Below are 56,906 nucleotides of genomic sequence, written 5' to 3' on the forward strand. Positions count from 1 at the left end.
TTCGTCCTAGTGCCGCTGACCCTCGCCGGCGAGGCGTGCGCGCCCCTGGCCGCACTGGCGGGTACGGACCCCGAGCACCCGACTCTCCTCACCGTCCGCCAGCCGCGCAACCGCGCCGAACGCTTCCGGTTCTCCGAGGGCCTCGCCGCACTCCTCCTCGCGTACATCGACGGGTGCCGAACGGAGACGGAGCCCTATACCGTAGGCCGCGGCAAGGAGAAGGAGGAACGCCTGCGCTTCCAGCGGGCCCCGCAGCTCCTCGTGCCGAACGGCCAGGGCATCGCGTACGTGCGCCTGCTCGGCCGACTGACCAGACTGCGCGCCACCGAGGGGCCGTACGCGGTCGACCCATCCGTGCCGGCCCTCGGCAAGTGGCTGACCTGGTGCGCGGATCTGGCCGAGTTCCCGGACTCCGGTGTGCTGCTCGCGATGACCCGACTGCTCGCCGCGCACTGGGCCACGGGCCAGAGCCCTTCCGAGGACTCCCACCTCGCGTCCTTGCTCGCCTGGATTGATCCGCCCGAGGGCAGCGACGGCGCGCGGGCGGCGCGGGAGGCGGAGGACCCCGCCGCGTGGCCGCCGGCCGGCCCATCCACGGATCCGGTCTTCGACCGGACTCTCCACGAACTGATGACGCGCTACGACGAGGCGTCCGACGACCGCGGACGCGAGGCGGTCGGCCGCCAGATCGACCGTGAGCTGCACGGCCAGATGCTGCCCACCTGGCGGCTGATGTGGCGCGGCGTGGAGCTGCTCCGCGATCTGCCGGAGGGCGCGCACGTCCCCGTCCGCTGGTCCCGGGACCGACGCTGGTTCTCCGAGTACGCCGCCTACCTGGACGCCGACGGCCGCCCGCAGGCCCGTCGCGACCAGGCCGTCAGAGCCGCCCGCCGCCTGGCCCGGCTGGAGGACGCAGTCGCCCGCTTCGAGGCGGAACGCGCGTACGACGACCCGCTGGTGATGGCGGAGTACGAGCTGACCGGCGAAGCGTTCACGGGCACGGTGACGGCCAGGGACGAGGACCGCTTCGTCCCCGGCGACCGTCCCGGCTCCCAGGTGTGGCGTCCGACGATCACCCTCCGCACCGACACCCGTGTCGGCCTCGCGGTCGGCACGAAGGTGAAGTCCCCCGCCCGGCCCGGCCAAGAAGCCCGGATCCTCTAAGTACGGCAGGAGGACGACGGCGGCCACACCGTGGTGCTCCAGCTCGAGGGCGGCTTCGAGAGGAAGCGCAAGCCTCCGGCACCGGTCGGCACGCTCGCGGAGACCGGCGAGGAGCTGACGTACACCACGCTCAACCCCACGGCCATGCCGTCCGCCCTGCCCGACGAGGAGAACACCCCCTGGACCCACGGCGGTCCGCCCCAGCCGTACGAACCCACCGACGAGGACGCAGAGGAGACCTGGGAGTGACCGCCCTCCTTCCCGACACCGGGGAACCCGAAGCCCTCACCCCCGGCGAACGCGCGGACCGGGCGGTCGCCGGGATCCTGACCAGCCTCGACACCGCGCCCGGCCGGGGCGTCGTGGTGGACTCGCCTCCCGGGGCCGGGAAGTCGACGCTTGTGGTGCGGGCCACCGGGCACCTGACGTCCGCGGGCCAGCAGCTCATGATCGTCGCGCAGACCAACGAGCAGGTCGACGACCTGGTGGACCGCATCGCGCAGAAGCATCCCGACCTGGCGCTCGGCCGCCTCCACGCCAAGGGCCACACCCTCCCGCCCCGCGTCACCCGGCACCCCAACGTCACCGGGAGCAGCCACGTGACGGACCTGCGCGACCTGCCCGTCGTGGTGTCCACCGCGAAGAAGTGGTCGTTCATCACCCCGGACAAGTGCGCGCCGTGGCGGTGGGCCATCGTCGACGAGGCCTACCAGATGCGCTCGGACGCGCTCCTGGCGACGGCCCCACTGTTCGCCCAGGACCACTCACAGGTCCTCTTCGTCGGCGACCCCGGCCAGCTCGACCCCTTCGCCACCGTGGAGACCGACCGCTGGCATGGCCTGACCTGGGACCCCCTGCGCAACGCGGTCGACGTCACCCTCGCCCACAACCCCGACCTCGTCCGCCACCAGCTCCCCGTCTCCTGGCGCCTCCCGGAGACGGCGGCACCCCTGGTCGAGCAGGCCTTCTACCCCTTCTACCGGTTCGACCCCGGCACGACGGCATCGGAGCGCGTCCTCTCGTACTCCATCCTGTCCCACGGCTCCACCCCACTGGACGACGTCCTCGCCCGGGCCGCCGACTCCGGCTGGGGCCACCTCGAACTCCCCGCCCGCCACACCCTGGACCAGGACCCGGAGGTGGCCGACGCCCTCGCGGCGACGGCGGCCCGGCTGCTGGAGCGCGGCGCACTGGTCAACGGCGAACCCCTGACCGCGGGCCGCATCGCGATCGGCACGGCCCGCACCGTGCAGGCCGACGCGGTCCGCTCCCGCCTCGCCGCCCGCGGCCTGGCCGGCATCACCGTGGACACCGCCAACCGCCTCCAGGGCCGCGAGTTCGACGTCACCCTCGTCTGGCACCCGCTGTCCGGCCGCCAGGACGCCTCCGCCTTCCACCTGGAGACGGGGCGCCTGTGCGTCCTGCTCTCCCGGCACCGCTTCGCCTGCATCGTGGTGGCCCGCGCCGGCATCCGCGACCTGCTGGACCGGCATCCGCGCAGCAGCCCCGTATACCTGGACGTACCGCCGAAGTTCCCGGACGGGTGGCGGGCGCATCAGGTGGTTATGGGACATCTGGAGCGGGGGGAGCACCGGGTGCGCGCTTGACCCTGGCTTAGCCTCGTGCTTTCACGTGGCAGGGTGTCCGGTGGGTGATCAGAAAAGCGAAGAGTGCTCCTGACCTACAACGATGGGACTTGTCTAGGGTCCAGGTCGTCGCATGAAAGAAGCACTCTCCAGATGAGGAAGCGTATCGGGTCCTACCCGCGTGTCCGTACTGAAGGCGGTGGTCGCGGGGTGGTCTCCCAGGCCGACGGAGTGCTGCTGGTGGAGACGATCCGCAAAACCGGTCTGGATCAGGCGATATCGGCGGCCTTGACACCGTGGCCCAAGCCGCGGACAGTGCATGATCCGGGCAAGGTCCTGCTGGACGTGGCGCTCGCGGTCGCACTGGGCGGAGACTGCCTGGCAGACGTGGGCACGCTGCGGGCCGAGCCCGCGGTGTTCGGGCCGGTGGCCTCCGATCCGACGGTGTCCCGGCTGATCGACACGCTGGCAACAGGAGGGAAGCGGGCACTGACCGCACTGCGGCAGGCCCACGCTGATGTCCGTTGCATATGTATGGAGGTGGGCCGGCCAGGCGGCGCCGGACACGGCCGGGCAGGTGGTGGTGGACCTGGACGGAGTGCTGGTGATCGCGCATTCCGAGAAGCAGGATGCGGCCGCGACCTGGAAGAAGACCTTCGGGCACCACCCGCTGATGGGGTTCGTCGACCACGGACGCGGCGGGTCCGGGGAGCCGGTGGCCGGGTACTGCGGCCCGGGAACGCGGGCAGCAACACCGCCGCAGACCACATCGAAGCCGCCCGACTCGCCCTGAAGCAGCTGCCGAAGAAGTACCGGCGGAGACGGCAGACCCTGATCCGCACCGACTCGGGCAGGGCACCCACGAGTTCGTCGACTGGCTTTCCGCCCGCGGCCGGTGGTTGTCCTACTCGGTCGGCATGACCATCACCGACGCTATGCACGCTGCTGTCCTGGAGGTTCCCGCATCGGCCTGGACGCCGGCCGTCGAGCCCGATAGCGAGATCCGCGACGGCGCTTGGGTGGCCGAACTCGACGGCGACTGCCTCAAGGGCTGGCCCGGGGGCATGCGGCTGATCGTACGGAAGGAACGGCCGCACCCCGGCGCCCAGTTGCGCTTCACCGACGCCGACGGCATGCGCTTGACCTGCTTCGCCACCAACACCAAAAACGCTCCGATCGCCGAGCTGGAGCTGCGGCACCGCCAGCGGGCCCGGGCCGAGGACCGCATCCGCGCTGCCCGCGCCACCGGCCTGCGCAACCTCCCGCTCCACGACACCGCACAGAACCAGATCTGGCTGGAGATCGTCCAGATCGCCCTCGACCTGCTCGCCTGGATGCCGATGCTCGCCCTGACCGGCAAAGCCCGGCTCTGGGAACCCCGCCCGCCTGCGGCTGCGGCTGTTCTCCGCAGCCGCTCAGCTCGTCAACACGGGACGACGCCGCATCCTCCGCTTCGCCAGGCACTGGCCCTGGACCAACGTGATCACCGACGCCCTGCAACGGCTCACGGCTCTACCGAACCCTGGCTGACCAACAACTTCCCGTCCCCACGAGCAGCACCACACCCGACCGGAGCAGTGGAACCCGGCGCCCACCCGACGCGACAGCCGGGCCGCCAGCCTGCACACCGGCAGGAGCCTCCGCCCCGAACAAGCCGAAAGGGTCCGTCAGCAAGCTGACGGACCCTCATGCAAGATCGAGGCCAGAAGTCACAAAACGGGCATAACTAACCTTATCGGTCACTTACGTTCATTGTCAGATGCAGCAGCTACAGTTACGCCGTGACTGACGAAGCTGCCCCCTCTCGTACCCTCAGCGGCCCCGAGCATCAGCAAGTACGCCTTCCGACGATCAAAGCACTCATTGAGTCGGGTTGGGACCAAGGACAGCTTCGCTGGAAGCCCGAGTGGCGAGTACCCCAGTCCCCTCACGATGCCGCAAAACGGGAAGGCGGCAAGTCCTTCGCCGGCTGGCCAGTCGACCTCGCCATCTTTGATGACTCGCAGCATGCGGATGACTGGGAGCACATCCTCGCAATCTGCGAGTTCAAACAACCAACCCTCGCTGAGGGCGTCAGCCAGCTGGAAATCTATCTAGCTCGTGAGCCCCGCGCCCGTATGGGCTACTGGTCCAATGGGACGGATGACGTCCGCGTATACAAGCTCGCTGACGGCACTTTCAAAAAAGTACTAAATAAGGGCATTCCGCACCCTGGGGAAAACTTCTCTCAGCCGTCCGAGAAACCGCTGATCTATAGCGACTTGGTGACTCCTAAGCCTGGCCAGCTGCGAGCATCTTTCAAGCGCCTACTTGATGCCATTGTCGCAGGTGACAGCAAGTCAACCAGGTCGGACTCTCAGCTTAATGAACTGTGCAACCTTCTATTGCTTAAGCTGGAATCTGACTCCATTGCCTCTTACGACGATTCCAAGCCGGTAGCTTTTCAGCTTTCTCCACTAGGGGAGACGGCCACTGCTCGATCCATGCAGGAGCAGTTCAACAAGCTAAAGAAACTACGGCCTGAGGTATTCGCCGAACATCGAGAGGGAAGCCTCGATCTAGACGACCACACTATTCAGGACGTGGTGTACGAGCTCTCCAACTTGAACCTTCTGGACGTTGGCCCAGAGGCAATTTCATCGGCATTCCAGGTTTTCCGCAGGGCTAACCTCAAGGCTGGTGAAGGTCAGTACTTCACTCCGCAGCGAGTTATCTCAGCAGCCATCAAAATGATGGACATCAGACTCGAAGACAAGATCATCGATCCCGCCTGTGGGACTGGCGGTTTCTTGACGGAAGCCTTCCTTTCTCTGGTAAGGGATATTCCTGAAGCCAAGGCAGCGCAGGCTCGAACGTGGGCTCATCGTCAGGTATATGGCGTCGACAAGGACTCCATCAACATCAAGCTGACCCGTGCGATTATGGTCGGCCTTGGCGATGGTTCCGTCAATGTTCACATTGGCGACTCTATAAGAGAAGATCGCTGGGCTAAAGACTATCAGCACCTACAGCAGCCTCTCAGCAACGAGTCCTTTACCGTAGTGATCACAAACCCTCCTTTCGGCAAGAACCTAAAGGTCAGTAAGACTGACTCGCGGCGCAATAATTACACCATCGCGGAAGCTGCTAGCCGAAAGCCGGGCGAGTACGTCGATCTGGAGATTGGTCTGATCTTCCTTGAGCGCGCCCACCGGCTCTTGATGAAAGGTGGCCGGCTAGGCATCGTGCTCCCGGAGACCTATTTCTTCTCCCCGACCTACAAGTGGCTGCCGAACTGGCTTGAGGACCGCTTCGCTCTACGGGGAGTCCTGAACATCCCAATGGAAGCCTTCCAGGGGTTCTGCCGCGCCAAAACTAATTTCTACGTCTTCGAGAAGAAGTGATCCACGATGCCGCACAAGCCAGCATGGTTCCGCGAAGATAAGGTGTTCGTTTCGTACGCGCCAACTGTGGGAATCAACAAGGACGGCGAGGAGCTGTTCGTTGTAGACCCTGAAACCGGCCTCCGGACATCTGAGATTGATGATCAGATCAAAGCTGATGTCATCGCTCTAGTTGATAACCTAGAAACCACCGACACCAGCCGGTGGATTGATGTAGGATCTCCAGAAAGCCAGCTCCTAGCCGTTCCTAACTATTTCGACGAACGATCAATCCGCGACTTCCAAGTTCTAATGGAGTCTCCAGAGTTCGAGGGCTACACAAGCAAGACGATCGGTGAGTTGATTCACTCCGGGACGCTGGAATCTTCGCATGGGCATGGAAGCCCTTCAGCGGACTTCCGTACAGGTCACGTGCCTTACATCAAAGTGTCGGACATTCGGGCTGGCCAGGTAAACATCAACCCAACCAATCGAGTTCCAGATGTAGTCGCTGAAAGATTCTGGAAAGGAAAGGAATCAGGCCTCAAGGCATTCGACCTCATCACCCCTATCAGGACCAGCAAAAATATTGGCGAGTTTGCTCTAATCATGCCGGGACAGGAGCGAGTTGTCCTGACCAAGGAAGTTCTCGTTCTTCGCGCATCCGGAAATGCGCCGTTCGACAACTTCTATCTCCTTTGGGCAATGACACTCAAAGCGGTTCGACGGCAGTGGGACCGCATCGTCTTCATGCAAACGAACCGTGAAGATGTAGGCAAGCGTTATGAGGAAATCCGCATCCCGGTTCCCCCTTCTCGCGAAGAAGCAGATAACTGTTCGAAAGCCTTCCGAAACTACTACCTCGGAACTCAGAAGCTGCGCGATGATTTTCTGAGCTACTTGGCCGGAGAAGACAAGCACTATATCTTCATGGCCTCTGCCGTAGCCTCGGTGGAGGAAATCGTGGATGACAGCGAGCCTGCCACTGACTGAAAGACCTTAGCGCCGCCCCCCGTCTGAAGCGGTGCTAGGTTGCGAAGTGGTCAGCTTGGCTCCTTGGGGTTGCGGACACATGGACCATTCGTGGACAGCTACTAGGGACCTGACCATCCGCAAAGGCTTGACCAGCAAATTCGTCGGGCCTTCACAGGCTCCGGAGCCGTGTGCGCAGGTTCGAATCCTGCCGGGGGCACTTCACCTGAAGTGTCAGCAGGTCCCGCCACCAGCCACGACGCTGACAGCGGGGTCTTCGCGTATGTGCGGCCGCTCATCCAGGAGCTGACGAACCAGCAGACCGCCCCGGCGCCGGTCATGAGCGTCGACACGGTCAATCCGAAGTTGTCCAGATGGAGAGCCGGCCTCTCCCCTGACATGGCCCGGGCCGAAGCATTCCGCGCGGCGCGCAGGACAGCACCTGGAGGTTCACAGGTAGGATAGGTAGCATGAGCGAGCCCACCGGCAAGTACTCGATCACCATGCCACGCGACATCGCCGAAGCCGCCAAGGCCCGCAGCGGCCACTCCGGGCTGTCCGCCTACGTCGCCGCCGCCGTCGCCCGCCAGATCGAACGCGACAACCTCAACGAACTCATCCAGGTCGCCGAGGCCGAGCACGGCCCCGTCACCGCCGAGGAGATCCAGGCGCTGCGCGAGCAGCTCCACCAGGCACGCCGGAGCCAGACGCGGGGCGGGGCGGACGCCGCGTGACCCGCTCCGCCGCCGTCCCCGGCGGCACCCTGGTCCTCGACAGCGAAGGACTGGCCAAAGCCGTGCTGCGCGACCGCACCGTCACCGGCTGGCTCGCCCTCGCCCGCGCCGACGACCTCCGGGTGATCACCTCCGCAGCCACCCTGGTCGAGGTGGTACACCCGCGGATCAACCGCCCCGCCCTGGAGTGGACCCTCTCACGCCTCATCGTCGAACCGATCAGCGAGCCGATCGCCCGGCACGCCGCCGCGCTCCTCGCCGAGGCCGGCCTGCACGGCCACAAGTACGCCATCGACGCCATGCTCAGCGCCACCGCCCTCGCCGCCCCCGGCCCCGTCACGATCCTCACCTCCGACCCCGAGGACCTGACCGCACTGTGCAGCGGCCAGGCCACCGTGATCAACATCTGACCCGGTTACCACGAAGGCCCGGTGCCGGAGCGCACGACGCGGCAACTGCCTGTTCGGTCGGCCGGGAGGGTCCCACAGCATCGCCACCATGAAGCGGTCAGCGCCTCACGCGGCCAGGTGGCGGATTCCCAACCGGCCCGGAGGCACCTCCGTGGCCTGGATCCCGATGGCCTCGACTTCGACGCCCTACGCCTCAAGGATCTTAGCCGTCTGCATGAGGGTGACCTGGGAGAACGGGAACAGCGTGTCGGCGGTGAGGTCGGTGCCGTCCTTCAGCAGGATCGCGAAGACGACTCTCGACGGCCGGAAACCCTCCGGCAGAGGCCGACCGGGCCGGGCCACGGCCACCTTCCGGGCGAACCCCTCCCCGGCCTCCGTCGAGTGCAGCAGGCTCTGAACGGAGGCCACGGCCTGACCGAACAGGTGGCTCAGCGCGTTCAAGCAGTCGCTCAACCAGAGTGCCCGCCGTGGCGGCCGGGTGGGCGATCCGCCGGGAGGACAACAACGACGACGCGGCGACCTGACACGTACGTCCGGTCTTCCGGCTCCTCCCGGCCGACCGCTCCGCCGGGTCAACCGCCCTGGCGGAGAGGGAGTCCCGCGATTACGGATGTTCCGCGCGTGGGGCGGGGTCGGACGGTCCAGGCGGTAGCGAGGCTGTCGACGAGAATTAGGCCCCGGCCGCTCTCGGAGCCCGTGTCCGGGTGGGCCAGTGCCGGCTTACCCATACCCGGGTCGGAGACGGCGAGCCAGTAGTGTCCGTCGGCGGGCCACAGGACGAGTTCGATGAAGTCGTCTTCCTGGCAGGCGCCGTGACGGATGGCATTGGTGACTAGCTCAGAGGTCAGCAGGCCGAAGTCGTCGCCGAGGCGGGGACGATGGGCGTCTGGCAACGATTCGGCGACGGCGCGGCGAGCCCGCCATACGGAGGTGGGGCGTGCGGGGAAGCACCAGTGGGCGGGTACGAGGGGGATCTCGGGCATGGCGAACTCCATTGCTGAGGTGAGGGATTCGCGGTCGCCGGTGGCCTGCCGCCCTGGTCGCGGGCACACCCGCCCCAGGGCGGACGGGCATGCTCGCGCGGTGCGCTTCCGGCATTGCGGTGTGTAGCGTGCGCGATACTGACAGTAGAGCACGCGGTGGTAAATTTTCCACAGCCTCGAGAGAAATTCACCACGGAGGGGTAAGTCGGCCTCCGTATGCGACCGAGCGGCCCCCGCCGAATGGAAGGAACCCCATGCCCCCGAGGACGACTCCCACGGAACGGCAGAAGCGACTGGGAAGTGAGCTGCGGCGTATCCGTACGGCGGCAGGCATGTCCGCAGAGTTCGCGGCAGGCCTACTGGGTGTGGACCGAGGCAAGATTTCCAACATCGAGTCAGGGGTCCGGGGTATCAACGCCGAGCGCCTGCGCACACTGGCTTGCAACTGCGATGTGACCGATGAGGCATACGTGGAGGCGCTCGTCGAGATGGCCCAGGTGAGTACAGGCTGGTGGGAGCGCTACCGAGGCATCCTGCCCCAAGGCTTGCTGGACATCGCAGAAACGGAAAGCAACGCTGTACGCATGCGCGGTGCCAACACCGTGCATGTGCCGGGCATGCTCCAGACATCGGAACAGGCGATGGCCATCTTCCGAGCCGCGGTCCCCGCTCTGCCCGAGCACGAGGTTGCCCTGCGACTCGCGCTGCGTTCGGAACGCCAGCAGGTGATCACCGGCGACGCGGCGATCCCGTACGTCGCTGTCATCCACGAGGCCGCTCTGCGGATGCAGTTTGGCGGACGGGACGTTGCCCAGGCACAGTTGGAGTACCTGCTGGAGGTCTCCGAGCGGGAAAACGTCACCGTGCTCGTCCTGCCCTTCGCTCACGGTGCCTTCCCCGGTGCCGGGCAAACGGTCGTCCACATCGAAGGCGCCGTGCCGCAGCTCGATACGGTGCAGGTGGACAGCTCCCACGGCCCCACCTTTCTCCACGCCGAGGGCCAGTTGGCGAAATACCGGGCGCAACTCGACCTGTTGGAAAGTCTGGCTCTGCCGCCAGAGCAGTCCCGTGACTTCATTCGCGACATCGCACGCCAACTGTGAGGAGCACCTATGTCCGACATCATCTGGGAGAGCCCGTTCTGTGCCGAAGGCAGCTCCTGCTTCCGCCTAGGCACCGACGCCGACGGCAACGGCTACATAGCCGTGGCCGGCCAGGAGGACCACTACCTCACCGACTCCCTCGAAGCCCTGCGCGCCCTCATCACCGACATCAAGGCCGGCAAGGCCGACCACCTGCTGTAGGACCCGCCGCGTCGCCGCCAGTCGGTACTGTGTGTACAGCGATCGACTGACGAAACAGTCGGTTACGCCTCACCATCGCCGCCGCGCAGCGACGACAGGACCAGGCGTCCGTACCGAGTCGTCAGGGCCGCGGCCGTGGCCGCGATCGACAGGCCGAGTGCGACCAGCAGATGGGCCACCGAGTCGTCACCCAGCACTTGCAGGATGCTGAGGGCGGTGCCGAGTGGCAGGCCGAGAATGGTGAGGACGCCCAGGGCCCCGCTGATCTGCTGGCTCTCCTGAGTCTGTACGAGTCTGCTGTAGTCAGCGGCTTCGGCGAGGATCTCGGTGAAGCGGGCGGGAAGTCGGTGCTGGTTCTGGAAGGCGAGCAGCAGGTCGTTCGCTGGACCGTGGGCGGTGAGGTGCTGTCGCCAGTAGGTGCTGCGGAAGACGGCGATGTTCCGCTCCAAGGCGGCGACGCGGCGTGCCAGCCGTGAGGAGTCGAAGACCGCGGAGAGTTCGTCCGTGAGCTCGTCGATGTGGTCGCGCTGGAGGGAGCCGAGGAGCAGGGCGTCGAGATAGACGGTGCGGGAGTGCAGGGCCCCGAACTCGAAGAAGTCACCAGCCCCTGTGTCGGGCCGGTGGCCCAGGAAGGCGGTCCCCTGCCGAAGCACCAGGGCGCTCCAGTCTGCCGAGATCCTTATGACGTCCTTGAGCTGTTCGTGTGCTGTCTCGGGCGGGAGGGGGAAGTCCTCCGGTGTGGAGCGTGATGCGAGCTGCCACAGCCAGCGGTCCGCGCTGCCGGGCAGGGTTCCTTGAGGGCCGTCGCGGAGCACGGGGGTGTGCTGTTCCGAGGGGGCCATGAAGGCGACGGTGTAGGGCCGGGCGATGGCGAACGGTGTGCCCGTGGCACGGACGTCGGCTACCCCGGCGAGGAGCGCGGCCGGATCGAAGGGGCCGGTGAGCGGTTCGTCGGCTGTGCTCGACCGTCGGCCGGCGAGAGCACGCAGTACTGGCAGGAGTGGTTTCTCCACGCTGAAGTGCAGTACCGCCAAGGCGTGCTCGGGATTGCGAACGGTGGCCGCGCGCAGCAGTTCCATACCGAGCAGGTGGAGCCCGTCTTGCTCGGCGTCCTGCGAAAGGTGCCAGCGGCAGGGCCGCCCGGGGGTCCCGTACAGGGCACGCGCGGAGGCAGGGGCGAAATACGTGGACCGGGTCGCGGCGTCGGTGCGGCGGCTGCCCAGCTCGAACGGGAAGGGGCCTTCGGGCCAGTCGGGGGTGCGCTGTAGCTGGGCGGGAAGGACGACGGTCAGCTCCTGGCGCGTCCCCGTGACCTCGTCGAGCCGTGGCACTTCGGCGGTCACCGGTAGTATTCGGCCGGGTCGGGCTGGTCGAGACGGATGACGAACTCGGCTTGGTCAGGGCTCTCGGAACTGATATGGAAGCGGACGCGTTCGCCGGGGCGGATGGTCCGGAATCCCTCGGTCACGATCTGCCGGTAGTCGAAGCCGTAGTACCGCTCATCCTCGTCGTCCCGGACGACGTAGGAGCTGAGCGCACCGCGTGGTCCGCCACCGGTCGGCCGGGTGTCCACGATGGTTCCGTGGCGCGGCCCGCCACCGCTCATGCTGTCGTCTCCTCTGTGCCGCTGGTGTCGCTGTCGATGTCCTGCACGCATCGGAAGCCGACCGCGTTGCTCCCGCCGTGCTTCCGATAGACGCCCTTGCTGCTGGCCTGTACCGCGCGCATCGGATTGTCGTAGCTGCCACCGCATATGACGGCCGCGCGGGGGTCGGACAGGGTGGTGGATGTCCACTCCCAGCAGTTGCCCACCATGTCGAGGATGCCGAACGGTGAGCGATTGTCGGGGCGTTCCCCGACGGGTGTCACCCCCGCTCGACGTACGGCGTCGCCCGCGAAGTCCCGGTACCACGCCTGGTACGTCACGACAGGCCGACCGACCCAGGAGTCGGCGCAGTTGACGCGGGTGCTGTCGGCTGTGTCGCCCCACGGGAACAATCGTCCGTCGGTGCCGCGCGCGGCAGCCTCCCATTCGAGCGCGGTCGGGAGACGCTTGCCTTCGAAGGCGGCGAAGGCGTACGCGCTCCACCAGGTGACGCAGACGGCCGGGTGTGCGTCGTAGCGAGGGTTCTCGTAGTAGTCGGCATGTGCCAGCCGGTCGGTCATGGGACGGTGCGTGATGTCCGCGGGCTGGTCCGGATGATCCCACCGCGAGGTGCCGTCCGTGTCGAGGGCGTTGAGGAAATCGCGGTAGCGGGCGACGGTGACGGCATGGCGGTCGAAGCGCACGGGACGCTGGACGCGACGGATCAACAGCCTTTCGGCGGGACCCACCAGGAACGCCCCTGCGGGCAGCACGCAGTCGTCCGTCACCGGAGTGCCGGACATGTCGGCGAGGAAGGCCCGCACTTGCTCGGTGAGGAAGGCGCCGCCGGGAATGTCCGCCGCCGCGTTCCGGGCTTCCGGGTCGGCGAGATACCGGGCGGCCAGCAACTCCTGGTACGCCGTATGGACGAAGGCGACGTGATCGGGCCCGGCAGGGCGCAGCAGTGGGGCGAGGCCGCAGGCGTCGAGATCGGGGCGCCCGCCCGTGAAGGCGTCGGCGCCCAGATCCCGGAAAAGTCGAGGAGGGAGAAGACCCTACGGTCCGTGAGGAACGCCTGCCCGAACACGGCCGGCAGCTTCCGTTCCAGTTCCGGCTGCCCATGCTCGACCAGTGTCCGCGTGATGTGTGCGTCAAGGAGCTGGGCCATCGACTGCCCCGGCGGGAGCTTCAGTTCAGCCGTGAGGCGCATCTCCAGAGGAGTCGCCTCGGGCTCGGCCAGGCGTACGACGTGGAAGTGTGGGACACGAGCCGGGTCGAGGCCGTTCGCGTACATCTGCTCGACCAACTGCTCGGAGCGGCCCGCGCCGCTGTCCAGCAACTGACGCACCTGGGGCGAGTCCGCGAGGAAGGACACCCGTGAGCTCATGACCACTGTCGATTCAGCGGACAGCACAGCCGCGAGATCGGTGAAGAGCCGCAGGAATCCGGCGGGGCTCGATTCCTCAACCCCCTCGTCGACGGCATCGAGCACGCACAGCGCGGTCCCGGACCGGATCAGGTAGAGGAAGAGGTCGTAGGCACGGGAGCGGTCCGCCGACGTCATGGCCGACGCCAGGAGACGGGCCGCGTACTCGGAGAACGGTTCGTCCTTCGGCTTGAGGCCGAGGTCGAAGTAGAAGCGGAAGCGGCGGACCTTCGAGTCGGCCGCAAGGGTGCGCAGGAGCGTGCTCTTGCCGCTCCCGGGACGACCGGTGACCAACACGTTCGCGCTGCCGCGCGCGAGGCGTGCGAGGAGCTCCGCCGCGTCCCCGGACTGCGTCACCTGTGCCTCGCCGGTGCGCGGCTCGGTGGTCAGCGCTGCGGCCGGGACAGCGGCTCGCGGCTGTGCGGGGCTGAGGGTGAGGGAGGTGAGAGGGGCGAGATGGTCGTCGAGGTTGACGATGGTGTCGACGAAGCCGTCGTAGGGCACGATCCGGAAGTCCACGCCCAGCAGTTGATGGAGAGCGCCGGACCCGGCACCGCTGCTGTCGTCGTCGGACTCCAGGACAACGAACCGGGTGAGCTTGGGCAGCCGGGTGCGCAGGAGCTCGCCCCCGCTGGAGGAAAGAACGGTACTCAGCTCGTCGGCGTCCCGGGAGAGCATCAGCTCCACGTACTCCAACCGCATGCCCGACTCGCGGCAAAACAGCTGGTACACGGTGTCCGGACTGAGGACGAAGCGCTTCGCCTGCCGGTAGCCCAGCGTGACGTACAACCCGGCAAGGAACTCGCAGCGGCCGGCCACCTCCGGAGCCATGTCCGGCTCACCGCCGAGTAGGGCCGCGCTCCCGGTGTCGGTGAACCAGACCAGCACGTCGACGAGCCGGCGAACCGCCAGCAGCCCGTCCTCGTCACTGACGTCGTACCCATCGTGCGTGGACCGGTTGCGGAGCCGCCGGATGTCCTCCAGCGCGTCCAAAACCGTACTGCTGCGGATGTGAGGACGGCAGCGCTTGACGAGGTCGTTCAGGGCCTTCGTCGAAGGGTCACCCTCGACGCCGTGGTGGCGCCACAGCTCCTTGAGGAGCTTCTCGGTCAGCTTCCCGATCAGCGCGACCGCGTTCTCCGGATAACCGTCGTTGAGGGACCGCAGCGGCCGCTCAAGGTCGAGCCCTAATCGGTCAGCGATCCGCGAGTGGTCGTCGAGTTCGCTCCGCAGGCGCCGCAGCCGTTCATCGACCACTGCGCTCATACACTCTCCCCAGGCCGCTCCCCCAGGACGAACGCGAACCGGTCGGGAAACACCAGAACGGGCTCGGGATGCGCGGCCTTCATCTCTTCGATGCCCGCCTCGATCTCACTGTCACTGAACGTGGACAGCAGCGACATGTATCGGGCGCGCACCATGCCGATGTACTTGTCCCGGTCGATGCGTAGTTCGTGCTCGACGTGCGTGAGACCGGCGTCCAGCCCGGCCGTGCTCAAGTGCTGTTGGATGTGGGCAGGGTCCGGCTGCAACTCCTCGAAGCGGTCGAGAGCCGCTTCGAACAGCGGGTACTGGATGGTGGCGGGGAGCATCACCACCAGCAGCCGCCCTCCGGCGGCCAGCCGGTTGGCCAGGCCGCGCAGCGTGCGCGGTTGATCGGTGATGTGGTGAACCGACTCCTTGAGCCACATCGCGTCGACTTGTTCGTACGGCAGATCGGCACGGCCTTCGGCGATGTCCTCGGCGGACGCGACGATCGGTGTCAGGCCAGGGGGAGGCGGTGTGCCGAGCTGGCGCAGCATTGTCTCGGACGGATCGACGCACAGGATCGGATGGCGCGGCTGGAGCTGCCTGGCCACCTCCCTGGCGAACAAACCCGTTCCGGAGCCTATGTCGGCGATCCGGTCCGTGGGGCTGAGCCGTAGCGCCTCGGAGATTCGGCCAGACATCCACGGAATGTAGTCCGGACCGTAGACCCAGTGCTCGTCGTACTCGGCTGCCAGTTCCTCGTAGTGCCCCCGCACGTCGCCCCGCTCCACGATCCCCTCGTGCCCCTCGCGTGTTGCTGGTTGTGCGGGTGGTTGTGCCGCACAGGACATATGCAGGCTATCGCGGGTGACTGGACGGCAACAGGGTGTCATTCGGTTGGCGGTTGGTCCCCTACGACCGCTTCCTTCGTCAGCGTGCCCAGCGCTCTACGTCGTCCCGCCAGGCACGCAGCTCCACGCGCGTGGGAGCCAGCTCGTACCCGTGGTAGTGGCAGACCCGGCTAAGACCGGCCCAGGTTGCCGCCCAGCGGCGGGCCGTGTCGGGGTCGGCGTGGGACTCCAGGCACAGGGCACCCCAGACAAGGGTGCGCCCTCCACGCACCGATGCGGCATGATCGGGTGGCGTGGTGCTTCCTGTGCAACCCCGTCCAGCGCGGACGGATTCAGGTAAAACCAATTTACGTAAACTGGTTCTACCTGGAGGCCGGGCCTTCATGACCGCACCGTCCCCCGCGCCTTGATGGGCCGTTCCACCGAGCTCAAGCTGCTCCACAAACGACTCGACCGCGCCACCCGAATGGGTACGAGTATCGCTGTCGACATAAGAGTCTGCTGACCACGGCATCCGCCCTCCGGGCCGCGTGCCCGCCGCTCCCCCGGTTACTGCCACGCGCGGACCAAGTCCTCCGGGCCCCAGTGCGCCGCGAGCGGCAGGTCGCCCTCGACGCCGCAGCGTGCGACGGCGACGAGTGGGGTGTCCGGTTCGGCGCCGGGCACCGCGAGCATGTCCCGGGCCAGGGCGTCGTACTCGCGGCGGCCGAATGGCTGGGACTCCAGCCACTTGATGGAGCCGATGAAGTGCACCGCCCCCGCGACCGGTTCGCGGTCGGCTCCGATCAGGTCGATCTCGGGGTTGTTCTGACGGTTCCACCAGCCGCCGACCGCTTCCGTGTGGGGCCATCTGCCATCGGGGAGCAGGCGCAGCAGCGACTCGCGGATGACCGGCTCGACCGCACGTCCTCGCCAGGTGGTCCACGACCGCTCGATGCGCTCCAAGGCGAGATCCCCGCGGCCGCGTTCGATGAGCGGGATTCCCCGTTGCAGGAAGGCCAGCCAGAACCGGAGGTACGGGTCGGCGATCCGATAGCGCTTGTTCTTGGTGTCGGGTTTCGTGGAAAGCGGGAGGTCGGTGGCCAGGATGCGCTTGGCCTGCAGGGTGTGCAGCAGTGGCGACAGGGTCCCGGAGGGCAGGGCGCCTGCGCCGCCGGCCTGCGCGGCGATGGTGGAGAAGGTCCGCTCCCCACTGCCGACCGCCTCCAGCACCGCCCGCGAGTGTGACGCCTCGGGGAACTCCCCCAGCAGCGACAGCTCACCCGCCACCAGCAGCGGTGAGAGAGGGTTGGCGACTGCCTCGCGCAGGAAATCAGCGCGCCCCATCCCGGGCCGCCACGACTGGACGATCTCGGGGAAGCCCCCGGTGATCAGCAGCGCGTCCACCGCGTCCGCCGCGCCCAGAGAGGTCATGGCCTGCACATCGGCCAGGTGCAGCGGACGTACGGTCATCTTCGCGGCCCGGCCGAAGAACGGACGGCCGTACGACTGCAGTGCCTCCATCACCGACATGTCGCTGCCCACCAGGATCAGCAGCACCGGCTTGGCGGACAGGTAACGGTCCCAGACCGTCTGCAGCGCCCCTTCGAATTCCCGGTCCTGCTCCACCAGCCACGGCACTTCGTCGATCACCGCGACGCTCGGGGCATCGTCCGGCACCGCGACGGCCAGGGACCGCAGCGCCTGGTTCCAGTCCGCGGCGTGCAGCCCGGCCACCAGTTCCGCCCCGGGCAGCGCGGACTGCGCGAGCGCCGCGGAGAAGTCCGCCCGCTCGGCGACGGCGTTACGGCCCCGGGTCGCCTGGAAGACCACGTACGGAACGCCGGACCGGTCACAGAACTCCTGGACCAGACGGGACTTCCCCACCCGACGCCGCCCCGTCATGATCACAGCCTGGCCCCGGGTGGCTCCCGCGCCCCCGATCACGAGACCCAGTTGCCTGGTCAGCAGGTCGAGGTCGGCAATCCTGCCCTTGAACTCCATCCCTGCTCCATCTCTCAGCGACAAACATAGTTTCGATCTTACGTAGATTGAAGCTTACTTAGATGCTAGCTCGCTCCTTAGGGCACCGCAGGCGACTCCGGCATCGATCGGGGCCCGACAGACGCCCTGCCCCTGAAGTCGAAGAACGCCGCGCGGCAGGGAGCCGCGAGGGGCGGCTCCCGTATACAGCGGTCGAAGCACCGATCGGCTACGCGCTCTCTCGATTCACCGGGACGGTCGTCTGGAGCACCAGCTCACCGCCCATCAATGGCTCGGTTCGACCCCATGTGCTGCGCCCCCGCCGGGGTACCTCGCACGAGGTGCTGAAAGACCCCCGCCACCAGCCACAACGCTGGATGCGGGGTCTTTGCATGTACGCGAGATCTCTGCGGCGCCTTCTTCTTCGGCTGCAGCCGGCAGGGTCGCTCCGGATCGCCGAAGGGTTGGACGTCACCCAGGCAGCAGGTGACCCTCGGTCGAGGGCTGGAGCCTCTCCATGGACAGGCAGAGGCTCGCAGCGCGCCACGCCGACGAGCCGCCGGCATGGGCCGATCATCCAGAACCTACGGCAGGCCGCGGCACGGAAGTGCTGCGCCGTCCGCGCCGCTGGCTGTCGAGAGTCGTGAATGGGCGGAGTCCGGAATGATTTGGCGCTGTCAGGCGTCCGTGACAGTGACTTGGGCAGCGGGTGTAGTCACCGCGACGCGTAGCGTTCCCTCGGCCGAGGGGACGAGCTGTGCCACCGTTTTGTCCTCTTCGTGGAGGGCGAACAGGGCAGGAACAGAGGCATCCGTGGCGACGTGGCGTACGGTCCAGTTGGCGTTCTCGAGGTACGCCTGTGCCCGTCCGATCGCGTCGGCTGCCTCCTCGGCGGTAAGCGGGTCGGTAGACCAGTCGTGGTGGAGCCAGGTGCCGTCGGCGTCCTCAACGGAACGCACGCCGTTGCCCTCGCCCCGCGAGGCGTGCCTGACCCGGAGTGCGTCGTAGATCCGGCTGGAGTGGTCGAGGGCACGGCGCACACCGGGGTCGTCGGCGGCCGGAGCCGAGTGCAGGGCGGTGCTGTCGGCCTTGGACGCGGGCTCACCGGCAGGGGCGAAGCAGGGCGAGGTCACCACAATGGAGGCGAGCCCCTCCCCCTTGGCCCGGTCCACGACCCCGGTGACGGCGTCCATCCAGAAGTCATCGGGTTCGGTGCGCATGTCGACTGATGGAAAGGGTTTGGACCAGTCCTCATCGGAGTCCTGGAATGTGTAGCCCTGCTTCACCCAGGCGTCCCGGGCCTGCCGCACCAGTTTCTTGGCCGCCGAGCCCGGGACCCCCGTGAGCTGGTAGCTGAGGCTGAGTTGCAGCCGATCGTCAGAACCGTGATCATCACGGGCCACGCAGGGACCCACGGGCTCGGGACCGATCCGCTTGAGAGTCGGTTTGGGTGACATGCCGTCGACGGCCTGGTGAATGATCTCTTCCGCGCGCTTGGTGGCCTGCTCTTCATCCATGGTGACCTGCTTCGATGTCGCTTCGTCGTCCTTCCCCTGCCCGTCCTGCTCCGATCCGCACGCCGTCGTCGCGAGCGTCGCGGCCAGCAGGGCGACCGCCACCATCATGGTGCGTGGTTTCACGGTCGCCCTCCGGTAACGATCTCGGCCATGTGTTTGAGGGATTTTCCCTCCCAGTACTGGGAATGAGCGGGCATGAGTCCGTCCGAGCCGGGGGCCTTCCCATCGGCGACCTTGAACGTCTGACCACCGAAGTCGTCGGTCGTGGGGTCGGTCCCATGCACGATCGTGTGGTCGTCGAAGAGCCGTACGTACTCCATCGGGTTCAAAGGCGCCAGGAATCCCGCTTTGGGAGGGGCAAGGTTGATCAGGTCGTTCTTGGCGGTGGCCGCCCACATGTGGTCCCGCGGGATGTTCAGGTCGTCGGCATGCTTGACCCCCATGCCCGGGCTGCCCACGGCGATCGCGTTGTCCACAGGCACATCAGGGTGGTCCCGCATGGTCTCGCCGGCCACCAGACTGCCGTAGCTGTGGCCCACAAGCGTCGAGTTCACATGTCCGCCGTTTGCCGTATCGATACCGGTCAGGAAGTCGTTCAGGGGCTGACGGGCGTGGTCGGCGTACTTGGTGTCCGAAGCCTCTCCCACGATGCTCTGGGGCGCGTCGTAGCCCAGCCAGAGGACCGACGCCGTCGAGTGGGCCGGATCCGCAATCTGCGCCTGCGTCTGGAGAAGCTGCGCCCTGCGGATGTCACCGTCGACAGAACTCAGCTTGGCGAAGGTTCCCGGCACGTAGGTGGCCACGTTGTCCGCCGTGTCGGGGTTGCCTATGGACACGATGGCGTGCCCGCGATTCCTATTGTCGATCCCCAGGAGATAAGGGCGTGTGTCCTCACCAGTGTAGGTGTCGAAGCGCCGCTGGATCGCGTCCATGCCGTCGATACGGCCCTGGATCTCCTTGCGTTTCGCGTCCCACCTCTTCCACTCCTCCGTCGGCACCTGCACATTCTCCATGGTGGTGCCCGTCATCGGGTTGAGGTACGGCTCGTAGTGCTTCGGCTCCTTCTTCAGCCAATCATTGAGCTGTCCCTGTGCGGCGCCGCGGGTCTCGGCGAGCACGAGCTGGTTCGCCTCACTGCGTACGTCGGCCGGGAGTCCGTCCATCCGGCCGACCGAGTCGGGGTGCAGGGTGATGTACTCGGCCCGCTGCTCCTCACTGAGGCCCTTCCACCACGAGGCGTTCTCCTTGGGGGTGCCGTGCTTCGGCGGGTCCTTGAGCAAGTCCAGGTAGTCCTTGGCGGCCTTGCTCACCCCGCCGGTGTCGGACTTCACATCGACCCAGTCACGACCCGAAACGACCAGATCGTCGTCGGCCTTCAGCGCTCGCAGCTTCGGCGCCCACTTCTCGTCCGCCTCCGTGGCCTCCTCCAGCGCATGCGCGATGCGGTTGGCGATGCCCTGGGCAATCTTGAAGTTCGGGTTGGGGTCAAAGTTGGCCGCCTGCCGGTCGACCGCTGACGCGGTCGGATCCGTGACACCGTCGGCCTTACCGCCCTCAGGCTTCTTGCCGTCGCTCTCCTTGCCGGCCGCTGGATAGCTGACCGAGCCGTCGGAGTTCACTGTGAACTTGTGAGACCCGGCATCCTCCAATGCCGCATCCAGCTTTTTCTTCGCCGCGTCCACATCGAAGGCGAAACCGTTCAGTGCCGTACTGATCAGCCCGCATTCCACCTGTGTGTAGTGGAAGTTCTGCGACAGCTGTCGTAACTGTCCCTGCGCCGCCTCCAGTGCCTCGCCTTTCAGGGAATTCCGCATCCCAACCGCTATCTGGTTGTCGATATGCTCTTTGGCCGCCGACGCCATGTTCCCCATCGCGCGATACCCGTCGGCAGCGTTTTCGAACTCCGATGGATTGAGCGCCTTGAGCGTCTTGAAGTCCATGCCCCGCCTCACCCGTGCGCGGTCCGGCCGCCGACGGCGGGCGTGTCCTCGTACTTGGCCTTCAACTTATCGACCTCGGCTTTGACCGCTTGGTCGATGTTCGCGTGGTCGTGGCCCGTCTGCTCCATCGCCTTCCGGAGCTCACCGCATCGCTTGCTCACGTCCTTGGCGTAACGCTTCCAGGAATCAAGGACCGCGCGCTGGGCCGCGGCAGTTTGGCATCCCGCGTCCTCGCCCAACCCTTTCTGCCCCTCGTCGAGCTCCGTCAGCGCTTTTCGGATGCCTTCACGTAGCGACCCAACGCCCTCACCGGCCTTGCGCCACGCCGCCTTGCTGGACTTCAGGTCTCCCGCTCCGCCCGACGACTCGCTCTCGGCACTGTCCAGCTTCATCCGTCCTGCGGCGTTCTGCTTGAGCTGGGTCCACTCTTGTGCGAACGTCACCCCGTTAGCCCTCCCCGATCCAGCCACTGAAGTGACTTATTGTGGCGTACTTTTGTGACGCCGCGCAGACGAGGGTGCATGTCGCACTCATGTCTGGTACGGATTCAGGCCAAAGCCTGACGGCGGCCAGGTGGTCACCCTTAACCCGCGGGCGCGCCAAGCAACTGCCGCATCGACTCCGCGGCGCGGACTGCCGCGTCGGCGCAACAGTTGTTGAACAGGGCGTGGACCTCGTCGGCCTGTTCGGCCATTTCGTGGAGGCGGGGGATCCACTCCGTCAGTTCCTCCGGGGCGTAGGTGTGGCGAAAGCGTTCCTCCTTGGTGCCCGTGTCCCAGGCGTCGTTGCGGCCGTGGAATCGGGTCACCGCGAGGCGGGGGGAGGTGACCGGGGTGACCGGGGGTATGGAGGTGGGCAGTTTCTGGGTCATGTCCACGGCCACGGCGGACATGTCCCAGTCCTTGAGCGCCGCCTCGGTCTTGGCCTGCTCGCCTTCCTGCCACCAGGCGGGGTGCCGGAACTCTACGGCGACGGGCCAGCCTGCCGTGCGCTGGGCGCATTGGGCGAGGAACGGCTTTGCCTGTGCGTCGCCGGGGGCGAACCAAGGCGGGAATTGGAAGAGCAGGGTGCCGAGCCGTCCTGACCTCTTCAGGGGTTCCAGCGCTCCGCTGAAGCGCTGCCATACCTCGTCGAGCAACCCCGGATCGATGTCTGCGGGCCTCGGGCGTGCGCTCCTTCGTCCGGGCAGTGCGTCGCGCAGGTCGGCGGGGAGGGCGTTCGGGGTCGTCGGGTGGGCGGTGAGGAGGGAGAACGCCTTGACGTCGAAGCGGAATCCGTCCGGGGTGCGCTCGGTCCACAGGGTGCTGTTGCGGGCGCTGGGGAGGGAGTAGTACGTGGCGTCCACCTCCACCACCGGAAACTGGGCGGCGTAGTGCCGCAGTCTTCCCTCCGCGTCGCGCAGCCCCGGTGGGTACCAGCCGCTGGACACCAGAGCGCGGTCCGTCCATGAACAGGTGCCGACCAGAATCTCGCCCATGCCGTGCCGACTACCCCGCCGCCCCGGCTCTACGTTTCGGGGGCTCCCCCTCGGGGAAGCCCCCCTTGGGAGCGCTCCCAACACTCTCCCACTCCCCCAAGGACGATGGAGGAAGATCGCGAAGTGATTTGTCATGAACGCGGTAATCCCTTACGTTGGGCAACTCGCGCCCTCGGCCTGCTGGCCGCCGCGCTGCTGTGCCTGATCCCGTGGTCCACCACCGCGAGCGCCCATGGATCCGTCGTCGATCCCGCGTCCCGCAACTACGGTTGCTGGCTGCGCTGGGGCGACGACTTCCAGAACCCGGAGATGGCGCAGAAGGACCCCATGTGCTGGCAGGCGTGGCAGGACAACCCGAACGCCATGTGGAACTGGAACGGGCTGTACCGCAACGGCTCCGCCGGCAACTTCCCAGCGGTGATCCCGGACGGGCAGCTGTGCAGCGGTGGCCACACCGAGGGTGGCCGCTACAACTCGCTGGACAAGCCGGGCGCCTGGCAGACGACGAAGATCGGCGGCAAGTTCACCGTCAAGCTGTACGACCAGGCCAGCCACGGCGCGGACTACTTCAAGGTGTATGTGTCCCGCCAGGGCTACGACCCCACCACCCAGCCGCTCAAGTGGAGTGACCTGCAGCTGGTCGCCACGACCGGCAAGTACGCCCCCAGCCAGAACTACTCGATCGACGTCAGCACCTCCGGCTACACCGGCCGCCACGTCGTCTACACGATCTGGCAGGCGTCGCACATGGACCAGACGTACTTCCTCTGCAGTGACGTGAACTTCAGCTGAGCCGCCTCTCAAAGACGCACGCACCCGCGCACCACGGCCCCGCCGGACACGCCCTGTCCGGCGGGGCCGTCGGCCCGGTCCTGGAACCGCTTACGGATGAACGGGGCCGGAGCGATGATGAAAGGGGGAGACAAACACCGCGGCTGTTCCAGCATGAGAGGACTGGAATCAGCATGGAACAGATCCACGCAGTTCGTCAGGTCGATCGCTATGTACACCAGCGGCGCGCCACCGACCAGAGGTTCGTCAGCTGGCCCCTCTACTACTTTCTGCTCAGGTGGGTCACTCTTGGCATCTACGCGATTGTGATCTTCTATCGTCGCTTGAAACGCGCCGATCTCTTCAGGGACCGCCAGGCCCACTACACCGCGGCGGTCATCACCGCCACCCGCCAGTTCGCCGAGCAGCACGAACACTACGGAGCGGCCCGCGATGACCTCAACGACCTGTGGCGATTCATGAAGGAGCGCTTCGAGGACGAACACAAGCCGATCAAGGCGGGAGCGTCCCTCGCGCTTTCATTTCTCACGCTCGGGATTTACGGGTTCTACGCCACCTACCGCACGATGCGATTTTGGTGGGAGATACAGCTGACCGGGCAGGATTTCTATGACCAACTGGGCACGATCTGGGCCAAGTTGGGGTTGATCAACTACCCCGTGACCCTTGAGGTGAACGAGAACCTGCATCGCAGCTTCGGAATCTACCTCTTCCTCACCATCATCACGCTCGGGATTTTCTGGATCGTATGGGATTACCGCATGCATACCGATCCTGAAAGGATCTACCCAGAGTTCCATTCAGCCGAGGACGGTGTCCTCGGCGCGCTCCGCACCATCGATATGCGCGGGTGAGCCGCTGCTGCCGGTCAGGCGAGGGGGCAGGGGAGGTCTCGGGTCCAGTGGTTGGGGGTGCACGTGACCAGGGCCAGGGAGAGGAACGACGTGCGGCCCAGGTAGAAACCGAAGGACACGTCCGTGCCGTGGGTGAGGCGGTCGGTGGCCGTGGTGATCAGGCGGGCCAGGCGGGCGGTGTCGGCTTCCTGGTGGGAGAGGAAGCCGGGGGCGTGTTCGGTCAGTTCGCGGCCCAGCCAGGCTGCCGCGTCCTTCGGTTCTTCGAAGGTGGCGCGGATGAGGGTGGGGGTCTTCAGGAGCCAGAGGGACGTTTCCAGTGGGGGGAGCTCCGAGTGGCGGAACGTTTCCAGAAGCGTGCGGTAGTGCTCCTCGTCCTCCGCCGTGGCGGGCGGGCGGGGGCGGTCGGGTGGGCGGCGAAGGGCCTCCCGGTCGAACAGCTCCTTCTCGCCCAGCCACGAGTACGCGTGGATGTGCACGCGTCAGGGGTTCCCCCCGGGGGTTTCTCCGAAGGCCACTGATGGGGTGATGTCGGGGTGGGGTGCTCCTGGTCGCCTCTGGTCGCCTCTAGTCGCGCGCTGGTGTTCTCCTAGTTCGAGATTTCGATCTTTGCCACCTCGTCGTAGAACGACAGGTGGTCCTTGATCTCCGACACCTTCTCGATCGGCTGCGGGTACGCCCACACCACGTCCGGCCGCGGCTCCGCGCCCTCGCCTGCCGGGCCGCGGTAGGTCCAGTACGCGGCCTCGCCCTTGAAGGGGCAGGTGGTGTGGGTGTCGGTGGGCTCGAAGAGGGTCAGGTCCACGTCCTCCGGGGGGAGGTAGTAGCGGACCGGGAGACCGGTTTCGTGGACGAGCAGGGGGCGGGTCGACTCCGCTACGACGCGGCCGTCGATCGTGACCGTGACGTGCTGCGCGCCGCGCTCCACGTCAACGCGGTGTCCGCCGCTGGTGCCGGTGGTCTGGGGGTGGGAAGCGGGGGTGGGCATGTCTTCCTGGCCTCCTCGGTATGTCGTTCCGGGTCGGGAATCCCGGCGGGTTTTCCTCGTGTGACAGGGGTCATGTCCCTTGTTCTCGCAACGTCCTCCGCCGCCCCCTCATTCCGGCGCGCCGACCGCCTCGTCCGCCTCCCGTGGCCAGGCCCGGCCCTCCTGGCGTTCCACCTCGCGGTTGAAGCGGGTCAGGACGTCCTCGAAGCGGGCCACGTCCTCCGGGGTCCACGACTCCAGCAGCCGGGACAGGCCGGTCTGCCTGCACGTCCGTTCCGCCGCCATGCGGTCGGCGCCCTGGGGGGTGACGCGGAGTTTGCGGGCCAGGCCGCCCTCCGGGTCCGGGATGCGTTCGACGAGGCCGGCCCGGAGCAGGGCGCCGGTCTGGCGGTTGACGGTCGAGACGTCCAGCTGGAACGCGTCGGCCAGCTGGCCGATGGTCATCGCGCCCTCCGCGTCCAGGCGGGAGAGGAGCAGGTAGCCGGAGCGGTCCAGGCGGGTGGGAGTGCACGGTTCGGTGCCAGGGGTTGTGCCGGTGTCCGGCCGCGCCGTGGGGGCCTGGGGGTCCGGGCCCTGGCCCTTGCGTTCGCGGGGGCTCAGGACTGAGCACCTGGCCACCAGCATCAGCTCGCGTTCCAGCCGCTCCAGCCGACGATCCAGCACGATTCCTCCTCGCCTCCCCCGCGCCCCTCAATGGAAGTGTGCACGATACACACCCTGTGTATGATGCACATCTCTCATGCTTCCATCAATCCCCTGAACTTTCTTTGGAGGCGGCATTCGCATGCCCCAGTCAGCCCCACCTCGCGTCGCGGAACCTCTGAGCGCCGCGCCGTCCGGCACGCCGCTCCCGCGGGAGGTCGGCGGCGGCTTCGTGGCGGTGCTCGCGTTCTGCGGCATCGCCGTGTCCGTCATGCAGACGCTGGTCGTTCCGCTGGTCACCGAGCTGCCCCAGCTGCTGCACACCACCAGTTCCAACGCGTCCTGGGTGGTCACCGCCACCCTGCTCGCCGGTGCCGTCTCCACGCCCGTCATGGGGCGGCTCGGGGACATGTTCGGCAAGCGCCGGATGCTGATGGTCGCACTGGCGCTGATGGTCATCGGCTCGCTGACCTGCGCCGTCACCTCCGAACTGGTCGTGATGGTGATCGGCCGGGCCATCCAGGGCGGGGCCATGGGGGCCATTCCGCTCGGCATCAGCGTCATGCGGGACGAGCTCCCGCCGCACAAGCTCGGCTCGGCGATGGCCCTGATGAGCTCGTCGCTCGGCATCGGCGGCGCGCTGGGGCTGCCCGCCGCCGCGTTCGTGGCACAGCACACCAACTGGCACGTGCTCTTCTACGGGGCCGCGGGGCTGGGCGCGATATCCATCGCCCTCGTGCTCGCCGTCGTCCCGGAGTCCTCCGTCCGCACCCCCAGCCGCTTCGACGCCATCGGCGCGCTCGGGCTGACGGCCGGTCTCGTCTGTCTGCTGCTGCCCATCACCAAGGGCGGTGACTGGGGGTGGACGAGCGGCACCACGCTCGGACTGTTCGGCGCGGCGGTCGTGATCCTGCTGCTCTGGGGCGTCTTCGAGCTGCGTACCGCCGAGCCGCTGGTCGATCTGCGGACCACGGCGCGGCGTCAGGTGCTGCTGACCAACCTCACCTCGATCATGGTCGGCTTCTCGTTCTACGCGATGTCGCTGATCCTTCCGCAGCTGCTGCAGCTGCCGAAGGCCACCGGGTACGGCCTGGGTCAGTCGATGGTCATGGCCGGGCTCTACTTCGCCCCCATGGGCGTGGCGATGATGCTGGTCTCCCCGCTGTCCGCGCGGATCAACGCCGCGAGGGGGCCGAAGGTCTCGCTGGTCCTCGGGCTGCTCGTCATCGGCGCGACATACGGTGCGGGGCTCGTCATGATCGACCACATCTGGCAGGTCGTGGTGCTGTCCACCGCGCTCGGCGTCGGTATCGGCATCGCGTACTCGGCGATGCCCACCCTGATCGTCAGCGCCGTCCCGGCCGCCGAGACGGGTGCGGCGAACGGGCTCAACACCCTCATGCGGTCGATCGGCATGTCCACCTCCAGCGCGGTGGTGGGCGTGATCCTGGCGCACCAGACGATCGACTTCGGTGGGGTGGCGCTGCCGAGCAAGGACGGGTTCAAGGTCTCGTTCCTGGTGGCGTGCGCCGCCTCGGTCGTCGGTCTGCTGATCGCCCTCTGCCTGCCCGCGCGGCGGCGGGCGGCGGGTCGGGTGGCGGGCTCGGCTCCCGCTGCCGCTTCGGCTCCGGCGGCCGCTTCGGGTCCCGCTGCCGCTTCGGCTCCGGCGGCCGCTTCGGCTTCGGTGGCCGCTTCGGCTTCGGTGGCTGATTCCGGTCCTGTGGCTGACTCCGCGCCGGTTGGTGCTCCGGTTCCGGTCGCCGTTGCTGCCGCGGAGCCGGTCGCCGCGGTCGCCGAGGTCTCCGCAGACGCCGAGGTCGTCGACGACCTCCCCGTCCTCACCGGCAGCGTCATCCACGGCCGTGTCCTCGGCCCCGGCGACACCCCGCTCGCCGGCGCCGCCGTCACCCTCATCGACACGGGCGGCCGCCAGCTCGGCCGTACGGTCACCGGCCGCGACGGCCGGTACCACCTGCCCGCCCCCGACACCGCGAGCGTCGTCCTCATCGGCTCGGCCGCCGGGCATCAGCCGCAGGCCGCCACGCTGCTGGTGTCCGACCTGCCGGTCGTCTGCGATCTGCGGCTGTCCGGCGGGGGCGGGCTGACCGGGTCCGTACGGGCCGTCGGCGGGGAGCCGCTGGCCGGTGCGACCGCCACCGCCACCGGGCCCGAGGGCGAGGTCGCGGGGTCGGTGACCGCCGACGAGAAGGGCGAGTTCGCGCTGCCGGAGCTGGCCCCGGGGACGTACACGCTGACCGTGGCCGCCGCCGGGCACCGGCCGTACGCCACCCAGGTCGAGCTCACCACCGGTGAGCCGGTGCGCGTGGACGCCGAGCTGCCGCCCGCGGCCCGGGTCCGGGGCACCGTACGGGACCGGAGCGGCCGGCCGCTCGGGGACGCGCGGGTCTCGCTCCTGGACGCCTCCGGGGACGTGGTCGGCCAGGTCATCACCGGTGCGGACGGGTCCTTCGGCTTCGAGGCGCTGACCGGCGACCACTACACGGTGGTGGCCAGCGGCTATGCCCCGGCGACCCGACAGATCACGGTCGGCGGCGCGGCGGGCACCGAGCGGCGGGATGTGGACTTCCTGCTGGGGCACGGCGACGACGGCGAGGAGTGAGTCCGGGGGCCCTCAGCGGGAGGGCCCCGGCGGAGCGTGATGTAAGGAGCGGCGTCTAGGGCGCCGCTCCTTACTCATTCGTCCTGCCCTGGGAGGCTCTCCTCCTCGGCGAGGCCCTCCTCCTCGGAAAGGCCCTCCTCCTCGGGGAGGCTCTCCCACGCCTCGCCCTTCCGGTACAGCTCGTAGCCCTCCTCGTCCGCGATGGACTCCGCCTGGGCTCGGCTGCGGAGGGAGATCTCGTACGTGTGGCTGTCGACGGTCGCGTGGACGCCCGAGCCGTCGGTGACCGTCTCGATCGAATGCGTCTCGTAGATGACGCGTCCCGGCTCGCACTTGCTCCAGACCACGTGCATGCTCACTGCCATCGGACCCACTCCCGCAGACGAGTCCCCTGGTTTCAGGGTCTCACCTGATCGCCGGGTCCACATGGCCTGACATGGTCCTCGTGGCCTGACGTCGCCCTCGTGGCCGGACGTCGCCCTCGCGGCCTCCGTACTCCCCTCAGCCCCTCACCTCCGTACTCCCGCGGCCCGCTCACCTCCGTCTGCCGAACAGCGCCACGTTCGCCAAGGCGAGGACCACCAGCGCGCCCCCGAACCACATCACGCTGGGGACCGCGATCGCGTCCACCGCCCGGCCGCCGAGCAGCGCGCCCAGCGAAATCGCCACATTGAAGACCCCGACGTACAGCGCCGACGCCGCCTCCCGCGCGTCCGGTGCCGCGTGCAGCACCCAGGTCTGGCAGGTCACCGACACCCCGCCGTACGCCAGGCCCCACACCAGCAGCAGTACGGCCGCCCCCGCCGTCGTGGCACCGGCGACCGGGACCAGTAGCTCGGCCGCCGCCAGCAGGGTGAAGATGACCATGAGGGTGCGGCGCGGATCGCGGTGGGCGGTGGCGCCGGCCAGGAAGTTCCCGGCGATGCCCGCCACGCCGTACGCCAGCAGCAGGGTGCTGATCAGGCCCGTCCCGACCCCGGCGACCACCTCCTCGAGCACCGGGCGGACGTATGTGTACGCGCCGAAGTGGCCGGTGACCAGCAGCAGGGTGGTGATGAGGCCGGTCCGCAGCCGGACGTTGCGGAACAGCCCCGGCACCTCGCGCAGCCGGATGGTGCCGGTGGCGGGCAGCGGCGGCAGGGTGACGGCCATGGCGGCGGCCACGGCCAGCGACAGGGCGGCGAAGGCGGCGAACGCGACCCGCCAGTGGACCAGATCGCCGAGGAGCGTCCCGATCGGCACCCCGAGCACCGAGGCCACCGCGATACCGCTGAAGATCAGGGTGGTGGCGTGGCCCGCGGAGCGCTCGGGCACCAGCCGCGGCGCGAGCCCGCCCGCGATGGACCACACCCCACCGATGCTCACCCCGACCAGCACCCGGGCGAACAGCAGGACGGCGAAGCCGGGCGCGAGCGCGGACAGCAGATTGGCGACGGCCAGCAGGACCATCAGCCCGCACAGCACCAGCCGCCGGTCGTAGCGGCCGACGGTGACGGTGAGCAGCGGGGCGGCGAGCGCGGCGACCAGACCGGGCACGGTCATGGCGAGCCCCGCCGTACCGTCCGAGACCCCGAGCGCGGAGCCGATCGAGGTGAGCAGGCCGACCGGCAGCATCTCGGTGGTGACCACCGCGAAGGTGACGACCGCGACGGCGACGACGGCGAGCCAGGCCCTGAGCCAGGCTCTGAGCGGCGAGCGCACCGCCGGAGGTGACCCGGATGTGCCTGCCGGAGCGGTGAGTTCCGTGCTATTGGACATGTCTTTAGCGAACAGCCGTGCCCCTGCGGGAACAACGCCGAAGTTTTCAGCCTTCCATGAGCGAGGCTCATCAATCGGTGTCGGTAGGAGGCCATGGTCGGGTTGGAGATCCGCGAGCTGGAGTGCTTCCTCGTGCTGAGCGAGGAGCTTCACTTCGGCCGCGCGGCGGAGCGGTTGTACGTCTCGCAGAGCCGGGTGAGCCAGCTGCTGCGGAACCTGGAGCGCCGGATCGGTGCCCGGCTGCTGGAGCGCACCAGCCGCCGGGCGCGGCTGAGCCCGCTCGGCGAGCGGTTCCTGGCCGAGCTCCGGCCCGCCTACGAGGCGCTGTACGGGGCCTTCGAGAGCGCCCGCGAGGCGGCGCGCGGGGTGGACGGCGTGCTCCGGATCGGGTTCCAGGGGGTCGCCGATGAACGGGTGACGGCGGCCATCGCCGCCTTCCGGGACCGCCACCCCGGCTGTGAACCGACGACCGTGGAGATCCCGCTGGCCGATCCGTTCGGCGCGGTGCGGGCCGGTGAGGTGGACGCCGCGATCGTCTGCCTGCCGGTGGCCGAGCCCGACCTCGTCCTCGGCCCGGTCTTCTCCAAGCAGCCGCAGACCGTGGTGGTCTCCGCCCGCCATCCGTTCGCGGGCCGCGGCCGGGTGGACGCCGACGCGCTGGCCGACTGCCCGCTGATCGGCCCGTCCGCCCCCGCGCCGCGCTACTGGCACGACGCGATGGCGCCCGCCGCCACCCCCGGCGGGCGGCCCATCCCGCGCGGGCCGCTGGTGCACACGCTCCAGGAGGGGCTGGCGGCGGTCGCGGCGGGCCGGGGCGGGATGCTGCTGTGCGCCCCGACGGCGGAGTACCACCGCCGCCGGGACATCACCTTCGTACCGGTCGAGGGGGTGCCGGACTCGATGCTCGGCCTGGTGTGGCGGCGGGCGGACGAGACCGCGCGGCTACGGGCGTTCGGGCGGGCGGTGGAGGAGCTGTGCCCGTAGGAGGCCCGGCGCCCCGTCGGCGTCCCGGCTAGCCCACATCCCTGCGCATGCACACCCGCGGCCAGCGGTCCAGCCCATGACCGGCCTCGCTGAGCCGGATCTCGCGCAGGCCGGGGGTCAGCTCGGCCTCGGCCAGGGTCCGGAAGCCGCACCGCGCGGCGTAGTACGGGGCGTTCCAGGCCACGTCGACGAAGGTGGTCAGGGTGAGCGCGGGGACGCCGTCGCGCGCGGCCCGCGCCGCGATGTGGTCGATCAGGGCCCGTCCCACGCCACGGCGGGCGCTGTCGGGGTGGACCGAGATCTGCTCGATATGGATGTTTCCGTCGACCGGGTCGGTGATCAGGTACGCCATCGCCCGGTCGGTGTCGTCCACCGCGACCCAGGCCCGTCCGGCCCGCTGGTAGCGGCTCAGCTCTTCCAGGCTCAGGGGCTCGTCATCGGCGACTTCGTCCATGCCGATGTCCCGGAAGCAGAGTCCGGCGGCGCGCTCTATGTCCTGGAGGACGGGGAGTTCTTCACTGGTGCTCGTTCGAATCCGCACCCCACCATCATCCTCCGGAACGCCGGTACAAAGGTGTGCCCCCCACCGCCGTGGAGAGCACCCTTCGGCCGTTCCTTCATATGAACGCATATGAACGCCACCGGACCGAGGTCACCCCAATGACCTCGGCCTTCTCCGCTGGCGGTGATCATGAATCTACCAAGGTCGGTGCGTGGAGGCGAGACTGAGGGGGCGTCATCTCCATTCTCACGCCTCCGGTGTGTTCTCATGCTTCCGCTGTGTTCTCATGCTTGCGCTGTGTTCTCATGCTTGCGCTGCGTTCTCGTGCTTGCGCCGTGTTCTCGTGCTTGCGCTGCGCCCTCATGCCTCCGCCCCGGCCGCCCCCTCCGCGATCGCCTCCTGTACCTCGCCCGTGCGCGCCGCCTCCTCCGCCGCGAAGCGCTGCCGGTCCAGCCGCTCGGCCAGCTCCTCGTCCTGGTGCATCAGCAGGTCGAGGTTGCTGTCGCCCAGCTCCAGCACGCCCATGTCGACGTACGCCCGCTGCAGCCGCTCGCCCCACAGCCCGATGTCCTTCACGCACGGCACGATCCGGCTGAAGAGCAGCTTGCGGAACATGTGCAGGAACTGCGACTGCTCGCAGTACTCCTCGGCCTCGGCCTTCGGGATGCCGAAGTTCTCCAGGACCTCAACGCCGCGCAGCCGGTCGCGCATCAAGTAGCAGCCCTCGATGACGAATTCCTCGCGCTCGCGCAGCTCGGCGTCGCTCAGCTGCCGGTAGTAGTCGCGCAGCGCCATCCGGCCGAAGGCCACGTGGCGGGCCTCGTCCTGCATGACGTAGGCGAGGATCTGCTGGGGCAGCGGCTTGTCGGTGGTGTCGCGGATGAGGCCGAACGCGGCGAGCGCCAGGCCCTCGATGAGCACCTGCATGCCCAGGTAGGCCATGTCCCAGCGGGAGTCGCGGAGAGTGTCGCCGAGGAGGGTCTGGAGATCGGTGTTGATGGGGTAGACCGTGCCGAGCTTGTCGTGCAGGAAGCGGCCGTAGAGCTCGGCGTGGCGCGCCTCGTCCATGGTCTGGGTCGCGGAGTAGAACTTCGCGTCGAGGTCGGGCGCGGACTCCACGATCCGGGCCGCGCACACCATCGCCCCCTGTTCGCCGTGGAGGAACTGGCTGAACTGCCAGGCGGCGACGTGATGGCGCAGCTCGCCCTTGTCCCGGTCGGTCATCCGGTCCCAGTGGCGGGTGCCGTAGAGGGCGAGCGACTCATCGGGGGTGCCCAGCGGGTCGTACGGGTCCACGTCCAGGCCCCAGTCGATCCGCTTGACCGCGTCCCACTGCTTGTCCTTGCCCTTCTGGTAGAGGGCGAGCAGCCGGGCCCGGTGGTCGTCGTACTCCCAGCTGAATCGGGCGGCGCCGCCGGCGGGCACCTGCCACAGGGGGTCTCCGGGATCCATCGCGTAGAGCTCTTGCGTCGCCACCGACGCCTCCTTCGCCTCGCTCCCCCGTGAACGGATGCGTACTCGGCAGGCTCACACGTCCGTTACTCAGCGGTCAATAAGACCTCCTCGAGGGATTGACGGCCTTGCTGACACGGAGTCTCATAAGAGGTATCCGCCGGTAACCGTTCCCACCGGCGTCTGTCCGAGCCATCAGTGAGGTGCCCTCAACGATGACCACCACGACCGAACCACCCGCGCTCAGGGACGCGCTCGGGCTGATCAAGGACCGTGAACGGGTCGCGGAGCGGCTGCTCCAGTCCTCCGCCAAGCACTCCTTCGACCCCGACACCGAACTGGACTGGGACGCGCCGTTCGAGCCCGGCAAGTGGTTCTGGCCACCGGAGCTGGTCTCGCTCTACGACACGCCCATGTGGCGCCGGATGCCGGAGGAGCAGCGGCTGCTGCTGTCCCAGCACGAGGCGGCGGCCCTCGCCTCCCTGGGCATATGGTTCGAGATCATCCTGATCCAGCTGCTCACCCGGCACATCTACGACAAGCCCGCGACCAGCGCCCATGTGCGGTACGCGCTCACCGAGATCGCCGATGAGTGCCGCCACTCCAAGATGTTCGCGCGGCTGATCACCAAGGGCGGCACCCCGGCGTATCCGGTCGCCCCGCTCCACCACAACCTGGGCCGGTTCTTCAAGACGTTCTCCACCACGCCCGGTTCGTTCACCGCGACCCTCCTCGGCGAGGAGATCCTGGACTGGATGCAGCGGCTGACCTTCCCCGACGAGCGCGTTCAGCCGCTGATTCGCGGGGTGACCCGGATCCATGTGGTCGAGGAGGCCCGCCATGTGCGGTACGCGCGCGAGGAGCTGCGCCGCCAGATGCTACGGGCGCCGCGCTGGGAGGCGGAGCTGACCCGGATCGGTTCCGGGGAGTTCTCCCGGATCTTCTCGCAGGCGTTCATCAACCCCAAGGTCTATACGGACGTGGGGCTCGACCGTCGCGCGGCCGTCGCTCAAGTGCGGGCCAGCGCGCATCGGCGTGAGGTGATGCGCAGCGGGGCGCGCAAGCTCACCGAATTCCTTGATGACGTTGGGGTGATGCGGGGCGTGGGGCGTCGGCTGTGGAAGAGTTCGGGGCTGCTGGGGTAGGGCCTGTCGTCGATGGGGCCGTCCGGCCGCGAGCGGGGTCTGGCCGGGGGCGGGGTCTGGCCGGGGGCGTCGGGCGGGGTGGGGCGCCTGCGGCGGGCTGTTCCCCTCCCCGCCCCTTCCCGAAACTGGGGCTCTGCCCCAGACCCCGGGGTCGATGGGCGGAACCCCTGCCCCGCGACGGAGTCCGCCGGGCACCCCGTAGGGCTGGGACCGAGGGGGTCATCGGCCGTCGGGCCAAGGGGCATCGGGCCGCCGGACCCAAGGGCGCGTTCGGGCCGCCGGACCTAAGGGCGCCTTCGGGCCGGACCCGACGCTCCCTTCGGGCGGGACCGAAGGGTGCATCCGCTCCGTAACGATGGGCGGTTACGCTGCCAGGCATGACGAGAGGCAGCGGCACCGCTCCGGCGCCCCCGGAGGCGACACCCCCGGCGGAGGCGACCGCCGCCGCGAGCCCACCGGCCGCGCGCCGGGGCAGCTACCGCAGGCTGAGCGTCGAGGCGCGGCGCGCCGAACTCCTCACCGCCGCGCTCGACCTCTTCGCCCACCGCGCGCCCGAGGACGTGTCGCTGGACGATGTTGCCTCGGCCGCCGGGGCCTCCCGTCCGCTGGTCTACCGCTACTTCCCGGGCGGCAAGCAGCAGTTGTACGAGGCGGCGCTGCGCAGCGCCGCCGATGAGCTGGAACGGTGCTTCGAGGAGCCCAGGAGTGGCCCGCTCAGCGCCCGGCTGAGCCGGGTGCTGGACCGCTATCTGGCCTTCGTGGACGAGCACGACGCGGGGTTCAGCGCGCTGTTGCAGAGCGGCAGCGTGGCCGAGACCTCGCGGACGAACGCGATCGTGGACGAGGTGCGGCGGGCGGCGGCCGAGGAGATCCTGCTCCACCTGGCGGTCAAGGAGCCCGGTGCGCGGCTGCGGATGATGGTGCGCACCTGGATCACGGCCGTCGAGGCGGCCTCGTTGATCTGGCTGGACGAGGAGAAGCGGCCGTCGCTGGAGGAGTTGCGCGACTGGCTGGTGGACCAGTTCGTGGCGATGCTGACCGCCACCGCCGCCACCGATCCGCAGACGGCCCGGGTGCTGAAGGCCGCGGTCAGGATGGAGCCCGCCGAGGGGCCGGTCGGGCGTTTGGCGCGCCGCGTGGTTCCCACGCTGGGCGAGGCGTCGCACCTGCTGTGACGAGCACGGCCGGTGCGACGTACGGTCGAGCGGCCGTGGTGAGACGAACCACCGCCGCGAGACGCACGCTCGCGGCAAGACGAACGGCCCTCGCGAGACGAACCACCGCCGCGAGATGCACGGCCACGGGGAACGAACGGTCATCGCGAGACGCACGGTCATGGCGAGACGAACCGCCCTCGTAAAACGTACGGTCGCGGCGCCACGAACCGCCGCCGCGATACGAACCACCGCCGTGAGACGAACCGCCGCCGCGATACGAACCACCGCCGTGAGACGAACCGTCGTCGTGAGACGAACCGTCGTCGTGAGACGTACCGTCGTGCCGTGAGAAGCGAGGAGACGCCCTTCGTGGGTGGGCCGCTGGACGGGCGGGTGCTGTCGGTGCTGGTCGGCCTCACGGGTCAGCCGCCGAAGACCTACGAGGTGCCGGTCGAGGACGAGGCGGGCGGACCGCCGACGGTGTATGTCTACCGCAGGGTTCCCGCCGCCACCTCCAAGCGGCTGGGCCTGGTCCGGGGCTGGGCCTATGAGTACGACCCGGAGGGGAAACCAGGCGGCGGGCTGAAGTGGCCGTGGTCCAAACCGAACTGACCGTCGGGCCGAGCGACGGGCCCCGCCGGATGGGTGACCGTATTCGTCCGACTCGCCCACAATTCTCCTGAAGATACGAACGTCATGCCACGATCCCTGCTGAGCTGGACGCCGAACAGAGGCGTCTCGGAACCGGAGGTGATCACGTGTCAGGACGGATCGTGGGCTCGGTCTGCGCGGCGGCGATCACCGCGGCCGCCGCAGTGGTGCCCGCCGTCCCGGCGGCCAAGGCGTCGGCCGCCCCCGCCCGCCCCGCCGACCGGTCCGTGTCCGAGCTGCTGACGCAGCTCAAGACGCTGTACCGGAAGGCCGAGGAGGCGACGGAGGCGTACAACGCGACCGAGGAGAAGCTGTACAAGCAGCGCACCAGGACCAGGAAGCTCACGGCCCAGCTCGTCCACGCCCGTACGGAGCTCGCCGACAGCCACGACGACGCGGGACGGCTGGCCCGTCGGCAGTACCAGGGCCACAGCGCGCTCTCCTCCTACAGTTTCCTGCTGACCCTGCTCACCCCGCACCCGGAGAACGCCGCCGACGAGGCGCGGGAGCTGGATCGGGCGGCCGGCCGCGAGGCCGCGCTGATCCAGCGGCTGACCAAGGGCGAGCGGCGCGCCGACACCATCGCCACCCGGGCGCGGGCCGCGCTGGACAAACAGCTGTCCCTGGCGGCGAAGCGCAAGAAACAGCGGGACAAGGTGAAGAAGCGGCTCCACTCCATCGAGAAGCTGCTGGCCGCGCTCAGCACCCGCCAGATCGCCCAGGTGGCCCAGCGCGAGCGCCAGGAGACCGCGAAGGCCCAGCGCAAACTGCTCGCCTCCGGGGCGCTCGGCACCGCGAACGGCACCGCGAACGGTGGCACGAGTGGCGGCACGGGCACCGGCGCCGCCCCGGCCCCCGGGGACGGCCGGGGCACCCCCGCGGCGGGCACCCCCTCCCCGGTGGCCACCGTCACCGCGCCCCGCCCCCGCCAGTCCCCCGGCCACCGCCCCGGAATGGCGTCCGCGGAGGCCGGGCGGCGGGCGCTCGCCTACGCGCTCAGCCAGATCGGCAAGCCGTACGTCTGGGGCGCCGAGGGGCCGGACTCCTTCGACTGCTCGGGGCTGACCTCCTCCGCCTGGGCGTATGCAGGGCGGACCATCCCGCGCACCAGCCAGGAGCAGTGGCGCCGGCTGCCACGGGTGCCGCTCAGCCAGCTGCGCCCCGGCGACCTGGTGATCTACTACAAGGGTGCGAGCCATGTGGCGATGTACGCGGGCAACGGCCAGGTGGTCCAGGCGCCGCGCCCCGGTCAGCGGGTGAAGCTCTCCCCGCTCGCCTCCAATCCGCTGCAGGGCGTGGTGCGCCCGGGTCCGGTCACGGTGGCCAAGAAGCGGTGACGGCTCCGGCGACGGCCGGTGCGGCCGGTGCGGCCGGTGTCAGCGGGAGGACCGGACGGCCTCGTGGGCCCGGTCGTCCGCCTCGACCTCGACCTCGTCCCCCGCCACATCGTCGGCCTCGGCCTCGGCCTCAGCGGCCCCCGCTTCAGCAGCCTCAGCTGCCTCAGCCTCTTCCCTGACCTCCTCCAGATAGGCGGCCGCCTTCTCCGGCTCGTAGAAGAAGTTCTCGAAGTCGGAGGGGTCGTCGAAGCCGTTGGCGATGCGGTGGGCGACCGCGGGGAAGGCGGACCCCGCGTCGAGGAGGTGCACGATGTGCTCCGGCGGCGGGGCCAGCATCGTGTTGGTCCACTTGGTGACGTGCCGCGCGCTCTCCCAGTAGCGGTCGAACGTCGTCCGCATCCACTCCTCGTCGAACGGCCGGTCGCCGCGCTCGAGGATGCTCTCCAGATAGACCGCCGCGCACTTGGCCGCGGAGTTGGAGCCCTGGCCGGTGATCGGGTCGTTGGCCACCACGACATCGGCCACGCCCAGCACCAGCCCGCCGCCCGGCAGTCGCCCGATCGGGTGGCGTACGGTCGGCGCGTACCGCCCGGACAGCGTGCAGCCCGCGTCCGTCAGCTCGACCTTGGTGGCGCGCGCGTACTCCCAGGGCGTGAAGTGTTCCATCAGCTCCAGGACGCGCTCCAGGTGCTCCGCGGGGTCGGTGATGCCCTGGAACGCGTCGGCCGGACCGCCCGGGACGGCCTCCCAGAAGAGGATGTCGGCGCGGCCGGTGGTGGTGAGCGCGGGCACCACGAAGAGCTCGCCGACGCCGGGCACGAGATTGCAGCGCACCGCCTCGACGTCGGGGTGCTCGGGGCGCGGGTCGAGGCCGTGCACATAGGCGACCGCGAGGGCGCGCCGCGGGGTGTCGTACGGGGAGCGGGCGGTGTCCCGGCCGAAGAGCGAGACCAGTTCGCCCTTGCCCGCGGCCACCAGCACCAGGTCGTACTTTCTGACGAGGACGTCCAGGTCGGAGACGGCGGCGCCGTGGATGACCACCTGGCCGCCGCGCTGCTCGAACGTCTCCATCCAGCCGGCCATCTTGATCCGCTGGTCGACGGACTGGGCGTGGCCGTCGAGCCGGCCGACCCAGTCGATGACCCGCGGATGGCCCCCGGGAGTCGACGGCCCGGCGACCGAGATCCCGAGGCCCTCGATCCGCGGCGCCCGCTCCTCCCAGAAGTTGAGCCCCAGATCGCGCTCGTGGTCCAGCGCGGTGCGGAACATGCACTGGGTGGACATCACCCGCCCGCCGCGGATCTCATCGGCCGTCCGGTTGGACAACAGCGTGAGCTCGTAGCCCTGTGACTGGAGGCCGAGGGCGAGTTGGAGGCCGGACTGACCGGCACCCACGATGAGTATGTGCCGCAAGGCTGTCGACTCTCCTCACGCTCGGGCCGAACAGAGGAACGGAGCATTCCATCCCACGGGCGGAGCAGAGGTTACGTCATTCGGGTGACACGTCAACGGCGTGCCTCACCAGCGCCAGCAGCGCGTCCACGACCGCGATCCGGCGCCGGGCGTCCATCATCACCACGGGCACGGAGGGCGCCACGGAGAGCGCGTCCCGTACGTCCTCGGCCTGGTAGAGCGGGGTTCCCTCGAAGTGGTTGACCGCCACCACGTACGGCAGTCCGAGGCTCTCGAAGTAGTCCAGCGCCGGGAAGCTCTCGTCCAGGCGCCGGGTGTCGACCATCACCACCGCGCCGATGGCCCCGCGCATCAGGTCGTCCCACATGAACCAGAAGCGCTGCTGGCCGGGGGTGCCGAAGAGGTACAGGACCAGATCGTTCTCCAGCGTGATCCGGCCGAAGTCCATGGCCACGGTGGTGGTCAGCTTCTCGGGCGTCGCCTCGAGGTCGTCCACACTCTCGCTGGCCTGCGTCATCAGCGCTTCGGTCTGGAGCGGAGTGATCTCCGAGACCGCGCCGACGAAGGTCGTCTTGCCGACGCCGAAGCCTCCCGCTATCACGATCTTGGTGGCGATCGGCGCGCGGGAGCGGTCCGTCTGCCACCTCTGGAGCACCTCCTCGGCCCCGGGTATCCCGGCCCCGGGTATCTCCGACGTCGCCGGCGGGGTCGCCGTGATCGTCTCAGAGCCTGCGAAGTCCACTGAGCACCCTTTCGAGCAACGCGCGGTCCGGCTGGCCGGGGCCCCGCCCGGTGCCGTAGACGCGGATCTTTCCCTGGTCGGCCAGGTCGCTGAGCAGGACGCGCACCACACCGAGTGGGATCTTGAGCATCGCGGAGACCTCCGCGACGGAGCGCATCCTGCCGCACAGTTCGATGATCGCCCGGATCTCCGGCAGCATCCGGGCGTTCAACCCGCTGGGGGCCGGGTCGAGCCGTCCGTCCGGAGACTCCAGCGCCGCGACGAAGGTCTCCACCAGCAGCACATGGCCGGAGCGGGTGCGGCCACCGGTGAGTGAGTACGGACGTACGCGAGCGGGTTTACGGGCGGGTCGGCCGGACCCGGCGGCCGTCACTGCGCGTGCTCCAGCGACCTGCGTAGTTCATTGCGGAGTTCGGGGGTGAGCACATGTCCGGCCCGGCCCACGAACAGCGCCATGTGATAGGCGACGACGGTCATGTCACAGTCGGGGGTGGCGTGCACCCCCAGCAGCGAACCGTCGCTGATCGACATGACGAACAGACTGCCCTCGTCCATCGCCACCATCGTCTGCTTGACGCCGCCGGCGTCCATCAGCTTCGCCGCGCCGAGCGTGAGGCTGCCGAGCCCCGAGACGATCGTCGCGAGATCCGCGCTGGAGCCCTTGGGGCCGTCCTGCGCCGACGGATCGGCCGCCGCGGCCGCGGCGTGGTGCCGTGCGTCGGAGGAGAGCAGCATCAGCCCGTCGGTCGAGACGACCACGACCGAGCGGACGCCCGGCACCTCCTCGACCAGGTTCGCCAGCAACCAGTGCAGATTACGGGCCTCGCGACTCAACCCGTAGGTACTACTGGGCGCATTCACCCGCGTGCCTCCTCAACCGTGCCACCCTCGTTCTGCGCCCCCGTTTGTCCTGCTGGTCCCCCGTGCCGCCGCGCGGGCTCGCCGCGGGCGGCGATCTCGGCGGCGGCGTCGCGGTGACCCTCGCGGGCGCCGCGCTGGAAGCCACCGAGCCGGCGCCGCAATTCCTCCGCGTTCACCGAGCCGGTCCGCTCCCGTGGATCGGGCTCCCGGAGCGCCACGTTCCGCGGTCGGCGCTTGGGAAGCCCCTTGTCGGTGCGCGCCACCTCGTCGTCCGGGCGGGCGTGCTGGTCGGGGCCGATGGCGTACGGATCGGCGGACGGCTCACCGCCGCCTGCCCGCTCACCACCCTCCGCCGTCCCGCCGCCGGGCGACGGCGGGACGCTGCCTTCGGAGCCGCCGTACGTCGCCGAGACGCCGCCTGCCGGGTCGTCGTACGACGCCGGGACGCTGCTTTCCGGGCCGCTGCCTGCGGCGGGGCCGCCCTCTGCCCGGCCGCTGCCCGCCGCCGGGGCGCCGGGCCACGCCGGGGCGCTGCCTTCCGAGCCGCTGTACGTGGGGGCGCCGTCTGCCGGGCCGATGCCTGCGACGGGGCCGCCCTCTGCCGGGGCGCTGCCTTCCGGGCCGCCGGGCCACGGGCCGCCGTTGGCCGGGCCCCAGGCGGCCGCGCCGACCGGGCGTATGCCGTGGCCGCCGATGTACCACTCGCGGTCCGCGTGGTCGTCGGGGTCTGCGCGGCCGTCGCGGGCGTCACGGGCGTCGGCGTCCGCGCGGTCCGCGGCGTCCGCACGTCCACCGCGACCCTCGCGGTCCTCACGGCTCTCGCGACCCTCGCGGTCGGCGGGATCCGTACGGTCCGAGCGACCACCGCGGTCCTCGCGGTCCCCCTGGCTCTCGCGCAGGCGGCGGAGCGTCAGCTCCATCGTCCGCTCGACGGCCGGGACCTCCGGCTCCTCGGCCTGGGAGGCCGGGGCCTTGTCGTCCGCACCGGACCGTGTGCCGTCCTGCCCGTCGGCCTGGGCCAGCTTGGGGACGCGCTTGGGCAGGGCGGGCAGCGTACCGGCGCTCTCCGGGGCCGGATGGCCGCGCGGCGGCGTGGGCTCCATGGGGTAGTCGCGGCCGGTGTCCGCGGTCCGCCCCCACCGCTCGCCGGGGACGGCCCAGGGAGCGCTCGGCTCCGGTTCGGCGGCCGCCTCGACGGACGCGCGGTCCGGGTCGAGCACGGGGTCCGGGTCGAGCACGGGGTCCGGGTCAGGCGCGGACCGCGGCCCGAATGCGGGCTCCCGACCAAGCCCCAGCTCACCAGGCACGGGCTCCGGGCCAGGCCCAGGCTCACCAAGCACGGTCTCGGGTCCAAGCACGCGCTCACCAGACACCGGCTCCCGACCAGGCCCAGGCTCACCAAGCACGGGCTCCGGGCCAGGCCCGGGCTCCCGCGCCGTCGAGGACGCGGCCGCGGTGTCGGTGGCCCGGGGCGCCGGGTCCGCGGGCCCCGCCTGCGGCGGGACCGGCGCGACCGGATCGGTAGCCGACGGCTCGGCGGCGGCTCCCGCCCCGGCGCCCGGCACACCCTCCCGGTCCTGGGAAACCTGGTCCCGAAGGCCCTGGGGGCCCCCGTCGGGGGCGACCGAACGGGCCTGCCCCGGCAGCGCGTTGGAGTTCGCCTCCGCCTCCGAGCCCGGAAAGCCCAGGAAGGAGGACGGTCCGGTGGCGCCGAACGTCGCGCCCGCGCCGACCGGCGGGGCGGGCGGCAGCCCGGCGCCGGGCGGACCGGAGGGGAGGATCTTCGTCGGGAGGACGACCACGGCCGCCACCCCGCCCGGCTGCTGCTCGCGCAGCTGCACCCGGATGCCGTGGCGCGCGGCCAGCCGGGTCACCACATACAGCCCGAGGCCCAGCGGGTCCTCCGGCTGGGGGCCCTGGCAGTACTCCGGCACGGGGTCGGCGAGCCGGTTGTTCAGCTCCACGAAGCGCTCGGGCGTCATGCCGATGCCCTCGTCCTGGACGGAGAGCATGACCTCGCCGGTCTCCAGCAGCCAGCCGGAGATCTGGACCGCGGCATCCGGCGGAGAAAACGATGTCGCGTTCTCCAGGAGCTCGGCGATCAGGTGGCTGACGCTGTCCGCGGCGAACCCCGCGACCTGGGCATGCGGCGGCAGCGCCTGGATCTGCACCCGGTCGTACCGCTCGACCTCGCTGATCGAGGCGCGCAGCACATCCAGCAGCGGCACCGGCCCCGGATGGGTGGCCTTCTGCTCCGAGCCCGCGATGACCAGGAGGTTCTCGCCGTAGCGACGCATCCCGGTGGCCAGGTGGTCGAGCTGGAAGAGCGTTTCGAGGCGGTCGGGGTCCTGCTCCCGCTCCTCCAGGGACTCGATGATGGCGAGCTGGCGCTCGATCAGGCCCAGCGAGCGCAGCGCGAGGCTGACGAAGCTGCCGTGGACCCGGGCCCGCAGCCCCTCCAGCCGGGTGGCGACCGCGTCCCGCTCGGCGCGCAGGCCGTCCCGCTCATCGGCCAGCCGCTGCCGCTCGCCGACGAGCCGGGTGCGCTCGCGCTCGAGCTCGGCGACCCGCTCGTACGTCCGCGTGGCCTTGGCGTGGAGTTCGTTGACGGCCCGTACGGCGTCCGCGAACTCGTCGTCGCGGCCCTTGAACGCCACCGGCTCCTCGGCCGCCGGATCGGCCGCGACCCGCCGGGCGCCGAGCCGCAGCGCGGCCAGCGGCCGGGTCATCGAGCGGGCGCTGTGCACCCCGGCGCCGAGGGCGACCAGCAGGGCGGCGCCGACGATGCCGATGCGCAGCTCCAGGTCGGTGACCTCGTCGTCCCGCACCCGCGCGAGCTGGGCGGCCTCGGCGGAGGCCAGCGAGGACTGTGCGCCGCGCATCTGGTCGATCCGGGCGTTCAGGGCGGCCTCGACGCGGTCCTTCTGGAGGAAGAAGTCATTGCCCGCGAGGCGGCTCTGGTCGGTGAGCCGGGCGAGGTAGCGCTCGGCGGAGCGGACCTCGGTGCCGTTGACGGTGCGCTGATAGGCCTCGCGCATGGCGGCGGGGGCCAGTTGCTCGAAGTCGTCGAGCGCCGACTGCTCGCGGAGGTTGGTCCGCTGGGCGGCCGAGACCAGCGTGGGCTGGCCACCGCCCGCGTCGAGCGCGGCCAGCAGCAGTCCGCGGGTGGCGGACGCCTCCTCCACCGCGCGGCCGAGCGGGGCCAGCGCGGCGGTGCCGCCGGAGTCGGCGTCGGCCGGGAGCCGGCGGGCGAGGGTGTCGGTGATCCCGTTCAGCGCCTGGACGGTGCGGGTGTAGGCGGTGAAGACGTCGGTGGCCGAGCCCTTGCCGGTCAGCGCTTCCTGCCGCAGCTCGGGGAGGGCGTCGAGGCGCCGCCGGACCGAGGCCGGGACCTCCTCGCGCACCTCGCGGACCCGGCGGTCGACCCGGGCGCGCATCTCCTCGGAGACCCCGCGGCCGGAGGCGGAGGTGCGGCCGTCGGCGACATAGCGGGTCATGGCGTCGCGCTCGTCGGCGAGGGCGTGGGCGAGGGTCACCGCGCCGCGGTTGGTCTCCGCGAGGTCGACGAGGTGCTGGGCGTCGGTCGTGTCGTCGAGGGCGAGCAGGACGGCGGGGGTTCCGGCCCCGAGGACGGCGACGGAGACGAGGGCGACGGACGTGGTGAGCCGACGACGGACGCGTGCGGTGTGCCGTCGCGGCGCCGCCTCATCCTGGCGTGGCTCGCCGACCGCATCGCGCGTGGTGCCCCGAAGCCGCTTCTTCCGCACCGGTGCTCACAATCCATTCTCGCCCGACCGCTGACGTGGACCAGAGGTGACGACGGATCACCAATTGTGTTTCCCCACCTCTGGCAGGGATTCCGACCCTTTCAGGACGGGTCTGGGGCGGGCATGCATCACTCGCCCGGCCACCCGAACGAGTGAACCGTATTGCGTAGTTGACCACCAACTTTGACTCGCGGCCATACCTTCTCATCACCTTGCGCGGATTGGTAAAGACCTCGGCGCCCTGAGAAGATACGCACCCGCAGCTTCCCAGAAGCGTCAATCCCACCCCAATCAGGCAGCGGAGAAACCGGCGACGGATTTGGTACGGACCAAGGCCCGGTCCGACCCTCGCCGCGGTGGTGATCGACAGGGGTCCGGCAGACTGAGGGAATGCGCATCGAACTCGCGACCGCTCCCGGCGATCGGCACCATCCCAACGAGGACTACGCCTCGGTAGCCCTCCCGGCCTCGGGGAGCGGCGGTGCGCTGGTGGTGCTGGACGGGGTGACCCCGCCCGAGGGAGGAGACGGATGCGTCCACAGCGTGGACTGGTTCACCGCGCGGCTCGGCGGGTCGCTGCTCGAACTGTCCGGTTCGCGACGGGATATGCCACTGACACAGTGCCTCTCCGAGGCGATCACCCGGACCGCCGCCGCCCATAGTTCAACATGTGACCTTTCTCACCCCCTTACGCCCCAGGCGACCGTCGTCACGGCGCGCTGGAACGCCCAGCGGATCGAGTATCTGGTGCTGTCCGACTCGGTGTTGCTCATCGAGCGGACCCATGACGGAGTGACCCCGGTCCTGGACGACCGCATCGACCGGCTGCTGGCCGAGGGCCGGCGGCTCGCCCCGCTGCGCAACGTGGCGGGCGGCTTCTTCACCGCCGCCGCCGACCCCGCCGTCTCCCGCAAGGCGGTCGCCGGGGAGCTCCCGCGCGGCGAGGTGCGGGCGCTGGCGGCGCTCACCGACGGGGCGTCGCGCTGGGTGGAGACATTCGGCGAGGGCGACTGGACCGAGTGCTTCGCGCTGCTGCGCAAGGAGGGCCCACAGGCGCTGATCGACCGGGTGCGGGCGGCCGAGGACGCCGATCCGGACCGTACGGCCTTCCCCCGGGGCAAGAACCACGACGACGCCGCCGTGGTCTTCGTGGAGCCCTGACCGCGGGGCTCGCCGGGCTTGGCGTTCCAGCGGGGTAGCGCGGTTGCCACGTCCGCGTCGCCGGATGCCCGCGGGTCGCCGATCCTGACGGGTATGAGCGCCCTACTCCTGCGCCGCACGCGCCGTCTGACCGCGGTCGTCGGCCTCCTGCTCCGCGTTCAACCGGTGCAGCAGCCTGGCGAGTTCGGCGACCTCGCTGCGCTCCCACGCGGCGAGACGGCGGGCATACCGCGCCCGCCGTGCGCCCCGCACGGCGCGGAAGCGGCTGCGGCCCTCCTCGGTCAACTCCACCAGGAAGGCCCGTCCGTCGGCCGGATCGGGCGTCCGCGCCACCAGCCCGAGCCCTTCGAGCGCCCGGAGCTGACGGCTCATCGTGGCCTTGCCGACGCCCACGAAGCTCGCGAGCTCGGTGGCGCGCTGCGGACCGGCGTCCTCCAGCCGCATCAGCAGTCCATAGGCGGCGGATTCGAGCTCCGGATGGACCTCCCGGGCCAATTCCCCCGAAGCGGCTCGGGCTCTGCGGAGGAAAACCGCCAATTCGCGCTCCAGCGCCAGGAATGCTTGGTCCACACCAATGCCACCCACGGTGCCCCCCTCACCCCGCTCAGGCGGCAACGCCCCGTTGTTGTGCACGTCAGAGCCCTCTCCGGGTTTTCACTTCGTGAAAGTTTCTACCACGCGCGGCTGTTACCGCAGCTCCACCAGTATTTCGCAGGATTAGACCAACGGCATCACACTCTCCCCCTTCCGCCGGCCTATCTACGCCCGTAGCGTCACTCCTGACATGGTCATTCCAATCGGAGCACCTCTCCCCCCACCGAGGTTTCGGAGGCAACGCCATGCCCGTGCACAGACCTGGTTCGGCCCGACGCGCCCTCAGTGCGCTGATCGGTATTCTCGCCGCTCTCCTCGCCATGACCCTCGCACTGCCCGGTTCGGCGTTCGCCGCCCAGGGGCAGGGCGACAAGGCCATCCCCCATCCCGAGGACGACTGGGCGGGTTCCCAGATAGCCAAGCACGAGGGCGGATCCACGACCGGTGAGGCGCCGACGGGGCTGCTCGCCACCGTCGAGGGCGTGGACGTCAGCAGCCACCAGGGCAACGTCAGCTGGTCGACGCTGTGGAGCAGCGGCGTCCGGTTCGCCTACGTCAAGGCGACCGAGGGCACCAGCTACGTCAACCCGTACTTCGCCCAGCAGTACAACGGCTCGTACAACGTCGGCATGATCCGTGGCGCGTACCACTTCGCCCTGCCGAACAACTCGACCGGTGCCGCACAGGCCAACTACTTCGTCGACCACGGCGGCGGCTGGTCCAAGGACGGCAAGACCCTGCCGGGCGCGCTCGACATGGAGTACAACCCCTACGGCGCGACCTGCTACGGGCTGAGCGCCAGCGCGATGGTCAACTGGATCAAGGACTTCAGCAACACCTACCGGTCGCGCACCGGCCGCGATCCGGTGATCTACACCTCCACCAGCTGGTGGAAGAGCTGCACGGGCAACTCCGCCGCCTTCGGTGGCGTCAACCCGCTGTGGATCCCGCGCTACGGCTCGTCCGTCGGTGAGCTTCCGGCGGGCTGGGGCTTCCACACCATCTGGCAGTACACCTCCTCCGGCGCGACGGTCGGCGACCACAACAAGTTCAACGGCGCCATGGACCGGCTGCAGGCCCTCGCCAACGGCTGAGCCCCGCATCGCGTCACCCCCCACACCCGGCGCGTCCGACCGTGTTCGGCGCGTCCCGCCCTCCGGCGTACGGACAGGTCTGTCTGTACGCTGGAGGGCGCCGGTCGTCCCACGGCCCCGGTCGGTCCGCGGCCCGGGTCGTCCCACGGCCCCGTGTGTCCGCCTCAAGGAGCTTGATCATGAGCAGCGCCCGCCCCTCCGCCCATGAGCGGATCCTGTCCACCGCGACCGCGCTGTTCAACGCCCATGGGGTGCGCGGGGTCGGAGTGGACCGGATCATCGCCGAGTCGGGCGTGGCGAAGGCGACGCTCTACTCCCACTTCCGCACCAAGGACGATCTGGTGCTGGCCTATCTGAGCGCGTCGGACGGGCACTGGCGGGGGGCGCTGCGGGAGGCCGCCGAGGCGGCCGGCGCCGACCCCCGGGACCGGCTCATCGGCCTCTTCGACGCGCTGGGCTCGGCGACCGAGCGGAACGGCTTCCGCGGCTGCGCGTTCACCAGGACCGCGGGCGAGACCGATCCGGGCACCGCCACCCACGCCGCGACGGTCGAGCACAAGCGCGCCGTACGGGCCTGGCTGACCGAGCTGGCCCGGGAGGCCGGGGCCGCCGACCCCGAGCGGCTCGCCGTGCAGATCTCCGTGCTCGTGGACGGGGTGATGGCCGCGGCGGCGCTGGAGCCGAGGCCGGAGTTCACGGAGGCGGCCCGGGAGGCGGCCCGGTCGCTGGTGGCGGAGGCGTGCCCGGCCCGGGTGTAGACCGGCCCGTGCGTGGATACGGCGAAGGGCCCGGCCGCATCAGCGATACGCGCGGCCGGGCCCTTGTCCTCCGTCTGTTACGCGATGGCGAGGTCACGCTCGCGCGGCAGCCCGGACGCCAGCAGCGCGCGGTAGCGCTCCTGGTGCGCGGCGAGCGCCGCGTCGTCCATCCCGTGCGTACCGTAGACGACGAACGGCTCCTCGTAGGCCATGCCCGTGATGTTCGCGGCCGCGTCGAAGGGCTTCAGCAGTTCGACGACCGTGAAGCGGTTGAACCCGTCGGGCCGGTACATCTCCTCCTGCGCACCCGCCGTGGTGGCGATCCGCAGCGACTTGCCGTGCAGCGAGGTGCCCCCGCTGCCGTAGGCGAAGCCGCGCAGGAACACCTCGTCCAGCCACTTCTTCAGCAGCGGCGGCGCCGAGTACCAGTAGAAGGGGAACTGCAGAACGATCCGCTCGTGCTCCAGCAGCAGCCGCTGCTCGCGCTCGACGTCTATCCGCAGATCGGGATAGGCGGCGTAGAGGTCATGGAGCGTGACGTTCTCCACCGGCCGGGCCGCCTCGGCGAGGGCGGCGTTGACCCGGGATGCGGCGAGATCGGGGTGGGCGAGGACGAGCAGGGTGCGCACGGCGTTCCTCCGAAGGCGATATGACCCATGCGAACAGACAGGTCTGTCTGCTTCACCGCCGAAGCTACCAGACAGACCTGTCTGACTGTCAATGAGATGCCCGTCCGGTCCCGGGTCAGCCGCTGCTGGGCACGATCACCTGCCCCTGCGCCGTCCCCTCGACGACCCGCGCATACGCCTGGGCCACGGTCTCCACGGGGGTTCCCTCGGCGGGGTCCATGCCCAGCTTCTCCAGGGTCTCCCGCACCCATCCCGGGCAGATCGCGTTCAGGGGGCTCGCCGCCTGGCCCTGTGGGAACCAGGCAGCGGGGGGTGGATCAGTCGCGGGGGAACTCGTCGGTCTTGAGCGTCAGGCCGACGACGGTGTTCGTCAGGTCGATTTCCGTGCCGAAGTGCACCGACAGCTCACTGAGGTAGTCGCCCTCCTTGGGCTCGGTGAACAGGTGGCACTTGCCGGTGTAGGGGTCCGCGATCAGGTAGATGGGAACCCCCGCCTCCGCGTAGGCCGCTTTCTTGGGTCCGTAGTCGTTCGCGGCCGTGCCTTTCGAGATCACCTCGACAACGAACTCAACGTCCTGATAGCGCCAGAGCCCCTTGTCGTTCTTCACGGCACCCTCGGCAAGCAGGGTCACATCGGACGCGAAGCCATTCAGATGGCCGGGGTAGTCGACGCGGACATCCGACAACACGTTCACGTTCATCCCAAAGCGATCTTCGAGAGCCCGCACGATCCTACGGATGATGTTCCAATGAACGTCCCTCTGCGGCGACATGAAGATGTTCCCCTCGACAATCTCGACCTTGAATCCCTCGGGGACGGGCATCTTCTCGAGCCACTCGAACATCGCGTCCAAGGTCCGCTCGTCGCTGCTGTCGGCCATCTCGATCCTGTCAGTGTCGATCCGGTCAATCTCCATGACGGTCACCGTGCCGCTCCTCCCCGCCGCGCACCGAACGTATGCGGCCGGTTAGTCCAACGATACGCACGGCCGACAGGTCACGCGTGGCCCGGAACCCCGTTCGACACGGGGCCCCGGGCCACTGCGCTCCCGGCAGCGTCCGTCACGCCGCTACCGGAACCTCGGGGGTCGCCGCCCGGGCGGGCTCGAGGGCCAGCTCCAGCACCCGGCGGACGTCGGAGACCGGGTGGACGTCGAGCTTGTCCAGCACCTCGGCGGGGACGTCGTCCAGGTCGGGCTCGTTCCGCTTGGGGATGATCACGGTGGTCACCCCGGCCCGGTGCGCCGCCAGCAGCTTCTGCTTGACGCCGCCGATGGGCAGCACCCGCCCGGTCAGGGACACCTCGCCGGTCATCGCCACGTCCGGGCGCACCTGGCGGCCGGAGAGCAGCGAGGCCAGGGCGGTGGTCATGGTGATGCCCGCGCTCGGGCCGTCCTTGGGCACCGCGCCCGCCGGGACGTGGAGGTGGACGCCGCGCTCCTTCAGGTCGCCGACCGGCAGCTCCAGCTCCGCGCCGTGCGAGCGCAGGAAGGAGAGCGCGATCTGGGCGGACTCCTTCATGACGTCGCCGAGCTGACCGGTGAGGTTCAGCCCCGCACCGCCCGTCTCCGGGTCGGCCAGCGACGCCTCCACGAACAGCACGTCACCGCCGGCGCCCGTGACCGCGAGCCCGGTCGCCACGCCGGGGACGGCGGTGCGGCGCTCGGCCGGGTCCTGGGCGGACTCGGGGGTGTGGTGCGGCCGGCCGATCAGCGGGCGCAGCTCCTCCACACCGACGGTGAAGGGCAGTTCGCGCTCGCCGAGCTCGTGCTGGGCCGCCACCTTGCGCAGCAGCCGGGCGATGGACCGCTCCAGGGTCCGTACGCCCGCCTCGCGGGTGTACTCGCCCGCGAGCTTGCGCAGCGCCTCGTCGGTCACCGTGACCTCGCCCGGCTCCAGACCGGCCCGCTCCAGCTGGCGGGGCAGCAGATGGTCACGGGCGATGGTGACCTTGTCGTCCTCGGTGTAGCCGTCCAGGCGCACCAGCTCCATCCGGTCCAGGAGCGCCTCCGGGATGGCCTCCAGGACGTTGGCGGTGGCGAGGAAGACCACGTCGCTCAGGTCGAGTTCGACCTCCAGGTAGTGGTCGCGGAAGGTGTGGTTCTGCGCCGGGTCCAGGACCTCCAGCAGGGCCGCGGCCGGGTCGCCGCGGAAGTCGGAGCCCACCTTGTCGATCTCGTCCAGGAGGACGACGGGGTTCATCGAGCCCGCCTCCTTGATGGCACGGACGATCCGGCCGGGCAGCGCGCCCACGTAGGTGCGCCGGTGGCCGCGGATCTCCGCCTCGTCGCGGACGCCGCCGAGCGCGACCCGGACGAACTTCCGCCCCATCGCGCGGGCGACGCTCTCGCCCAGGCTGGTCTTGCCGACGCCGGGCGGGCCCACCAGGGCGAGCACCGCGCCGCCGCGGCGGCCGCCGACGACGCCGAGGCCCCGGTCGGCGCGGCGCTTGCGCACCGCCAGGTACTCGGTGATCCGCTCCTTGACGTCCTCCAGGCCCGCGTGGTCGGCGTCGAGCACGGCCTTGGCGCCCTGGATGTCGTACGCGTCCTCGGTGCGCTCGTTCCAGGGCAGCTCCAGGACGGTGTCCAGCCAGGTGCGGATCCAGCTGCCCTCGGGGCTCTGGTCGCTGGACCGCTCCAGCTTGTCGACCTCCTTCAGGGCCGCCTCGCGGACCTTCTCGGGCAGGTCGGCGGCCTCCACGCGGGCGCGGTAGTCGTCGGACTCGTCCTCGGGGTCGCCATTGAGCTCGGCGAGCTCCTTACGGACGGCTTCGAGCTGGCGCCGCAGCAGGAACTCGCGCTGCTGCTTGTCGACGCCCTCCTGGACGTCCTTGGCGATCGACTCGGCCACGTCCTGCTCGGCGAGGTGGTCACTGAGCCAGGTGACGGCCAGCTTCAGCCGGGCCACCGGGTCGGTGGTCTCCAGCAGCTCGACGCGCTGGGCCACGGACAGGAAGGGCGAGTAGCCGGAGTTGTCGGCGAGCTGCGAGACATCGTCGATCTGCTGCACCCGGTCCACGACCTGCCAGGCGCCGCGCTTGCGCAGCCAGCTGGTGGCCAGCGCCTTGTATTCCTTGATCAGTTCGGTGACGGCACCGGGCAGGGGGTCGGGCACGATCTCCTCGACCGTGGTGCCCTCCACCCACAGGGCCGCCCCGGGTCCGGTGGTCCCGGCCCCGATGCGGACGCGGCGCACCCCGCGGATCAGCGCGCCAGGGTCTCCGTCGGAGAGCCGGCCCACCTGCTCGACGGTGCCGAGCGTGCCGATACCGGCGTAGGTGCCGTCGACGCGCGGCACCAGCAGCACCTTCGGCTTACCTCCTCCGCTCCCACTGGAGCGCGCGGCGGCCTGGGCGGCCTCCACCGCGGCACGTACCTCGGTATCGGAAAGGTCCAGCGGCACCACCATGCCGGGGAGCACCACCTCGTCGTCGAGAGGCAGTACGGGCAGGGTGAGCGGTGTGGGCAGCGAAGCCATGATCTCCCCTTCGGCAGGCAAGTTGAGTCGTGAGGACTCAATAAGTCGATGCCCACTCAATGCGCGGAGGGGGTTCCGGTGTTCCCGGAGGCGCGTTCGCTGTGAGCGAAGCCGGGCGAGGCGTCGTCGTTCCGCCGTGACGGCGGGCGCCGGCTGGTGTTTCGGCGGACGTACGGCCAGGACCGGACGTACCGCCAGGACCGGACGTACCGCCAGGAGAGGACGCCGAGCAGTAGGGCGAAGGCATGGCCCCAGGCGGTGAGCGGATCGAAGTCGACGAGCGTTCCGGCGCCGAGCGCGAGGGCGACCCCGCCGAGCAGCGCCCACCGCCGCCGGGGCGGCAGCAGCCCGGCGAGCGCGGCGGCGCAGGCGATCAGCCCGTAGCTGACGCCGTAGTCGAGGCGGCGCAGCGAGCTGTCCGGGAGATGCCCGGCGGCCACGGAGACGGCCACCGGGACCTCGGTGAGCAGCGTCGCCAGTACGTGGCCGAGCAGGAACACTCCGGCGGTGCGCACCCCGCCGAGCCGCCGCTCCAGCGCGCCGAGCACCAAGGGAAAGGCGACCAGATACGGCGAGGTGATCCCGCCCACCGCCCACAACGCGCTGACCAGCAGCGTCAGCAGCGGCCGCTGGGAGAGGTTGGACACATCGGTACTGGAGCTCGCGAGCAGATCGCGCACAGTGCCGGGGTCGCCGAGACGGGCGTAGAGGCCGGTGCCGAGCAGGATGAGCGTGTAGCCGAGGGTGAACGGCACGGTGCGCGGCACCCGGGGCAGCGAGCGCACCACCGCAGCGGCCGTGCGGCTCCCCCGTCCGGCCCGCAGACGCACCACCGCGGGCGTGCGGCGCCCGCGCCCCCGCCCGGCGTCCGGCACCCGCGGCGTACTGGCCCCGGCGGCGGCCGGCCAGGCACAGCCCACCTCCCGTGGCCGATCGGCGCGGCGGGCCCACGGCACGACGGGGGCGATGGCACGGGGCCCGCCCGGGTCACCGTCGTCCACCGCCCGCGCACCCGGAACGGCCGGACGCCGACCCGATGCGGCCGACGGGGGCTCGGCCGATGCCGCGTGGGATGCGGACTCTCCCGACCCCGCAGGCGTCTCGGGCTCCGCCGATGACACAGGGCCCACCGGCCCCGCCGACGCGGCAGCGGCCGCGCGCCCCGCCGACACCCCGGAAGCCTCGCCGGAGGCGTTCGCGTCCGTTCCTCTTACCGATGTCGTCAACGCCCGCGCCCCTTTCTCACTCCCGACGCCGCTCCTCCTGCTCCCCCTGCTCCCCGCTTATCCGCCACGACCGGAACAACAACCAGGACGCCGTGAGTCATGTCACGGCACCCCCGGCTGTGACATGGACGACGCCGCGCCACGCCACCGGGCCACCGTGAAACGGTTGGACCGGCGAGCCGGGGCGGCGCGAGGATGGCGGGGTCAGGAACCACCCGGGAGGACCCCACACCCATGCAGCCGCAGCCGCCGTACCACCTCCACGCCGCCGACGACGACCGGCCGGTGACCGTCGACCGCCGGGAGGGTCCGTACGGCGAGGTGGTGCTGCGGCGGCGCGGCGGCGGCGAGGGACCGTCGGCCGGCGCCGTCTTCGAGATCATCGCCAATGGGTGCTTCCTCATGGACACCTCCGACGGCCGCTCCGAGCGGCTGCTCATCCGTGCCGCCCTCGACGCGCTGCCCGCCGACCGCCCCTCCCCCGCCCTGCTCATCGGCGGGCTCGGCGTCGGTTTTTCGCTGGTCGAGGCGGTGGCGGAGCCCCGGTGGGGGCGGATCGCGGTGGTCGAGCGGGAGGCCGCGGTGATCGACTGGCACCGCGATGGACCCCTGGCGGCCATGACCGCCGACGCGCTGGCCGATCCGCGCGCCGAGGTCGTCCACGCCGATCTGGTCGAGTGGCTGCGGACCGGCCCGCGGACCCGTGCCGAGACCTATGACGCGCTGTGCCTGGACATCGACAACGGCCCCGACTGGACCGTCACCGAGGACAATGACGGCCTCTACTCCCCCACCGGGCTCGCGGCCTGCGCGGCGCGTCTCGCCCCGGGCGGGGTGCTGGCCGTATGGTCGGCGCAACCGTCGCGCGCGTTCGAGGAATCCCTCCGGAATGCCGGGTTCACGCGGGTGCGTACGGAAGAGGTCGCCGTTGCCCGGGGTGTTCCCGACGTCGTGCATCTCGCGGTTCGGGGCGCGTAGCAAAGCCGCGTACGCTGGCTTTACGCTTGCTTGCCTACCAAACGCGGCTGAGCGATGACCAGGCGCGAGCCGCGGGTTTCACCGGAAGACGCAGGGGCGGGCGTATGGAGCAGACTCACAACGGTCACAACGGGACCGCCACGACCACCCCTGGCGCACAGCGCCGGGTCCTCGTCGTCGAGGACGATCCGACCATAGTGGACGCCATCGCGGCCCGGCTGCGCGCCGAGGGGTTCCAGGTCCAGACGGCGGGAGACGGTCCGGCGGCGGTCGACACGGCCGAGGCGTGGCAGCCCGATCTGCTCGTCCTCGACGTGATGCTGCCGGGCTTCGACGGTCTGGAGGTCTGCCGGCGGGTGCAGGCCCGGCGGCCGGTGCCTGTGCTGATGCTGACCGCGCGCGACGACGAGACCGACATGCTGGTGGGGCTCGGCGTCGGCGCCGACGACTACATGACCAAGCCGTTCTCCATGCGCGAACTGGCCGCGCGGGTGCACGTACTGCTGCGGCGGGTGGAGCGGGCGGCGCTGGCCGCGCACACCCCGCGCAGCGGGATCCTGCGCCTGGGCGAGCTGGAGATCGACCACGCCCAGCGCCGGGTGCGGGTGCGCGGCTCGGATGTGCACCTCACCCCGACCGAGTTCGATCTGCTGGTCTGCCTGGCCAACACCCCGCGCGCGGTGCTCTCGCGCGAGCAGCTGCTGGCCGAGGTGTGGGACTGGGCGGACGCCTCCGGCACCCGCACCGTGGACAGCCACATCAAGGCGCTGCGCCGGAAGATCGGCGCGGAGCGGATCCGTACGGTGCACGGCGTGGGCTACGCCCTGGAGACCCCGGCGGCATGACGAAGGCCCCCTGGGCACGCAGGGTTCCCAAGGTCCGGGCAGACACCACGGCCCCCAGGGGCCGGGCACGCAGGGGCTGGGCGCACAAGGGCTGGGCGCGCGGGGCGCCCCAGGCCTGGGCGGACAAAGCGCCCAGGCTCTGGCCGCGCAGGGTCCCCCGGGCCTGCCGACTGCCCGAGGCCCCCGCGGGCCGGCGGGCGTGGTCCCGCGCCACCTGGGCCCGGGTCTGGGAGGCGCTGCGCCCCTTCGACCCGTACCGCTCGGTCAAGGCGGCGCTGGGGGCGCTGGTCGTCGGCTCGGTGATCATCACCACGCTGCTCGTCTTCGCGGCGATGCACTCCGACACCGAGCTGCGCGTCATCACCATCTTCTCGATCATCGCCTCGCTGCTGATCACCCAGTTCGTGGCGAACGGGCTCACGGCCCCGCTGGACGAGATGACCGAGGTCACCCGGGCGATGGCAGGCGGCGACTACACCCGGCGGGTGCGGGCGGCGCAGCGCGGGGACGAGTTCGGCGACCTGGCGTCCGCGTTCAACCGGATGGCGGCCGACCTGGAGGCGGTGGACACCCACCGCAAGGAGCTGGTGGCCAACGTCTCGCATGAGCTGCGCACCCCGATCGCGGCGCTGCGGGCGGTGCTGGAGAACGTGGTGGACGGGGTCTCGGAGGCCGATCCGGAGACCATGCGGGTCGCGCTGAAGCAGACCCAGCGCCTGGGCCGCCTGGTGGACCAGCTGCTCGATCTCTCCCGCCTCGACAACGGGGTGGTGCCGCTGCACGCGCGGCGGTTCGAGGTCTGGCCGTATCTGGCCGGGATCCTCAAGGAGGCCGGCATGGCCAAGGGCGCGGAGTCCCATTCCGGCGCCCACACCCGTAAGGACGTCCATCTCAACCTGGACGTCTCGCCGCCCGAGCTGACCGCCCACGCCGACGCCGAGCGGCTGCACCAGGTGATGGCGAACCTCATCGACAACGCGGTGAAGCACAGCCCGGCACACGGCCGGGTGACCGTGCGCGCCCGGCGCGGTGACGGCCCGGAGAGCCTGGAGCTGGAGGTGCTGGACGAGGGCCCCGGCATCCCGGAGGCGGATTGGCACCGGGTCTTCGAGCGGTTCAACCGGGGCGGGCTCTCCCCGGACGGCTCGGCGGACGGCCGACGGCGGGGTCCGGGCAGCGACGGCGGCACCGGTCTGGGGCTGGCGATCGCCCGCTGGGCGGTGGATCTGCACGGCGGGCGGATAGGGGTGGCGGAGTCCGCGCGCGGCTGCCGGATCAAGGTCAGCCTCCCGGGACCTGCCCCGGAACCCAAACCGGGCACCCCCTGAGATCGAATCAGGCATCCCCGAGATCAAACCGGGCACCCCCTGAGATCAAAGCTGAAGTAAAATCGACCCCGTCGCGCACATACGAGCGGCAGGGGTGCACGTCTGCGCTGCCCCGCGCCTGAGGAAACACACGAAACCTCGTGTGTTTCCCGGTGCGTCATGCGCTGAAACCCGCCAATGAATGTGACGTGCGCGACGTTGACCAGTGCGGCCTGCACGTAAGGGTCCAAGAGGCGTAGCCTTTATTCCCGCTGTCCACCACCTTTAGGAAGCGGAAGAGGGCGGTTGCCGCCGTGTCGCCACAGTCCCCCAACACCTCGAGCGTCTCGACCGATGAACAGGACGGGCAGGGGAGTAACCCTGCCGCTGCCTTCGGCCCCAACGAGTGGCTCGTCGACGAGATCTACCAGCAGTACCTCCAGGACCCGAACTCGGTCGACCGAGCCTGGTGGGACTTCTTCGCCGACTACAAGCCGGGTCAGGACACCGGCTCCGCGGTGGCAGCGCCACCACAGGGAGTAGCCGCGAGCGCCGCCCCGGCGGCCCCGGCCAAGCCCGCCGCGGCCAAGCCGGCGGAGGCCAAGCCCGCCGCCCCGGCCGCGAAGCCCGCCGAGGCCAAGCCCGCCGCGG

54 protein-coding genes and 1 pseudogene (1 of these 55 only partly in view) are annotated in these 56,906 nt (G+C 69.7%); 25 read left to right on the forward strand and 30 right to left on the reverse strand.

The genetic code is table 11. The annotated features are described in order from the left end of the window. The 8 genes and pseudogenes from IEJ02_RS31360 to IEJ02_RS31390 all read left to right on the forward strand — a co-directional run. On the forward strand, positions 1–1,164 hold the 3' portion of the coding sequence (locus tag IEJ02_RS31360) for a hypothetical protein (protein WP_370467159.1). 99 nt of this gene lie to the left of the window's left edge; only the last 1,164 of its 1,263 coding nucleotides appear in the window; its start codon lies off the left edge, out of view; the stop codon is at positions 1,162–1,164. 30 nt (positions 1,165–1,194) lie between these two features. Next, positions 1,195–1,413, forward strand: a complete 219-nt coding sequence (locus tag IEJ02_RS51170; RefSeq protein ID WP_370467160.1) for a hypothetical protein — start codon at positions 1,195–1,197, stop codon at positions 1,411–1,413. Beyond that, positions 1,410–2,771, forward strand: coding sequence for an AAA family ATPase (locus IEJ02_RS31365; RefSeq protein ID WP_191067913.1), 1,362 nt, complete (start codon positions 1,410–1,412; stop codon positions 2,769–2,771). Before IEJ02_RS51170 ends, IEJ02_RS31365 begins: the two co-directional genes overlap by 4 nt. A gap of 132 nt (positions 2,772–2,903) precedes the next feature. After that, a pseudogene (locus IEJ02_RS31370) lies at positions 2,904–4,280 on the forward strand (IS1380 family transposase). A 251-nt stretch (positions 4,281–4,531) separates the two neighbouring features. After that, positions 4,532–6,133 carry an HsdM family class I SAM-dependent methyltransferase gene (locus tag IEJ02_RS50515; protein WP_191067914.1) on the forward strand — a complete coding sequence of 534 codons (1,602 nt, stop codon included), beginning with the start codon at positions 4,532–4,534 and terminating at the stop codon, positions 6,131–6,133. A gap of 6 nt (positions 6,134–6,139) precedes the next feature. Beyond that, complete coding sequence (locus tag IEJ02_RS31380) at positions 6,140–7,105, forward strand: restriction endonuclease subunit S domain-containing protein (protein ID WP_191067915.1); 966 nt, start codon at positions 6,140–6,142, stop codon at positions 7,103–7,105. Between the two features lie 449 nt (positions 7,106–7,554). Then, positions 7,555–7,818 (forward strand): CopG family transcriptional regulator, encoded by a 264-nt coding sequence (locus IEJ02_RS31385; RefSeq protein ID WP_191067916.1) that lies wholly within the window; start codon positions 7,555–7,557, stop codon positions 7,816–7,818. After that, the gene (locus IEJ02_RS31390; protein WP_191067917.1) at positions 7,815–8,228 is read left to right on the forward strand and encodes a PIN domain-containing protein; all 414 of its coding nucleotides are present in this window, start codon (positions 7,815–7,817) and stop codon (positions 8,226–8,228) included. The genes IEJ02_RS31385 and IEJ02_RS31390 overlap by 4 nt, the downstream gene beginning before the upstream one ends. Positions 8,229–8,414: 186 nt before the next feature. On the opposite strand, the gene IEJ02_RS31395 is transcribed toward IEJ02_RS31390, so the two are convergent. After that, complete coding sequence (locus IEJ02_RS31395; RefSeq protein WP_223864771.1) at positions 8,415–8,669, reverse strand: DUF6119 family protein; 255 nt, start codon at positions 8,667–8,669, stop codon at positions 8,415–8,417. A 131-nt stretch (positions 8,670–8,800) separates the two neighbouring features. After that, on the reverse strand, positions 8,801–9,211 hold the full coding sequence (locus IEJ02_RS31400) for an ATP-binding protein (protein WP_191067918.1): 411 nt from the start codon (positions 9,209–9,211) through the stop codon (positions 8,801–8,803). Positions 9,212–9,465: 254 nt separating this feature from the next. On the opposite strand from IEJ02_RS31400, the gene IEJ02_RS31405 reads away from it, so the two are divergent. Together IEJ02_RS31405 and IEJ02_RS31410 are read left to right on the forward strand one after the other, a co-directional pair. Next, positions 9,466–10,314, forward strand: coding sequence for a helix-turn-helix domain-containing protein (locus tag IEJ02_RS31405; RefSeq protein ID WP_191067919.1), 849 nt, complete (start codon positions 9,466–9,468; stop codon positions 10,312–10,314). 9 nt (positions 10,315–10,323) lie between these two features. Then, complete coding sequence (locus tag IEJ02_RS31410; RefSeq protein WP_191067920.1) at positions 10,324–10,515, forward strand: hypothetical protein; 192 nt, start codon at positions 10,324–10,326, stop codon at positions 10,513–10,515. A gap of 62 nt (positions 10,516–10,577) precedes the next feature. Here the strand turns inward: IEJ02_RS31410 and IEJ02_RS31415 are convergent, their stop codons facing one another. From IEJ02_RS31415 to IEJ02_RS31455, 10 genes are all read right to left on the reverse strand, one after another. Continuing rightward, on the reverse strand, positions 10,578–11,858 hold the full coding sequence (locus tag IEJ02_RS31415; protein ID WP_191067921.1) for a hypothetical protein: 1,281 nt from the start codon (positions 11,856–11,858) through the stop codon (positions 10,578–10,580). Beyond that, positions 11,855–12,121, reverse strand: a complete 267-nt coding sequence (locus tag IEJ02_RS31420) for a hypothetical protein (protein ID WP_191067922.1) — start codon at positions 12,119–12,121, stop codon at positions 11,855–11,857. The genes IEJ02_RS31415 and IEJ02_RS31420 overlap by 4 nt, the downstream gene beginning before the upstream one ends. Beyond that, on the reverse strand, positions 12,118–12,903 hold the full coding sequence (locus IEJ02_RS49100) for a formylglycine-generating enzyme family protein (protein ID WP_223864772.1): 786 nt from the start codon (positions 12,901–12,903) through the stop codon (positions 12,118–12,120). The genes IEJ02_RS31420 and IEJ02_RS49100 overlap by 4 nt, the downstream gene beginning before the upstream one ends. After that, positions 12,885–14,792 (reverse strand): ATP-binding protein, encoded by a 1,908-nt coding sequence (locus IEJ02_RS31425; RefSeq protein WP_223864773.1) that lies wholly within the window; start codon positions 14,790–14,792, stop codon positions 12,885–12,887. The genes IEJ02_RS49100 and IEJ02_RS31425 overlap by 19 nt, the downstream gene beginning before the upstream one ends. After that, positions 14,789–15,565, reverse strand: a complete 777-nt coding sequence (locus IEJ02_RS31430) for a class I SAM-dependent methyltransferase (RefSeq protein ID WP_191067923.1) — start codon at positions 15,563–15,565, stop codon at positions 14,789–14,791. Before IEJ02_RS31430 ends, IEJ02_RS31425 begins: the two co-directional genes overlap by 4 nt. A gap of 609 nt (positions 15,566–16,174) precedes the next feature. Continuing rightward, positions 16,175–17,608 (reverse strand): ATP-binding protein, encoded by a 1,434-nt coding sequence (locus IEJ02_RS31435; RefSeq protein WP_191067924.1) that lies wholly within the window; start codon positions 17,606–17,608, stop codon positions 16,175–16,177. A gap of 656 nt (positions 17,609–18,264) precedes the next feature. Continuing rightward, on the reverse strand, positions 18,265–19,209 hold the full coding sequence (locus tag IEJ02_RS31440; RefSeq protein ID WP_223864774.1) for a hypothetical protein: 945 nt from the start codon (positions 19,207–19,209) through the stop codon (positions 18,265–18,267). A gap of 14 nt (positions 19,210–19,223) precedes the next feature. Next, entirely contained in the window at positions 19,224–21,044 is a 1,821-nt protein-coding gene (locus IEJ02_RS31445) for an alpha/beta hydrolase (protein ID WP_191067925.1), read from the reverse strand. Positions 21,045–21,052: 8 nt separating this feature from the next. After that, positions 21,053–21,487 carry a hypothetical protein gene (locus tag IEJ02_RS31450; RefSeq protein WP_317985972.1) on the reverse strand — a complete coding sequence of 145 codons (435 nt, stop codon included), beginning with the start codon at positions 21,485–21,487 and terminating at the stop codon, positions 21,053–21,055. A gap of 140 nt (positions 21,488–21,627) precedes the next feature. Beyond that, positions 21,628–22,521, reverse strand: coding sequence for a DUF72 domain-containing protein (locus tag IEJ02_RS31455; protein WP_191067926.1), 894 nt, complete (start codon positions 22,519–22,521; stop codon positions 21,628–21,630). A 123-nt stretch (positions 22,522–22,644) separates the two neighbouring features. Here IEJ02_RS31455 and IEJ02_RS31460 point away from each other — a divergent pair, with 123 nt between their 5' ends. Next, entirely contained in the window at positions 22,645–23,313 is a 669-nt protein-coding gene (locus IEJ02_RS31460; protein WP_191067927.1) for a lytic polysaccharide monooxygenase auxiliary activity family 9 protein, read from the forward strand. Between the two features lie 173 nt (positions 23,314–23,486). Further along, a complete protein-coding gene (locus tag IEJ02_RS31465; protein WP_191067928.1) occupies positions 23,487–24,167 on the forward strand; it encodes a DUF4234 domain-containing protein in 681 nt (226 codons plus the stop codon). 14 nt (positions 24,168–24,181) lie between these two features. On the opposite strand, the gene IEJ02_RS31470 is transcribed toward IEJ02_RS31465, so the two are convergent. The 3 genes from IEJ02_RS31470 to IEJ02_RS31480 all read right to left on the reverse strand — a co-directional run bounded on the left by IEJ02_RS31470 (position 24,182) and on the right by IEJ02_RS31480 (position 25,815). Next, positions 24,182–24,643 (reverse strand): hypothetical protein, encoded by a 462-nt coding sequence (locus tag IEJ02_RS31470; RefSeq protein WP_191067929.1) that lies wholly within the window; start codon positions 24,641–24,643, stop codon positions 24,182–24,184. Positions 24,644–24,753: 110 nt separating this feature from the next. After that, a complete protein-coding gene (locus tag IEJ02_RS31475) occupies positions 24,754–25,152 on the reverse strand; it encodes a DUF427 domain-containing protein (protein WP_191067930.1) in 399 nt (132 codons plus the stop codon). Between the two features lie 108 nt (positions 25,153–25,260). Next, positions 25,261–25,815 (reverse strand): MarR family winged helix-turn-helix transcriptional regulator, encoded by a 555-nt coding sequence (locus IEJ02_RS31480; protein WP_317985973.1) that lies wholly within the window; start codon positions 25,813–25,815, stop codon positions 25,261–25,263. Positions 25,816–25,936: 121 nt separating this feature from the next. Between IEJ02_RS31480 and IEJ02_RS31485 the strand changes: the two genes are divergently transcribed. Further along, complete coding sequence (locus IEJ02_RS31485) at positions 25,937–28,414, forward strand: MFS transporter (RefSeq protein ID WP_223864776.1); 2,478 nt, start codon at positions 25,937–25,939, stop codon at positions 28,412–28,414. A gap of 74 nt (positions 28,415–28,488) precedes the next feature. On the opposite strand, the gene IEJ02_RS31490 is transcribed toward IEJ02_RS31485, so the two are convergent. Then, positions 28,489–28,779: a hypothetical protein gene (locus IEJ02_RS31490; RefSeq protein WP_137979534.1), complete on the reverse strand. Its 291-nt coding sequence runs from the start codon at positions 28,777–28,779 to the stop codon at positions 28,489–28,491. A 169-nt stretch (positions 28,780–28,948) separates the two neighbouring features. Next, on the reverse strand, positions 28,949–30,172 hold the full coding sequence (locus IEJ02_RS31495) for an MFS transporter (RefSeq protein ID WP_191067931.1): 1,224 nt from the start codon (positions 30,170–30,172) through the stop codon (positions 28,949–28,951). A gap of 93 nt (positions 30,173–30,265) precedes the next feature. Here IEJ02_RS31495 and IEJ02_RS31500 point away from each other — a divergent pair, with 93 nt between their 5' ends. Beyond that, a complete protein-coding gene (locus tag IEJ02_RS31500; protein WP_191067932.1) occupies positions 30,266–31,156 on the forward strand; it encodes a LysR family transcriptional regulator in 891 nt (296 codons plus the stop codon). Positions 31,157–31,184: 28 nt separating this feature from the next. Here IEJ02_RS31500 and IEJ02_RS31505 read toward each other — a convergent pair whose 3' ends face one another. Further along, positions 31,185–31,697, reverse strand: coding sequence for a GNAT family N-acetyltransferase (locus IEJ02_RS31505; RefSeq protein ID WP_191067933.1), 513 nt, complete (start codon positions 31,695–31,697; stop codon positions 31,185–31,187). Between the two features lie 321 nt (positions 31,698–32,018). Further along, positions 32,019–33,110: a ferritin-like domain-containing protein gene (locus IEJ02_RS31510; protein ID WP_223864797.1), complete on the reverse strand. Its 1,092-nt coding sequence runs from the start codon at positions 33,108–33,110 to the stop codon at positions 32,019–32,021. A gap of 215 nt (positions 33,111–33,325) precedes the next feature. Between IEJ02_RS31510 and IEJ02_RS31515 the strand changes: the two genes are divergently transcribed. The 4 genes from IEJ02_RS31515 to IEJ02_RS31530 all read left to right on the forward strand — a co-directional run bounded on the left by IEJ02_RS31515 (position 33,326) and on the right by IEJ02_RS31530 (position 37,400). Further along, positions 33,326–34,255: an AurF N-oxygenase family protein gene (locus tag IEJ02_RS31515; protein ID WP_191067935.1), complete on the forward strand. Its 930-nt coding sequence runs from the start codon at positions 33,326–33,328 to the stop codon at positions 34,253–34,255. A gap of 377 nt (positions 34,256–34,632) precedes the next feature. Beyond that, entirely contained in the window at positions 34,633–35,430 is a 798-nt protein-coding gene (locus IEJ02_RS31520) for a TetR/AcrR family transcriptional regulator (protein WP_223864778.1), read from the forward strand. 327 nt (positions 35,431–35,757) lie between these two features. Beyond that, positions 35,758–36,024, forward strand: a complete 267-nt coding sequence (locus IEJ02_RS31525; RefSeq protein WP_046087342.1) for a DUF8847 domain-containing protein — start codon at positions 35,758–35,760, stop codon at positions 36,022–36,024. Positions 36,025–36,170: 146 nt separating this feature from the next. Then, a complete protein-coding gene (locus IEJ02_RS31530; protein ID WP_191067936.1) occupies positions 36,171–37,400 on the forward strand; it encodes a C40 family peptidase in 1,230 nt (409 codons plus the stop codon). A 39-nt stretch (positions 37,401–37,439) separates the two neighbouring features. Here IEJ02_RS31530 and IEJ02_RS31535 read toward each other — a convergent pair whose 3' ends face one another. The 5 genes from IEJ02_RS31535 to IEJ02_RS49105 all read right to left on the reverse strand — a co-directional run bounded on the left by IEJ02_RS31535 (position 37,440) and on the right by IEJ02_RS49105 (position 44,183). After that, the gene (locus IEJ02_RS31535; RefSeq protein ID WP_191067937.1) at positions 37,440–38,813 is read right to left on the reverse strand and encodes a styrene monooxygenase/indole monooxygenase family protein; all 1,374 of its coding nucleotides are present in this window, start codon (positions 38,811–38,813) and stop codon (positions 37,440–37,442) included. A 76-nt stretch (positions 38,814–38,889) separates the two neighbouring features. Then, the gene (locus IEJ02_RS31540; RefSeq protein WP_137980939.1) at positions 38,890–39,501 is read right to left on the reverse strand and encodes a GTP-binding protein; all 612 of its coding nucleotides are present in this window, start codon (positions 39,499–39,501) and stop codon (positions 38,890–38,892) included. A gap of 34 nt (positions 39,502–39,535) precedes the next feature. Next, entirely contained in the window at positions 39,536–39,928 is a 393-nt protein-coding gene (locus IEJ02_RS31545; protein ID WP_191067938.1) for a DUF742 domain-containing protein, read from the reverse strand. Next, positions 39,925–40,416, reverse strand: coding sequence for a roadblock/LC7 domain-containing protein (locus tag IEJ02_RS31550; RefSeq protein WP_191067939.1), 492 nt, complete (start codon positions 40,414–40,416; stop codon positions 39,925–39,927). Before IEJ02_RS31550 ends, IEJ02_RS31545 begins: the two co-directional genes overlap by 4 nt. Continuing rightward, complete coding sequence (locus IEJ02_RS49105) at positions 40,413–44,183, reverse strand: nitrate- and nitrite sensing domain-containing protein (RefSeq protein ID WP_317985974.1); 3,771 nt, start codon at positions 44,181–44,183, stop codon at positions 40,413–40,415. Before IEJ02_RS49105 ends, IEJ02_RS31550 begins: the two co-directional genes overlap by 4 nt. A gap of 390 nt (positions 44,184–44,573) precedes the next feature. Here IEJ02_RS49105 and IEJ02_RS31560 point away from each other — a divergent pair, with 390 nt between their 5' ends. Further along, entirely contained in the window at positions 44,574–45,344 is a 771-nt protein-coding gene (locus IEJ02_RS31560) for a protein phosphatase 2C domain-containing protein (RefSeq protein ID WP_191067940.1), read from the forward strand. Positions 45,345–45,446: 102 nt separating this feature from the next. Here the strand turns inward: IEJ02_RS31560 and IEJ02_RS31565 are convergent, their stop codons facing one another. Next, positions 45,447–45,977 (reverse strand): MarR family winged helix-turn-helix transcriptional regulator, encoded by a 531-nt coding sequence (locus tag IEJ02_RS31565; RefSeq protein ID WP_370467161.1) that lies wholly within the window; start codon positions 45,975–45,977, stop codon positions 45,447–45,449. 206 nt (positions 45,978–46,183) lie between these two features. Between IEJ02_RS31565 and IEJ02_RS31570 the strand changes: the two genes are divergently transcribed. Both IEJ02_RS31570 and IEJ02_RS31575 read left to right on the forward strand, forming a co-directional pair. Then, positions 46,184–47,032, forward strand: a complete 849-nt coding sequence (locus IEJ02_RS31570; protein ID WP_191067942.1) for a lysozyme — start codon at positions 46,184–46,186, stop codon at positions 47,030–47,032. Positions 47,033–47,211: 179 nt separating this feature from the next. Further along, the gene (locus tag IEJ02_RS31575; protein ID WP_191067943.1) at positions 47,212–47,790 is read left to right on the forward strand and encodes a TetR/AcrR family transcriptional regulator; all 579 of its coding nucleotides are present in this window, start codon (positions 47,212–47,214) and stop codon (positions 47,788–47,790) included. A 77-nt stretch (positions 47,791–47,867) separates the two neighbouring features. Here IEJ02_RS31575 and IEJ02_RS31580 read toward each other — a convergent pair whose 3' ends face one another. The 5 genes from IEJ02_RS31580 to IEJ02_RS31595 form a co-directional block, all read right to left on the reverse strand. Continuing rightward, the gene (locus IEJ02_RS31580; protein WP_191067944.1) at positions 47,868–48,419 is read right to left on the reverse strand and encodes an NAD(P)H-dependent oxidoreductase; all 552 of its coding nucleotides are present in this window, start codon (positions 48,417–48,419) and stop codon (positions 47,868–47,870) included. 115 nt (positions 48,420–48,534) lie between these two features. Further along, positions 48,535–48,666, reverse strand: a complete 132-nt coding sequence (locus IEJ02_RS50020) for a hypothetical protein (RefSeq protein ID WP_263408002.1) — start codon at positions 48,664–48,666, stop codon at positions 48,535–48,537. Between the two features lie 70 nt (positions 48,667–48,736). Then, entirely contained in the window at positions 48,737–49,345 is a 609-nt protein-coding gene (locus IEJ02_RS31585; protein WP_370467162.1) for a Uma2 family endonuclease, read from the reverse strand. A gap of 136 nt (positions 49,346–49,481) precedes the next feature. Beyond that, positions 49,482–51,899, reverse strand: coding sequence for an endopeptidase La (gene lon / locus IEJ02_RS31590; protein ID WP_191067945.1), 2,418 nt, complete (start codon positions 51,897–51,899; stop codon positions 49,482–49,484). A gap of 56 nt (positions 51,900–51,955) precedes the next feature. Continuing rightward, positions 51,956–52,900 (reverse strand): rhomboid-like protein, encoded by a 945-nt coding sequence (locus tag IEJ02_RS31595; RefSeq protein WP_223864779.1) that lies wholly within the window; start codon positions 52,898–52,900, stop codon positions 51,956–51,958. A 459-nt stretch (positions 52,901–53,359) separates the two neighbouring features. On the opposite strand from IEJ02_RS31595, the gene IEJ02_RS31600 reads away from it, so the two are divergent. The 4 genes from IEJ02_RS31600 to IEJ02_RS31615 all read left to right on the forward strand — a co-directional run. After that, entirely contained in the window at positions 53,360–54,103 is a 744-nt protein-coding gene (locus tag IEJ02_RS31600; RefSeq protein WP_191067946.1) for a spermidine synthase family protein, read from the forward strand. A 104-nt stretch (positions 54,104–54,207) separates the two neighbouring features. Then, on the forward strand, positions 54,208–54,948 hold the full coding sequence (locus IEJ02_RS31605) for a response regulator transcription factor (protein WP_014054863.1): 741 nt from the start codon (positions 54,208–54,210) through the stop codon (positions 54,946–54,948). Next, on the forward strand, positions 54,945–56,276 hold the full coding sequence (locus tag IEJ02_RS31610) for a sensor histidine kinase (protein ID WP_223864780.1): 1,332 nt from the start codon (positions 54,945–54,947) through the stop codon (positions 56,274–56,276). Before IEJ02_RS31605 ends, IEJ02_RS31610 begins: the two co-directional genes overlap by 4 nt. Positions 56,277–56,569: 293 nt before the next feature. Further along, on the forward strand, positions 56,570–56,906 hold a 337-nt coding region (locus tag IEJ02_RS31615), incomplete at its 3' end, for a 2-oxoglutarate dehydrogenase E1 subunit family protein (protein WP_191067947.1).

The organism is Streptomyces sp. 5-10, assembly GCF_014712245.1.
In the GTDB taxonomy this organism is placed as follows: domain Bacteria; phylum Actinomycetota; class Actinomycetes; order Streptomycetales; family Streptomycetaceae; genus Streptomyces; species Streptomyces violaceusniger.

Bases quoted from the DNA above. Each gene is read 5' to 3' on its own strand.
- IEJ02_RS31380 (WP_191067915.1), top strand. From the start codon at position 6,140: ATGCCGCACAAGCCAGCATGGTTCCGCGAAGATAAGGTGTTCGTTTCG.
- IEJ02_RS31385 (WP_191067916.1), top strand. From the start codon at position 7,555: ATGAGCGAGCCCACCGGCAAGTACTCGATCACCATGCCACGCGACATC.
- IEJ02_RS31400 (WP_191067918.1), bottom strand. From the start codon at position 9,211: ATGCCCGAGATCCCCCTCGTACCCGCCCACTGGTGCTTCCCCGCACGC.
- IEJ02_RS31405 (WP_191067919.1), top strand. From the start codon at position 9,466: ATGCCCCCGAGGACGACTCCCACGGAACGGCAGAAGCGACTGGGAAGT.
- IEJ02_RS31410 (WP_191067920.1), top strand. From the start codon at position 10,324: ATGTCCGACATCATCTGGGAGAGCCCGTTCTGTGCCGAAGGCAGCTCC.
- IEJ02_RS31420 (WP_191067922.1), bottom strand. From the start codon at position 12,121: ATGAGCGGTGGCGGGCCGCGCCACGGAACCATCGTGGACACCCGGCCG.
- IEJ02_RS49100 (WP_223864772.1), bottom strand. From the start codon at position 12,903: ATGTCCGGCACTCCGGTGACGGACGACTGCGTGCTGCCCGCAGGGGCG.
- IEJ02_RS31425 (WP_223864773.1), bottom strand. From the start codon at position 14,792: ATGAGCGCAGTGGTCGATGAACGGCTGCGGCGCCTGCGGAGCGAACTC.
- IEJ02_RS31435 (WP_191067924.1), bottom strand. From the start codon at position 17,608: ATGGAGTTCAAGGGCAGGATTGCCGACCTCGACCTGCTGACCAGGCAA.
- IEJ02_RS31440 (WP_223864774.1), bottom strand. From the start codon at position 19,209: ATGGTGGCGGTCGCCCTGCTGGCCGCGACGCTCGCGACGACGGCGTGC.
- IEJ02_RS31445 (WP_191067925.1), bottom strand. From the start codon at position 21,044: ATGGACTTCAAGACGCTCAAGGCGCTCAATCCATCGGAGTTCGAAAAC.
- IEJ02_RS31455 (WP_191067926.1), bottom strand. From the start codon at position 22,521: ATGGGCGAGATTCTGGTCGGCACCTGTTCATGGACGGACCGCGCTCTG.
- IEJ02_RS31465 (WP_191067928.1), top strand. From the start codon at position 23,487: ATGGAACAGATCCACGCAGTTCGTCAGGTCGATCGCTATGTACACCAG.
- IEJ02_RS31475 (WP_191067930.1), bottom strand. From the start codon at position 25,152: ATGCCCACCCCCGCTTCCCACCCCCAGACCACCGGCACCAGCGGCGGA.
- IEJ02_RS31485 (WP_223864776.1), top strand. From the start codon at position 25,937: ATGCCCCAGTCAGCCCCACCTCGCGTCGCGGAACCTCTGAGCGCCGCG.
- IEJ02_RS31490 (WP_137979534.1), bottom strand. From the start codon at position 28,779: ATGGCAGTGAGCATGCACGTGGTCTGGAGCAAGTGCGAGCCGGGACGC.
- IEJ02_RS31495 (WP_191067931.1), bottom strand. From the start codon at position 30,172: ATGTCCAATAGCACGGAACTCACCGCTCCGGCAGGCACATCCGGGTCA.
- IEJ02_RS31500 (WP_191067932.1), top strand. From the start codon at position 30,266: ATGGTCGGGTTGGAGATCCGCGAGCTGGAGTGCTTCCTCGTGCTGAGC.
- IEJ02_RS31510 (WP_223864797.1), bottom strand. From the start codon at position 33,110: ATGGATCCCGGAGACCCCCTGTGGCAGGTGCCCGCCGGCGGCGCCGCC.
- IEJ02_RS31515 (WP_191067935.1), top strand. From the start codon at position 33,326: ATGACCACCACGACCGAACCACCCGCGCTCAGGGACGCGCTCGGGCTG.
- IEJ02_RS31520 (WP_223864778.1), top strand. From the start codon at position 34,633: ATGACGAGAGGCAGCGGCACCGCTCCGGCGCCCCCGGAGGCGACACCC.
- IEJ02_RS31560 (WP_191067940.1), top strand. From the start codon at position 44,574: ATGCGCATCGAACTCGCGACCGCTCCCGGCGATCGGCACCATCCCAAC.
- IEJ02_RS31570 (WP_191067942.1), top strand. From the start codon at position 46,184: ATGCCCGTGCACAGACCTGGTTCGGCCCGACGCGCCCTCAGTGCGCTG.
- IEJ02_RS31575 (WP_191067943.1), top strand. From the start codon at position 47,212: ATGAGCAGCGCCCGCCCCTCCGCCCATGAGCGGATCCTGTCCACCGCG.
- lon (WP_191067945.1), bottom strand. From the start codon at position 51,899: ATGGCTTCGCTGCCCACACCGCTCACCCTGCCCGTACTGCCTCTCGAC.
- IEJ02_RS31600 (WP_191067946.1), top strand. From the start codon at position 53,360: ATGCAGCCGCAGCCGCCGTACCACCTCCACGCCGCCGACGACGACCGG.
- IEJ02_RS31605 (WP_014054863.1), top strand. From the start codon at position 54,208: ATGGAGCAGACTCACAACGGTCACAACGGGACCGCCACGACCACCCCT.
- IEJ02_RS31610 (WP_223864780.1), top strand. From the start codon at position 54,945: ATGACGAAGGCCCCCTGGGCACGCAGGGTTCCCAAGGTCCGGGCAGAC.